The 57,400-nt window shown below is 43.0% G+C and carries 47 protein-coding genes, 27 tRNA genes and 2 pseudogenes (1 of these 76 cut by a window edge); 28 read left to right on the forward strand and 48 right to left on the reverse strand.

What is annotated here, in order from left to right:
• Positions 1-554: the 3' portion of a folylpolyglutamate synthase/dihydrofolate synthase family protein gene (locus RM049_RS00765; protein ID WP_322702826.1), read on the forward strand. The gene continues 745 nt to the left of window position 1, outside the view; 554 of the gene's 1,299 nt are visible here — the last part of the coding sequence; the start codon falls outside the window, past its left edge; the stop codon is at positions 552-554.
• A 36-nt stretch (positions 555-590) separates the two neighbouring features.
• On the opposite strand, the gene RM049_RS00770 is transcribed toward RM049_RS00765, so the two are convergent.
• Positions 591-1,889: a sugar ABC transporter substrate-binding protein gene (locus RM049_RS00770; RefSeq protein ID WP_322702827.1), complete on the reverse strand. Its 1,299-nt coding sequence runs from the start codon at positions 1,887-1,889 to the stop codon at positions 591-593.
• A 152-nt stretch (positions 1,890-2,041) separates the two neighbouring features.
• On the opposite strand from RM049_RS00770, the gene RM049_RS00775 reads away from it, so the two are divergent.
• The 8 genes and pseudogenes from RM049_RS00775 (at position 2,042) to RM049_RS00810 (ending at position 11,244) form a co-directional block, all read left to right on the forward strand.
• Positions 2,042-3,148 carry a type IV pilus biogenesis protein PilM gene (locus RM049_RS00775; protein ID WP_322702828.1) on the forward strand — a complete coding sequence of 369 codons (1,107 nt, stop codon included), beginning with the start codon at positions 2,042-2,044 and terminating at the stop codon, positions 3,146-3,148.
• A 4-nt stretch (positions 3,149-3,152) separates the two neighbouring features.
• Positions 3,153-3,929, forward strand: a complete 777-nt coding sequence (locus RM049_RS00780; protein ID WP_322702829.1) for a PilN domain-containing protein — start codon at positions 3,153-3,155, stop codon at positions 3,927-3,929.
• A complete protein-coding gene (locus RM049_RS00785; RefSeq protein ID WP_322671750.1) occupies positions 3,926-4,690 on the forward strand; it encodes a pilus assembly protein PilO in 765 nt (254 codons plus the stop codon). The genes RM049_RS00780 and RM049_RS00785 overlap by 4 nt, the downstream gene beginning before the upstream one ends.
• 279 nt (positions 4,691-4,969) lie before the next feature.
• The gene (locus RM049_RS00790) at positions 4,970-7,153 is read left to right on the forward strand and encodes an AMIN domain-containing protein (protein ID WP_322702830.1); all 2,184 of its coding nucleotides are present in this window, start codon (positions 4,970-4,972) and stop codon (positions 7,151-7,153) included.
• A gap of 236 nt (positions 7,154-7,389) precedes the next feature.
• Positions 7,390-7,602, forward strand: a pseudogene (locus RM049_RS00795) (Uma2 family endonuclease); the annotation flags it as partial.
• Between the two features lie 686 nt (positions 7,603-8,288).
• The gene (locus tag RM049_RS00800) at positions 8,289-8,573 is read left to right on the forward strand and encodes an HU family DNA-binding protein (RefSeq protein WP_010998076.1); all 285 of its coding nucleotides are present in this window, start codon (positions 8,289-8,291) and stop codon (positions 8,571-8,573) included.
• Positions 8,574-8,599: 26 nt separating this feature from the next.
• A complete protein-coding gene (cobD, locus tag RM049_RS00805) occupies positions 8,600-9,667 on the forward strand; it encodes a threonine-phosphate decarboxylase CobD (RefSeq protein WP_322702831.1) in 1,068 nt (355 codons plus the stop codon).
• Positions 9,668-9,792: 125 nt separating this feature from the next.
• On the forward strand, positions 9,793-11,244 hold the full coding sequence (locus tag RM049_RS00810; RefSeq protein WP_322702832.1) for an NAD(P)/FAD-dependent oxidoreductase: 1,452 nt from the start codon (positions 9,793-9,795) through the stop codon (positions 11,242-11,244).
• Positions 11,245-11,501: 257 nt separating this feature from the next.
• On the opposite strand, the gene RM049_RS00815 is transcribed toward RM049_RS00810, so the two are convergent.
• The 4 genes from RM049_RS00815 to RM049_RS00830 form a co-directional block, all read right to left on the reverse strand.
• Entirely contained in the window at positions 11,502-12,017 is a 516-nt protein-coding gene (locus RM049_RS00815; RefSeq protein ID WP_322702833.1) for a hypothetical protein, read from the reverse strand.
• A 159-nt stretch (positions 12,018-12,176) separates the two neighbouring features.
• Entirely contained in the window at positions 12,177-12,770 is a 594-nt protein-coding gene (locus RM049_RS00820; protein ID WP_322702834.1) for a DUF4360 domain-containing protein, read from the reverse strand.
• Positions 12,771-13,454: 684 nt separating this feature from the next.
• The gene (locus tag RM049_RS00825) at positions 13,455-14,162 is read right to left on the reverse strand and encodes a phosphatidate cytidylyltransferase (protein ID WP_322702835.1); all 708 of its coding nucleotides are present in this window, start codon (positions 14,160-14,162) and stop codon (positions 13,455-13,457) included.
• A 75-nt stretch (positions 14,163-14,237) separates the two neighbouring features.
• Positions 14,238-16,007, reverse strand: coding sequence for a DUF3685 domain-containing protein (locus RM049_RS00830; protein ID WP_322702901.1), 1,770 nt, complete (start codon positions 16,005-16,007; stop codon positions 14,238-14,240).
• A 143-nt stretch (positions 16,008-16,150) separates the two neighbouring features.
• Here RM049_RS00830 and RM049_RS00835 point away from each other — a divergent pair, with 143 nt between their 5' ends.
• A complete protein-coding gene (locus RM049_RS00835) occupies positions 16,151-19,183 on the forward strand; it encodes a pentapeptide repeat-containing protein (RefSeq protein ID WP_322702836.1) in 3,033 nt (1,010 codons plus the stop codon).
• Between the two features lie 194 nt (positions 19,184-19,377).
• On the opposite strand, the gene RM049_RS00840 is transcribed toward RM049_RS00835, so the two are convergent.
• Complete coding sequence (locus RM049_RS00840) at positions 19,378-19,824, reverse strand: Fur family transcriptional regulator (RefSeq protein ID WP_322671759.1); 447 nt, start codon at positions 19,822-19,824, stop codon at positions 19,378-19,380.
• A 663-nt stretch (positions 19,825-20,487) separates the two neighbouring features.
• Between RM049_RS00840 and RM049_RS00845 the strand changes: the two genes are divergently transcribed.
• The gene (locus RM049_RS00845; protein ID WP_322702902.1) at positions 20,488-20,958 is read left to right on the forward strand and encodes a CRR6 family NdhI maturation factor; all 471 of its coding nucleotides are present in this window, start codon (positions 20,488-20,490) and stop codon (positions 20,956-20,958) included.
• 219 nt (positions 20,959-21,177) lie between these two features.
• On the opposite strand, the gene RM049_RS00850 is transcribed toward RM049_RS00845, so the two are convergent.
• Complete coding sequence (locus tag RM049_RS00850; RefSeq protein WP_322671760.1) at positions 21,178-22,137, reverse strand: glycosyltransferase family 9 protein; 960 nt, start codon at positions 22,135-22,137, stop codon at positions 21,178-21,180.
• Positions 22,138-22,206: 69 nt separating this feature from the next.
• Between RM049_RS00850 and ispD the strand changes: the two genes are divergently transcribed.
• The 3 genes from ispD to RM049_RS00865 all read left to right on the forward strand — a co-directional run bounded on the left by ispD (position 22,207) and on the right by RM049_RS00865 (position 24,201).
• Entirely contained in the window at positions 22,207-22,947 is a 741-nt protein-coding gene (ispD, locus tag RM049_RS00855; protein WP_322702837.1) for a 2-C-methyl-D-erythritol 4-phosphate cytidylyltransferase, read from the forward strand.
• A gap of 182 nt (positions 22,948-23,129) precedes the next feature.
• On the forward strand, positions 23,130-23,678 hold the full coding sequence (scpB, locus tag RM049_RS00860; protein ID WP_322671762.1) for an SMC-Scp complex subunit ScpB: 549 nt from the start codon (positions 23,130-23,132) through the stop codon (positions 23,676-23,678).
• A 175-nt stretch (positions 23,679-23,853) separates the two neighbouring features.
• Positions 23,854-24,201 carry a DUF760 domain-containing protein gene (locus RM049_RS00865; RefSeq protein ID WP_322671763.1) on the forward strand — a complete coding sequence of 116 codons (348 nt, stop codon included), beginning with the start codon at positions 23,854-23,856 and terminating at the stop codon, positions 24,199-24,201.
• Between the two features lie 97 nt (positions 24,202-24,298).
• Here the strand turns inward: RM049_RS00865 and RM049_RS00870 are convergent, their stop codons facing one another.
• Positions 24,299-25,507 carry an HhoA/HhoB/HtrA family serine endopeptidase gene (locus RM049_RS00870; RefSeq protein WP_322702838.1) on the reverse strand — a complete coding sequence of 403 codons (1,209 nt, stop codon included), beginning with the start codon at positions 25,505-25,507 and terminating at the stop codon, positions 24,299-24,301.
• Positions 25,508-25,828: 321 nt separating this feature from the next.
• Here RM049_RS00870 and RM049_RS00875 point away from each other — a divergent pair, with 321 nt between their 5' ends.
• Positions 25,829-26,719 carry a M23 family metallopeptidase gene (locus tag RM049_RS00875; protein ID WP_322702839.1) on the forward strand — a complete coding sequence of 297 codons (891 nt, stop codon included), beginning with the start codon at positions 25,829-25,831 and terminating at the stop codon, positions 26,717-26,719.
• A 64-nt stretch (positions 26,720-26,783) separates the two neighbouring features.
• Here RM049_RS00875 and RM049_RS00880 read toward each other — a convergent pair whose 3' ends face one another.
• Positions 26,784-27,821 (reverse strand): isochorismatase, encoded by a 1,038-nt coding sequence (locus RM049_RS00880; RefSeq protein WP_322702840.1) that lies wholly within the window; start codon positions 27,819-27,821, stop codon positions 26,784-26,786.
• A gap of 100 nt (positions 27,822-27,921) precedes the next feature.
• Entirely contained in the window at positions 27,922-28,068 is a 147-nt protein-coding gene (locus RM049_RS00885) for a hypothetical protein (RefSeq protein ID WP_322702841.1), read from the reverse strand.
• Here RM049_RS00885 and RM049_RS00890 point away from each other — a divergent pair.
• The 3 genes and pseudogenes from RM049_RS00890 (at position 28,031) to ctpC (ending at position 31,687) form a co-directional block, all read left to right on the forward strand.
• Positions 28,031-28,609 (forward strand): annotated as a pseudogene (locus tag RM049_RS00890) (SMI1/KNR4 family protein). The gene RM049_RS00885 and the pseudogene RM049_RS00890 sit on opposite strands and share 38 nt — an antisense overlap.
• Positions 28,610-28,855: 246 nt before the next feature.
• On the forward strand, positions 28,856-30,082 hold the full coding sequence (gene ispG, locus RM049_RS00895) for a (E)-4-hydroxy-3-methylbut-2-enyl-diphosphate synthase (protein WP_322702842.1): 1,227 nt from the start codon (positions 28,856-28,858) through the stop codon (positions 30,080-30,082).
• 321 nt (positions 30,083-30,403) lie between these two features.
• Positions 30,404-31,687, forward strand: a complete 1,284-nt coding sequence (gene ctpC / locus RM049_RS00900) for a carboxyl-terminal processing protease CtpC (RefSeq protein ID WP_322702843.1) — start codon at positions 30,404-30,406, stop codon at positions 31,685-31,687.
• Positions 31,688-31,765: 78 nt separating this feature from the next.
• Here the strand turns inward: ctpC and RM049_RS00905 are convergent, their stop codons facing one another.
• A complete protein-coding gene (locus RM049_RS00905) occupies positions 31,766-31,951 on the reverse strand; it encodes a DDE transposase family protein (protein ID WP_322702844.1) in 186 nt (61 codons plus the stop codon).
• Positions 31,952-32,222: 271 nt separating this feature from the next.
• Between RM049_RS00905 and RM049_RS00910 the strand changes: the two genes are divergently transcribed.
• The gene (locus RM049_RS00910; protein WP_322702845.1) at positions 32,223-32,423 is read left to right on the forward strand and encodes a DUF6887 family protein; all 201 of its coding nucleotides are present in this window, start codon (positions 32,223-32,225) and stop codon (positions 32,421-32,423) included.
• An 84-nt stretch (positions 32,424-32,507) separates the two neighbouring features.
• Here the strand turns inward: RM049_RS00910 and RM049_RS00915 are convergent, their stop codons facing one another.
• Entirely contained in the window at positions 32,508-34,235 is a 1,728-nt protein-coding gene (locus RM049_RS00915) for a succinate dehydrogenase/fumarate reductase flavoprotein subunit (RefSeq protein ID WP_322702846.1), read from the reverse strand.
• A gap of 240 nt (positions 34,236-34,475) precedes the next feature.
• The gene (locus tag RM049_RS00920) at positions 34,476-34,793 is read right to left on the reverse strand and encodes a hypothetical protein (RefSeq protein WP_099102821.1); all 318 of its coding nucleotides are present in this window, start codon (positions 34,791-34,793) and stop codon (positions 34,476-34,478) included.
• A gap of 543 nt (positions 34,794-35,336) precedes the next feature.
• On the opposite strand from RM049_RS00920, the gene RM049_RS00925 reads away from it, so the two are divergent.
• Positions 35,337-36,158, forward strand: coding sequence for a hypothetical protein (locus tag RM049_RS00925; RefSeq protein ID WP_322702847.1), 822 nt, complete (start codon positions 35,337-35,339; stop codon positions 36,156-36,158).
• Between the two features lie 146 nt (positions 36,159-36,304).
• On the opposite strand, the gene RM049_RS00930 is transcribed toward RM049_RS00925, so the two are convergent.
• The 4 genes from RM049_RS00930 to pds form a co-directional block, all read right to left on the reverse strand.
• A complete protein-coding gene (locus RM049_RS00930) occupies positions 36,305-37,627 on the reverse strand; it encodes an ABC transporter substrate-binding protein (RefSeq protein ID WP_322702848.1) in 1,323 nt (440 codons plus the stop codon).
• Between the two features lie 192 nt (positions 37,628-37,819).
• A tRNA-Ser gene (locus tag RM049_RS00935) sits at positions 37,820-37,911 on the reverse strand.
• A gap of 126 nt (positions 37,912-38,037) precedes the next feature.
• The gene (crtB, locus tag RM049_RS00940) at positions 38,038-38,970 is read right to left on the reverse strand and encodes a 15-cis-phytoene synthase CrtB (protein WP_322671778.1); all 933 of its coding nucleotides are present in this window, start codon (positions 38,968-38,970) and stop codon (positions 38,038-38,040) included.
• Positions 38,954-40,393, reverse strand: coding sequence for a 15-cis-phytoene desaturase (gene pds / locus RM049_RS00945; protein ID WP_322702849.1), 1,440 nt, complete (start codon positions 40,391-40,393; stop codon positions 38,954-38,956). Before pds ends, crtB begins: the two co-directional genes overlap by 17 nt.
• 409 nt (positions 40,394-40,802) lie before the next feature.
• Here pds and RM049_RS00950 point away from each other — a divergent pair, with 409 nt between their 5' ends.
• Positions 40,803-41,891 (forward strand): glycoside hydrolase family 3 protein, encoded by a 1,089-nt coding sequence (locus RM049_RS00950; RefSeq protein WP_322702850.1) that lies wholly within the window; start codon positions 40,803-40,805, stop codon positions 41,889-41,891.
• Between the two features lie 94 nt (positions 41,892-41,985).
• Here the strand turns inward: RM049_RS00950 and RM049_RS00955 are convergent.
• From RM049_RS00955 to RM049_RS01075, 25 genes are all read right to left on the reverse strand, one after another.
• Positions 41,986-42,056: transfer RNA gene (locus tag RM049_RS00955), tRNA-Lys, on the reverse strand.
• Between the two features lie 136 nt (positions 42,057-42,192).
• Positions 42,193-42,275, reverse strand: a tRNA-OTHER gene (locus RM049_RS00960).
• A gap of 7 nt (positions 42,276-42,282) precedes the next feature.
• A tRNA-His gene (locus tag RM049_RS00965) sits at positions 42,283-42,356 on the reverse strand.
• 9 nt (positions 42,357-42,365) lie between these two features.
• Positions 42,366-42,439 (reverse strand) — tRNA-Ala (locus RM049_RS00970).
• 45 nt (positions 42,440-42,484) lie between these two features.
• Positions 42,485-42,558: transfer RNA gene (locus RM049_RS00975), tRNA-Arg, on the reverse strand.
• Positions 42,559-42,564: 6 nt separating this feature from the next.
• Positions 42,565-42,640: transfer RNA gene (locus RM049_RS00980), tRNA-Val, on the reverse strand.
• 109 nt (positions 42,641-42,749) lie between these two features.
• A tRNA-Gly gene (locus tag RM049_RS00985) sits at positions 42,750-42,820 on the reverse strand.
• 86 nt (positions 42,821-42,906) lie between these two features.
• A tRNA-Leu gene (locus RM049_RS00990) sits at positions 42,907-42,983 on the reverse strand.
• Positions 42,984-42,988: 5 nt separating this feature from the next.
• Positions 42,989-43,062 (reverse strand) — tRNA-Leu (locus RM049_RS00995).
• Positions 43,063-43,065: 3 nt separating this feature from the next.
• A tRNA-Pro gene (locus RM049_RS01000) sits at positions 43,066-43,138 on the reverse strand.
• Positions 43,139-43,216 (reverse strand) — tRNA-Leu (locus RM049_RS01005).
• Positions 43,217-43,222: 6 nt separating this feature from the next.
• Positions 43,223-43,304, reverse strand: a tRNA-Leu gene (locus tag RM049_RS01010).
• Positions 43,305-43,310: 6 nt separating this feature from the next.
• Positions 43,311-43,386: transfer RNA gene (locus RM049_RS01015), tRNA-Gln, on the reverse strand.
• Between the two features lie 3 nt (positions 43,387-43,389).
• Positions 43,390-43,462 (reverse strand) — tRNA-Gln (locus RM049_RS01020).
• Between the two features lie 5 nt (positions 43,463-43,467).
• Positions 43,468-43,542: transfer RNA gene (locus RM049_RS01025), tRNA-Asn, on the reverse strand.
• A 6-nt stretch (positions 43,543-43,548) separates the two neighbouring features.
• Positions 43,549-43,623 (reverse strand) — tRNA-Phe (locus RM049_RS01030).
• An 81-nt stretch (positions 43,624-43,704) separates the two neighbouring features.
• A tRNA-Arg gene (locus tag RM049_RS01035) sits at positions 43,705-43,779 on the reverse strand.
• Positions 43,780-43,783: 4 nt separating this feature from the next.
• Positions 43,784-43,873: transfer RNA gene (locus RM049_RS01040), tRNA-Ser, on the reverse strand.
• Between the two features lie 4 nt (positions 43,874-43,877).
• A tRNA-Tyr gene (locus tag RM049_RS01045) sits at positions 43,878-43,960 on the reverse strand.
• A 7-nt stretch (positions 43,961-43,967) separates the two neighbouring features.
• A tRNA-Glu gene (locus RM049_RS01050) sits at positions 43,968-44,039 on the reverse strand.
• Positions 44,040-44,048: 9 nt separating this feature from the next.
• Positions 44,049-44,120 (reverse strand) — tRNA-Trp (locus RM049_RS01055).
• 3 nt (positions 44,121-44,123) lie between these two features.
• Positions 44,124-44,199, reverse strand: a tRNA-Met gene (locus RM049_RS01060).
• Positions 44,200-44,203: 4 nt separating this feature from the next.
• A tRNA-Cys gene (locus tag RM049_RS01065) sits at positions 44,204-44,276 on the reverse strand.
• Between the two features lie 3 nt (positions 44,277-44,279).
• Positions 44,280-44,356: transfer RNA gene (locus RM049_RS01070), tRNA-Glu, on the reverse strand.
• A 4-nt stretch (positions 44,357-44,360) separates the two neighbouring features.
• A tRNA-Asp gene (locus RM049_RS01075) sits at positions 44,361-44,434 on the reverse strand.
• A gap of 177 nt (positions 44,435-44,611) precedes the next feature.
• Here RM049_RS01075 and RM049_RS01080 point away from each other — a divergent pair.
• Together RM049_RS01080 and RM049_RS01085 are read left to right on the forward strand one after the other, a co-directional pair.
• Positions 44,612-44,734 (forward strand): hypothetical protein, encoded by a 123-nt coding sequence (locus tag RM049_RS01080; RefSeq protein WP_322660210.1) that lies wholly within the window; start codon positions 44,612-44,614, stop codon positions 44,732-44,734.
• A 200-nt stretch (positions 44,735-44,934) separates the two neighbouring features.
• Complete coding sequence (locus RM049_RS01085; RefSeq protein WP_322702851.1) at positions 44,935-45,780, forward strand: polysaccharide deacetylase family protein; 846 nt, start codon at positions 44,935-44,937, stop codon at positions 45,778-45,780.
• 174 nt (positions 45,781-45,954) lie between these two features.
• Here RM049_RS01085 and RM049_RS01090 read toward each other — a convergent pair whose 3' ends face one another.
• From RM049_RS01090 to RM049_RS01100, 3 genes are all read right to left on the reverse strand, one after another.
• On the reverse strand, positions 45,955-46,344 hold the full coding sequence (locus tag RM049_RS01090; RefSeq protein ID WP_322671782.1) for an alr0857 family protein: 390 nt from the start codon (positions 46,342-46,344) through the stop codon (positions 45,955-45,957).
• A 16-nt stretch (positions 46,345-46,360) separates the two neighbouring features.
• Positions 46,361-46,867, reverse strand: a complete 507-nt coding sequence (locus tag RM049_RS01095; protein WP_322702903.1) for an HNH endonuclease — start codon at positions 46,865-46,867, stop codon at positions 46,361-46,363.
• 114 nt (positions 46,868-46,981) lie between these two features.
• Complete coding sequence (locus RM049_RS01100) at positions 46,982-47,233, reverse strand: hypothetical protein (protein WP_322702852.1); 252 nt, start codon at positions 47,231-47,233, stop codon at positions 46,982-46,984.
• A 71-nt stretch (positions 47,234-47,304) separates the two neighbouring features.
• Here RM049_RS01100 and RM049_RS01105 point away from each other — a divergent pair, with 71 nt between their 5' ends.
• The 3 genes from RM049_RS01105 (at position 47,305) to RM049_RS01115 (ending at position 51,113) form a co-directional block, all read left to right on the forward strand.
• On the forward strand, positions 47,305-47,640 hold the full coding sequence (locus RM049_RS01105; protein ID WP_094347436.1) for a hypothetical protein: 336 nt from the start codon (positions 47,305-47,307) through the stop codon (positions 47,638-47,640).
• Between the two features lie 828 nt (positions 47,641-48,468).
• The gene (locus RM049_RS01110; RefSeq protein ID WP_322702853.1) at positions 48,469-50,517 is read left to right on the forward strand and encodes a GAF domain-containing sensor histidine kinase; all 2,049 of its coding nucleotides are present in this window, start codon (positions 48,469-48,471) and stop codon (positions 50,515-50,517) included.
• An 8-nt stretch (positions 50,518-50,525) separates the two neighbouring features.
• Entirely contained in the window at positions 50,526-51,113 is a 588-nt protein-coding gene (locus RM049_RS01115) for an SRPBCC family protein (protein WP_322702854.1), read from the forward strand.
• A gap of 93 nt (positions 51,114-51,206) precedes the next feature.
• Here the strand turns inward: RM049_RS01115 and RM049_RS01120 are convergent.
• Positions 51,207-51,279, reverse strand: a tRNA-Glu gene (locus RM049_RS01120).
• 326 nt (positions 51,280-51,605) lie between these two features.
• On the opposite strand from RM049_RS01120, the gene RM049_RS01125 reads away from it, so the two are divergent.
• Positions 51,606-53,525 carry a cation:proton antiporter gene (locus tag RM049_RS01125; RefSeq protein ID WP_322702855.1) on the forward strand — a complete coding sequence of 640 codons (1,920 nt, stop codon included), beginning with the start codon at positions 51,606-51,608 and terminating at the stop codon, positions 53,523-53,525.
• A 156-nt stretch (positions 53,526-53,681) separates the two neighbouring features.
• Here the strand turns inward: RM049_RS01125 and RM049_RS01130 are convergent, their stop codons facing one another.
• The gene (locus RM049_RS01130) at positions 53,682-54,314 is read right to left on the reverse strand and encodes a cytochrome b N-terminal domain-containing protein (protein WP_322671787.1); all 633 of its coding nucleotides are present in this window, start codon (positions 54,312-54,314) and stop codon (positions 53,682-53,684) included.
• Between the two features lie 100 nt (positions 54,315-54,414).
• Positions 54,415-55,110 carry a lipase gene (locus tag RM049_RS01135; RefSeq protein WP_322702856.1) on the reverse strand — a complete coding sequence of 232 codons (696 nt, stop codon included), beginning with the start codon at positions 55,108-55,110 and terminating at the stop codon, positions 54,415-54,417.
• A 615-nt stretch (positions 55,111-55,725) separates the two neighbouring features.
• Between RM049_RS01135 and RM049_RS01140 the strand changes: the two genes are divergently transcribed.
• Positions 55,726-57,243, forward strand: a complete 1,518-nt coding sequence (locus RM049_RS01140; RefSeq protein WP_322702857.1) for a hypothetical protein — start codon at positions 55,726-55,728, stop codon at positions 57,241-57,243.
• The last annotated feature ends 157 nt before the right edge of the window (positions 57,244-57,400 follow it).

Genomic DNA, 57,400 nt, shown 5'->3' on the forward strand with positions numbered 1-57,400 from the left:
TAACCAATTCAGCTTTGGCAATAGCTGCTTTAGAAATTCTTCAACAACAGGGTTGGCAGATTTCAGAAGAAGCCATAATTAACGGCATGGCCAAAACTAAATGGCCGGGGCGGATGCAATGGATTACTTGGAACAACCATAAATTATTACTTGATGGCGCTCATAATACTGCCGCCGCTCAAGTTCTTCGCCAATATGTTGATAGCTTAGACTCAGTTAACCATAACCCCGTCAATTGGATTGTGGGAATGTTTGCCGATAAGGATCATGCTGATATTTTTACCGCATTACTGCGACCAGGCGATCGCCTTTATTTAGTGCCAATACCAGTAGAACCCTGGCCCGGAAGAACTTCTGCGGATCTAGACTACTTATCAAATCTAGCTTACAGCCTCTGTCCCGAATTAAGCGATCGCCAAATCCATCCAGATTTATTCACAGCACTAGCAGCTGCAACCTCAACCGCTACCACAGACGATTTAATCGTTTTGTGTGGTTCCCTTTATTTAATCGGCGACTTTTTAGCAACCACCAATATATTTCATAAATCATAATTACGAATTACGAATTACGAATTACGAATTACGAATTTACCTCTGATTCCACTCCTGCGCCGCATCTTCTACAGCTTTATCTACAGTTTTCTGCCCTAACATTGCTGCTTGCAAGTTTTCGTAAACTGCCTTTTGCAGTTTATTAAAATCCTTCAATGTCGGGGTCAATATTTCTGCCTTTGGCAGTTCTTGAGCACTCATTACTCGTGCTTTTTCTATTGTTGAAGCATTAGCTGGAACATCTTTAAAGTAACTATCAGACAATGCTTTGATTGTAGAAGGCAGAACATTTGCAGCTTTAGCAAAGGCTAACTGATTTTCGTCATTGGTGACAAATAAAGCAAACTTCACAGCGCCATCTGGTTGTTTGCTATCGCGAGGAATAACTATGTTCATCACCGCGACATTTTTCTTGCCTGTGTCACCAGTGAGTTGAGGTGCTATTTCCGAAGCTTGAGCAATTTTGGGGGCATTATTAGCGATCGTTTTTAGGAACTCTGGCCCAGAAGCGAGAAACGCAGTCTCTCCAGATTGGTATAAATCGATCGCGTGGCGATGTCCTTGAGTTAAAGCCTCTTTAGGAAGCAAACCTTTTTTATACAAGTCTACCCAATACTGAAACGCGGCTTTCCCTGGCGCTGAATTAAACGCCGCTTTACCCTCAGCATCTATTAAAGTGACTCCCATTTGCACGAAAGATTCCAGCACTTCACCAGAATCTTGCGGTACGAAAGTTACAAAAAAGGCATATTTTCCCGTCTTGTCTTTAATTTGTTGCGCTGCTTGTGCTAATTCTGCGTAGGTTACGGGGACTTTATTGATACCTGCCTGTTTTAATAAATCAGTGTTATAAATGGTTAACCGTGTGGTGAGATACCAGGGAATCCCAAAACTCTTGCCATTAAGTGTGCTTGCTTTCCATATATTCGGCAGATAGGAGGAACGTATATCATTCGGGACTTTCGCATCCAAATCTAACCAAGCATTTCGTCCGGCAAGCTGAGAAGCAAAACCCGGATTCAAGTTAACTACATCAGGTGGCGTTTTTGCGGAGACAGCTGTTAATATTTTGTTCTCCATTGCCGCCCAAGGTACATCAACCCAGTTAATCTTTATACCTGGATTTTGCGATTCAAAATTCGCAATTAGGCTTTTGAAGTAGTCGGTAAATTGAGGTTGGAGTTGCATTGTCCAAAACTCAACAGTTCCCGCTCCTGAAGTAGCTTGTTTTGTACTTGTATTAACATTACCTGTGCTGCAACTTATAACCCAACTGGTTATTAAGCCAAGCAGTACCAAAGCAACAAGTTGTTTAAATTTTCGCAATTGAATCATTTTCCCAGTATTTTTACGCTTGATCGGTGTGAAAAGCTTAGACAGAATTGTTGAGATTATAGGCTAAATAAATTACCCGTAAAGACGTAATATATAACGCCTTTACTGCAACAAATTTAAATTTTCAATTTAGCAGTCCAGCGGGCACAACTGTGGTAAAAAGCTTCAATAGTCTGTTTGGCAAATCGAAGAAAGGGGTAGGCATTGAGCTTGCTCCCGAACGAGTGAATGTAGTTCAGCTACGCAAGCAGGGTCAAGGCTTGAAACTAGAAATCTATACATCGGTAGCAGTTCCAGAAGGGATAGTTACCGATGGTCAAATTAACGACCCTCCAGCAATGGCGCAATTAATTCAGCAGGCGCTAGCTGAGAGCAAAATCAAAACTTCTCGCGTTGCTACTGGTGTCCCAGGACGAGATTCTATCGTTCGGATTATACCAGTGCCAGCAGAGTTAGACGATAAAGAACTGCGAGAAATGGTGCTGAACCATGAAGCAGGTTTGTATTTACCCTATCCTCGTGAAGAGGCTGATGTAGATTATCAGAAACTTGGGTATTTTGTAGATGAAGATGGCATTGAAAAAGTACACGTACTCTTAGTTGCCACCCGCAAGGAGATCACGGATACCTATATAAGTACCTTCGAGCAGGCAGGATTACAAATTGATGTTTTAGAAATTAACAGTTTTGCTCTAATTCGGACTATTCGCGAACAACTGCGACAATTTGGGCCGCAAGAAGCAGCAGTACTAGTTGATATCGAGTTTGATAGTACAGAAATAGCCATCATCGTTAACGGAGTGCCGCAATTTTCGCGCACAGTCCCCATCGGGACTTATCAAATGCAAACTGCCTTAGCAAGGGCAATGAGCTTACCTACATCACGAGATATGGAACTGTTACACGGAATGGTTATTCCTGCAACTCCCATAGACGGGGGTAAAACTGGCGTTACCGAACTCGATCCTGGCATGGCTGCCATATTGAGAGTCTTGGGAGAACTAACGGATGAACTGCGCCGTTCCATCGATTTTTACCTGAATCAAAGTGAAAATTTGGAGGTAGCGCAGATTTTATTAGCCGGGCCAGGAGGTGGACTTCAACAGCTAGATGAATTTTTTACCCAACGATTGAGTTTGCCAACTACCCAAATAGATCCAATTGGGTCTTTATCTTTGGAAGTTGACACTGATAAATATCCACAGGTACAACGCTCTGGCTTGGCGATCGTACTAGGTCTAGGAATGCGGGAGGTGTAATAAAATGTACAGCCTAGATGTTAACTTTCTTAAAGACCGCCCAGCATACCAGAAAAAGCCAGAGAAACAAGGAGGAATAGCCCTAAAACTTCCTACGGGGGATTTGACACTACTGTATGTAGGAGTTGCAGTAGGTATAGGTCTTCCGGTTTTATTTGGAGTTGGTTGGTGGTTGCTGCAAGGGAAGATTGTTGAATTAGATGGTCAGATTGCACAACTAGATCAAGAAAGCAAGAGGTTAGATACAGAAATAGGAAATATTAACAAAATCAAAGACGAGACAAAGGCAATTAAAGGGGAAACCCAAGCTTTAGTTACTGTATTTGACCAAATTCGACCTTGGTCAGCAATGCTGCAAGATTTGCGCGATCGCATCCCAACGGCAGTGCAAATCGAGAATATCAAGCAAATCCCACCCATTGCAGTAGCGGCAGGTCAGCCACCAAATAATCCCGCAGGGGGATTAGAAATTAACGGATTGGCTCGTTCCTTTAATGATGTCAATGATTTCTTATTGAGTTTACAACAATCTCAGTTTTTGAAGCCCACAGAAACCAGAATTCTGACAGCAGCGTTAGTAGATGCTCCCTTACCAGCAAGTGCGAGTCAATCTTCTAATAATGTCGTAATTAAGCCACCTCAAATAGTTAAATACACTATTCAATCGAGCATGAACGACGTTCCAGCGTCGGAATTAATTCGAGAGTTGGAAAAAAAAGGCACAGTGGGGTTAGTAACTCGAATTCGTAATATGCAACAAACAGGAGTCATTTCAAAATGACGCTGAGTGATGATTTAAATTTTTCCGAACAAGGTGGGGAATTCGATCAGGCAACGCCAGCCGCACCCGTAGTATTTGGTATTGCCTTCACACCAAAAATTATTGGGATCTTGGTAGGGGTAGTTGGTTTAGCGGGAGCAGCTTATATATTTTTAAACCTGCTGATGCCAGCTTGGGAAAGCTATCAGCAGCAGCAAGCCAAAAGCTCTGAACTGCAAGCGCAAATTGAGCAAAAAAAAGCCAATATTAAACAGATTGACAAAGTTAAAGACGAACTAGCACAGGCAAAGCAGCAAAAAGTTCAGGTTTTAAGTTTATTTGCTAACGAAAAAACCTTAGATACATTACTGTTGGATTTGAACCGCTTAATTGAGTCTGGCAATAGTGCAACTTCTATTAATGCAGTAAGAGCCAAACTGAAGAGATATGTGCCGATTTCCCAAAAACCAGAACCGATTACCGATGGAAGTCTAGGACTAGGGGTTGACGGCAAGCTGCAACGCAGTACGATCAGCGCTGAGATTACAGCAACTTATGAACAAACACAATCGATAATTCGTAACATTGAGCGGTTACAACCTTTGTTAATAGTTAAAGATTATCAAGCAACTTTGGCTCCAGCAGAGACAAGATCCCCATTAGATAAAACGCCGATGCAGGTAGGCCCAGCAGCGATTAATACATCATTCCAGTTACAGGTATTGATGCCACTTAGTCCAGAGGAAATTGCCGCAGCAGCGAAAGCTGCCCCGAAAAAGTAGTCAAATTAGAGCTAGGACGAATAGAATTCGCGGCTACACAAGCGTAGACAAACCCTTCCCACACACTAAGGAAATAATTGAGGATTTTGAAACTCACTTTCGCCCTTGGTCTTTCCGCAGGGTAGGTGGGCAAAGTCTCGTGTAGTTAAGCCAACGCGATCTTCTTCAAAAAAGAGAGGTTAGCGCCAATGGGAAACCCCATAAGCAATTGGCGTGTGGTTTCTAAGCGCCTACTCAAAATTGTTTGTAAACAAGGTTTTATAAGGTGAGGAATGAACTGTGAAACAGCTTCACGGTAATAGTTTTATTTTAGCTACTGCTGCTTTTGTATTTTTGGCAGCTCAACCAGTTTGGGCACAAATTAGTCAAGTTACTGATGTCCAGTTAAATCCAGTTAATGGTGGAATTAACGTCGCTTTGAAAACTTCTTCCGGATCGCGCCCCCAAGTTTTCACTACAAAAAGAGGCAAGGCTTTAGTCGCTGATGTTATCAACACTCAATTACGATTACCACAAGGTAATAGCTTTCGTCAAGATAACCCAGCACCAGGAATTGCCTCTGTTGAGGTTAGTCAGCTTGATGCTAATAGTATTCGGGTGACGGTAACTGGGAGCAACAATGCACCTGGCAGTCAACCCGTGATGCGATCGCCAAATGGAATTACACTCAGCTTTAGCCCTTCAACAGGCTCTACAGCATCAGTGCCAACGCCAACAGCCCCAACAACCCCAACATCCACAGCTCCACCTATTACTACTCCAGCTCCAGCCCAACCTGGCCAAAAGCCAGATGTTCTCGTTCCTAACCCGCAAGTAACCATTGACGGACAACCTGCACAAGCTGCTGGGCCAGGTCAACCTGTGAGTCAGGCTCCACCGTTCTTACCTCGAGCCGTCGCCCCACCAGTGGGAGATATTGCTATTTCTGCTACCGATGCTTCTCCTAGTACCGTTGACTTAGCAACTCAGGAACGTGTACCTCGTCTAGTACTGCGAGATGCCCCAGTACGTGAGGTTTTATCATTGCTTGCTCGTGCTGCTGGTTTGAACCTGGCTTACGTCGGAGGTGAGCAAGGTGGTGGAGGTCAGCCAGGTGGCGGTGCTAATGCACCAGCAGTTTCTCAAACTATTTCTTTAGACATAGAAAATGAGCCAGTGCAAGATGTATTTAACTACGTTTTGCGCTTGAGTGGTTTAGAAGCTAACCGTAGTGGTCGTACAGTTTTTGTCGGAGCTAAATTACCTAATGCAACGCGTGACATGGTTATGCGTAGTATGCGACTCAATCAGGTAACGGTGGGAACCGCTCTGAATTTTTTGGTTGGCTTAGGAGCAGAAACTGCTGTCAGCCGCGAACGACAAGTTACTAGTGTTAGTGCTGTAGCCGTGGGTAATACGGCTGCTCCCATCACCCAAACTCAGACGACCACAGAAACCAGACTGGAAACCCAACGCGCTAGTTTTCAAGACTCTAATCCATTACTAAGAGGTTTACAGGCATTAGGAGACGAGCGCACCAATTCACTTACCTTAATTGGCCCTCCTAGACTCATTGAGATTGCGATGGCTCAACTAACTCAGCTTGATATCCGCCGTCGTCAAGTGGTAGTCAACGTCAAGATTATTGATGTCAACCTCTCGAACATTCAAGACTACAACACTAGCTTTTCTTTTGGGGTTGGTAACAACTACTTTAGCAATGATGGTGGTATCGCCTCTCTGAATTTTGGAGGTAGAAGACCAGCTACTAGTGCTGAAGCGAGAACTAGCTTGACTAGTACACCATTCGCCAATAATATTGTTAGCACTATTGCAGCGCCGATACAGTTCCCCAAGCGTCTTCTCGCTAGCTTGCAGGCTCAAGTGACAAATGGCAATGCCAAGATTTTGACCGACCCAACCTTAATTGTGCAAGAAGGTCAGCAGGCTCTGGTGAATCTGACTCAAGAAGTAGTGGGAAATATAACCCTGGAAACAACGGATACTTCTGGTGGTTCTAGAACAGAAAGAACAATTGAGAAACAAAAAGTTGGCTTAACCTTGAGTGTCAAAATTGAGCGGATTGACGATAATGGGTTCGTTTCTTTATCGGTTGCTCCTACTGTCAGCGCTCCTTCCGCCTCAGAAAATACAGGAAATGGACAAATTATTTTAGTGTCTGAGCGCTCTCTTACTTCTGGCTTAATTCGCTTACGAGATGGTCAGACACTAATCCTAAGTGGTATTATTCAAGACCAAGATCGGACAGCTGTCTCCAAAATTCCTATCTTAGGCGATCTTCCGCTGATTGGTTCGTTATTTAGAAGTACAAACCGACAAAACCAGCGTCAAGAGGTGATTGTGTTGCTTACACCTCAGATTATGGATGACTCTGAGAACTCCTCTTACGGCTATAACTACGCCCCTAGCCCAGAGGTGCGGCAAATCCTTGAGCGTCGTGGGTTGAAGGTTCCTGGTAGATAAGGAGCAGGTAAGTTATCTCTGACAAAAACTCAGATCCCCGACTTCTTTAAGAAGTCGGGGATCTTCTTATTCATAAATAGGATTTTAAATGTCATTTTAGAATAAGAATACTCAATCACAATAAAAGTAGTAATACTAGTGGGTGAATACTAATGAGTCCAGAACAAGAGTTATTAACAAAATGGCGTTCTCTTCACAAGACAAACAAGAGGAAGTTTTAAAATGTCCTCAAACTAGTCCCTGAATTTTGGCGCTATAACGGCAGTGTGTTGCGAGTCTACACGCTTGCAGATGGGCAATACTCAGAAGTCGAAACCAGCCCTACTTTTGCACCTGTGTCGGTCAAGGAGATTCCTCGGTTTATCCAAGAAGCTAAGAAGAATGGGGAAATTGATACTACCCGTGCTTTTTGGGCTTGGGTGCAACAGAAAATTTCTGCTAGGGAATAGGTTTGTTCAGTGCCTACGTTCGTTGTACCCCTACGGTAAGCTACGCGTAACGGATGCACCAGAAAAAGTTTTTGCAGCGTAGTTTACCGCCGTAGGCATCGCCCCATAAATGTTAAGAAACATGTAACTAATGGATAGCCTTCTAGGGGAGAAGTTTTAATTTTTCCCTCTTCGCTACTAAAGAAGCTTGCTATGGGGTTAAATTTCGCATTGGATTTTCCACATCAGATCAAAAGTGAGCAAAATCTGCGACTTTTTAGAGAAATTGGGAATCTGAGCCTTCAATTTCCATAAAAATTGGTTAATCTCAGCAATAACTCTTCAACATCGTTAATCAATGCCAACAAACATTGACCATCTTCCACCTCCTACTCCCCTGTTTTCTTTGCAATTGCGGGATTTACTAAGTATTTTTTCCTACTTTTGGGGTGGTTTTTAGTGAAACAAGTACCCTAAAATTACAAAAAATCCTGAAATCTATATAAATTAATGGTTTCATCTATCCACATCAGGCTACTACACCTTAGAATGATTCATTGAAAAGTCGAGCCGATGGGATGTACAGCCGTTTTGAGAAAAAATACTCCCAAAGGATGATTTTTGTATTTCCGCAAACAAAGATTTCAGTACGGATGTATTAATGTGCATCCGTACTGAAATCTCAAGTAAACCTTCAGGAGTTTGACATGAACAAAGGTGAATTAGTTGATGCCGTAGCTGAAAAGGCTAGTGTTACCAAGAAACAAGCGGATGCAGTCTTAACTGCTGCTCTAGAAACGATTATTGAAGCGGTTTCCTCTGGTGATAAGGTGACATTGGTGGGATTTGGCTCATTTGAATCACGGGAACGTAAAGCCCGTGAAGGTCGCAATCCGAAAACAAATGAAAAAATGGAAATTCCAGCGACGAGGGTTCCTGCCTTCTCCGCAGGAAAACTGTTTAGAGAAAAGGTAGCACCCCCAAAAGCATAGGTTCTGTCTTCGGGAACCCTTTTTTAATGCGGCAACCTGCACACGGGGGAAATTTAGCCTGGGCAGCAGCACTGGCTGGCTGTCCCCCTAATGCTATTCTGGATTTTTCTGCTAGCATCAGCCCGTTGGGGCCTCCAAACAGCGCGATCGCTGCTATTAAGTCCCAAATTGGTAATCTTAAGCACTATCCAGACTCAAACTATAGTGAACTGAGACTAGCTCTCAGTCACTTCCATCAATTGCCGTCAGAGTGGATTCTGCCGGGTAACGGCTCCGCAGAATTACTCACTCTAATCGGTAGGGAATTAGCTCAATTAGCCGCAACAATTTTGATTACTCCAGCCTTTGGCGATTACTACCGAACCTTGGCAGCGTACAACGCTAAAGTGCTGGAGTGTCCTTTGTCATTGGTCAGTGGTCATTGGTCATTATTCCTTGACAAAGGACAGAGGACAAAGGACAAAGGACTATTGCTGAATAATCCCCATAACCCAACCGGAAAACTATTTTCACGGGAGTCTATTTTGCCCTACCTGGAGCAATTTGCTTTGGTTGTGGTGGATGAAGCATTTATGGATTTTGTGCCGCCCAATGAGGAAGAAAGCCTGATTCCGGTGGTGCAGGAATATCCAAATTTAGTAGTATTGCGATCGCTGACCAAATTTTACAGTCTCCCAGGACTGCGATTGGGATATGCGATCGCACATCCTGACTGCCTAGCTAAATGGCAGCTATGGCGAGATCCTTGGCCTGTAAACACGCTAGCGGCAGCAGCGGCAATTGCGGCACTCCAAGATACGGAGTTTCAGCAGCAAACCTGGGCATGGCTACCACCTGCACGAAACCAACTGTTTCAGGGTTTAGCTGAAATCCCAGGATTGCAACCCCAAGCAAGTGCTGCTAACTTTTTACTGGTTGAGTCCCAAGAATCTACTTCCCATTTACAGCAACAATTACTCAAGTGTCACCAGATTTTAATCCGCGATTGCCTTAGTTTTAAAGAACTAGGCGATCGCTTTTTCCGGGTTGCTGTACGTCAAGAGTCCGATAACCAACGCTTACTAACAGCGCTAAAAGAGAGTTATAAGTTGTAAGTTAGGAGTTATAAGTTAAAAAAGGTTTTAATTCTTAACTGCTAATTCCTAACTCCTAACTCCTAACTCTTAACTCCTAACTCTTAACTCCTAACTGCTAACTCCTAACTCTAATCTAAATTCACGTGACCGTTGACTACGATGTTGTAATTATTGGTGGCAGTCTTGCTGGATACTATGCTGCACTTGCTGCAACCCAATTACGTGCTACAGTTGCTCTGGTACAACCCAAAGTAGACTACGGGTTTACTCATCACTATGCTCTTACCGAAATTGGTAAACTAGCGCAGAAGTTGAAGGATGCGGGTGGTTTTGGTATTCATGCCACACACACTGATACCTCAGAAGAATGTCAGATATCTATGGCATGGCAAGAAGCGATGCTGTATGCTCAATGCGCCGCTTCAAATCTCCAAGAACAGTATTCCCCAGCCATTCTAGCTGCGCAGGGAGTCGATGCGATCGTTGGCAGTGGTCAGTTTCAATCTTCACCTCAATTGGCTTTTGCCGTTAACAATCGCCTACTACGTGCCCGTACTTATTTGCTAGCCAGTGGTTCGCATCCAGAAATTCCAGAGATTGCAGGATTACAAGCCACTGGCTATCTAACCCTTTCTAATATTTGGCAATCTTTCCGGGGAGCGACATTACCCAAAAATTGGGTAATTATCGGTGGAATTCCCCAAAGTATTGAAATTGCTCAAACTTTAGCAAGGTTTGGTTGCAGTGTGACGCTGGTAGTCAAGCATCCTTATGTTCTTCCATATCTAGACCCTGAGATAGCTACATTGCTTCAAGCGCAGCTAGAAGTCGAAGGTGTGCGCGTACTTACCGAAAAACCAGTAACTCAGGTGAGGGTAATTGAAAATAAAAAGTGGATTCAAGCAGGAGATAAGGCCATTGAAACTGATGAAATTTTAGTGGCGACTGGCCAACAGCCGAATCTTGAATTTCTAAATTTGGCAACAGTAGGTGTGAAATGGCATCGGCGTAGCTTAGTAGTAAATGATAAACTGCAAACTACTAACCACCGCATTTATGCTTGTGGTGATGTAATTGGTGGTTACGACTTTGCCAATATCGCTAATTATGAAGCAAAAATTGCCCTGAACAATGCACTATTTTTCCCTAGATTACGAGTAAATTATTCCTCAATTCCTTGGGCGATATTTTCTGCGCCGATGCTGGCGCAAGTGGGTTTGACAGAGGCACAGGCAAAACGCCAATTTCGTCGAGATGAAGTTTTAGTTTTGCGACAGTATTTTAAAACAGTGGCAGCAGCCCAACTTCGGGATGAAACTACTGGTATGTGTAAATTAATTGTGCTACGCAATGGAGAAATTTTAGGGGCTTCGATATTGGGGGCAGAAGCTGGAGAATTAATTAATTTGATTGCCTTGGCAATATCACAAAAAATAAAAGTCAAACATCTAGCAAATTTATCTCCTGCCTACTTCAGTTTTTCAGAAATTTTGGAACGAACTGCAAGAGAGTGGAGTAAGCAAAAGTTAAATACTAACATTCCTTTGCAAGAGTTTTTAGAAGGCTTCTTCCATTTTCGCCGCAATTGGAATTAGCACTTACGTACGGAGTTGTCACTATAATAACTTAAACAAGGTATTGATATAGGACTCCAATTTGATTTCTGAAAACATTTTGAGACTGAAAAGCCCGTTTTCTAAGGATTTTATCTAAAATCTCGTTCAAAAATCAGATATTAGTCCTATATCATTACTGACTTTGCAGTTCTCGCTGCCTTTGCTAATATTGATGGCACCTCGATCGCAAACGCAACGTCATCAGAATTGGGGAGCATCCCTCAAAATTAAGCTTATTATTTTTGTTGAAGTGCAAATTTTAAATCTGTCAACTCTAATTCTCCTCCAGTTGTTGTTAATACTAAATTAATGCCTAAAACACTTTTTCCTGTAGTTGTATAGTTAGTTGGAGGTATTTGATTAGTCAAATCAAAATTCATCGCACTTCCATACATCATTTGATATGGAGTTGGTTTATCGCCAAGTAAAAATGATGAGATAGCTACTTGTGCTGGTGCTTTCTTGACTACACCTTTTACAGCTAAAGGCACAAGTCTAAATTGCTTTTGAGTATTAGAGGTATCAATTCTAATGATACATCTAGCCCTTGATGATTGTGCCTTTACAGTTATAGGAGCGCGAAGCGTAAACTGATTTATTTGCGGATTGAAGCTTATATTACATCCTCTGTTAACCGAAAATCGTGGCTGGTTGTTTACTGGAGTAGCAGTGCTAGATGAATTGGCATCATAACAGAAAAAAAACAAGCACATTAATATGAAAAAATTACGTGCATCACTCAATTTCAACATAACTTCCTCTCCATCAATAGAAATTTGTAATTTGAAAGAAGAATACATTTGGTAGATTCAATGAGTGGGGGATTTAGACTCACCACTCATTGAAGACCACTAAATTTGGAATTTGGTGCGTGTATCACCATCTATCCACAGAATCGCTAAAAACAACTACTAACAACGCTTTAGGTCAAAAGAAAGTATCACATCTCCAGCATTGAGATCGGCTGTATCAACAAAAATAGAACTTCCTGCTGAGGATTGTGCAGTCAGATTAATACCTAATAATCCTTGTCCACCACCACTACATAAACCTGTAGCAGCTAAAACAGTAATCTCATCTTGCTCTGCAAATGCCTTACTAGATGTAAACTTGCTAGTTTTAGGGGGAGCTACGGCTTGACCAAGAGCACCACCACTAAAGCTATAAGTTCTGCTTAAGCTGGTACCTTTACTCTTGCTATTAATATCAGTAGTTCCTTGGTACAGTACTTGTACATTTTGGACAATGAAACCACTTGGAATAAAACTTTGAACGCGTAAAATACACTTTTTACGGTCACCACTGAATGCACTAAAGTTATCCAAGATGAGCGATAAGGTTCTACCATCCTCTCCAACAAGCTGATCGGCAACCTTACATCCACCAGACCCGATTGCATCTCCAAAAGTAATACTAGGCTCGTCAGCCAAAACCTTAGTCGCGATCGCGTTGATTCCAAGAATTGTAGATATAGACAGTAATACACCAAATTGTTTAAAGTTCATATTGATTGTACCTATGTTGCTAGAGTTGTTTTTTGATGAAAAATGCATTCAGAAGCCAGAAGGTACGAGGTATGAAGGCATTTTTGCTTTAATTCCACGCTTAAAAGCATGAGATTGAAGCAAGAATGCTTTGTGTCTGCTGTTACATATCTCGACACAATTTTGTTCTAGTAATGGGCAATCACCCACAACTAAAGTTTTGATTGATACTTACAGGCTTCTGCCTTCTTCAATTGTGGGAAATCCTTTCAGGTATGCTTTGACAATTTCTGCTTAATCAGAAAATGAAGCATAACGGTATATCGCTGGAGTTAAGAGAAAAAAGATGGAAATCGGGTTACAAGATGTATTCTTGCTGTATGTCTATGTGGGGAAGATCATATAGTTGTCTCAATCAAAAAATATGTGTTCTCGATCACAGACATCTTGTGTTTACGAACACTGCCAATTTCAAAATAGTAGTATTGTAGTATGAAGTAGCAGTACTCCAAAGTTAGGTGCTAAAAATTAGGGGTATAAATCGCTGAATTAATAGTGCGATACCGATAGCGCAGCGTTAGTGAGCCGTCAAGCGTCACAGCCCGCCGCAGATATCGCACTGAAATAGCTATTTTTATTGAGAATCTATATTATGAGTGGCTGAAATTCTAGTTGTAGATTGGGAACGAAGTAATTAAAAGTGCCTTAAAAACCCTGCATGAAAATCCAAACTACTCCCGCCGCTGTTAGAGGTACGCTGAGGTTATCTGTGCCGTGGGGCGAGACTGCCTCTACTAGGGTTGCAAAAGTAGCAGTTACCACCGCCGTCAACAATGCCCATCCGAAACTTAAAGGCGTTGCTAGGGGACTTAGCAAAGAACCAGGTAGCAGTAACAGCACTAAGAAAATCACTACTGTACTTGCTATAAACATTGCTGCTGAACCTTCCCAGGAACGCACAGAACTTCCCACTTGGTATTTATGTTGCCCAAAACGTTTACCGATTAATGCTGCTAGTGCGTCACCCCAGGTCATTGCCATTATCCCAGCTACGGCGATCGCAACGCTATCTACTGGCCCATCTGGTCGCCACAGTAGCCCGAACAGTAGTGTCACTGAGATCGCAAAATAAACCGTACCAGGTGAGCTATCCTGGGTATCCATTGCGCCGATGATTCGGTAGCGGTAAAACAAGTAGTTCAGTCCGATAAAGGTAGCAAAAGGTATAATTCCGATTTCCCAATTCTTAAACAGTAGCAGGACTCCGAAAGCCCACATCCCTGCACCAATATGAATTACTTTGCGGGTCAAATCTGGCTTTACACCAAATAGCCTACGTAGTCCCTCGCCAATCACAAGCAGACTGATAGCGTAAACATAAGAAATTGCTAGTCCAATAAAATTATTTGTCATTTGTCATTTGTCATTGGTCATTTGTCATTAAGTTATTTACCTTGTCCTCCTTATTTTCTTCATCCCTCCTACTCTTCACTTAGGTCGATCGCTATTTCGTTTAAAGTTCTTTTCTACTGACGAAACGCTACCAATACCTTGAAGAATACCACGACCGATTAAACCTAAACCCCGACCAACTATTTGGGTAAGGATAAAAACTATACCGCTACCGAAAACGGCTAATAGTGATTTTAAACGCGGTGCGATCGCATCACTAAATTCTAGGAGCAATGTCACTACTAAGGGAATATTAGAAAGTTTTACTAACTCCTGATTTCGAGGGGCATAAACTGAAGTATTGGCAATGCCACGAGGCGCAATTACAAATAGTTCATACCGACTTTCAAAAACTGCTTTTGGCTCGTTTATATAATTTTTTAATCTATATTTCCACGACAAATCATTTCTAAATCGTTCAATTTCTCTTGTAGAAATCAATTGGCGTCTATAAAAGTTTTGCTTAATCTCTTCTACATCTGCTAAATAATTTAATAGTGGTTGCACTACTCCATTCGCTACCTGAATCAATAGGTTCTCTAAAATCATTAATGCTTGAGACTTAGCTTCGGCACTTACTACTGGATAGGAGGTATTATCAATGTTCAATTCTGTTTGAAATAACAGATAAGAATACAACTCACAAACTAGCGGAATTTTATTGATAATCTCTCTTTGTACAATCTCTGTATTTTGCAGCAACAAATTAACAATTTCTATGTTTTGATTAACTATTTTTATTCGAGAAAATTTTCCAAAAAAATCTGTAATTGCTGCTTGCCATAAATCACATAGCAAAGTATTTTGTAGTTCATACAATTGATTTATCTCTATTTGAGAAGTACGCAGTTCATCCAACTGTTCAGCTAATTTTTGTAGGATTAGATAAAGTAATTCCCGTTTTTTATCTTCACGAAAGATATCAATTTCTAAAGGTATATCTGTGATATTTCGTAAAGGAAATTGAAGTTTAGCAACACAAGATGTAAACAAGGCAGATTGTAGGGTTCCCGGACTCAGTAAAGGTAATACAGTTTGCCTTTGCTGAATGGCACCACTTAATAAAGGAGTCAAAGGTGGCTCATCTGCAAGCGGAATCTGTTCCTCTTGCCTTTCTTGTGATGAAACCAATAACCGATTTAGCAACCAACGAGCTGCTAGTAGTTCTCGCCGCTGTCCAGCTAGAATGGCTCGATCTAGTACTGGTAGTCCGGGAGTTTGTAATTGTGCTGTTACTGCGGCTAGGGTAGCATCAATGTTAGCGATTCCTGACAAACGTAAATTATTTCGCAGTTTAAAGAAGGGGAGTGAGGAGTAGGGAGTAGAGACGCGATTAATCGCGTCTCTACAGGAGTTAGGAGTTATTACTGCTTCTGTGTCCTGGAACCAGTAAGAACCACCATCTGCAACTTCTTGGATGGCGGCGATTAACTCAGGAAGTGGTGTACCTTTGGAGCAGTAGCCATTGATACCAATAGATTTCGCAGCTAATAGCAGTCCTTGTTCTTGAATAGAACTGAGGAGCAGGATTGGTAGGTTGGGATATAAGGCTCTGAGTTGCCGACAGAATTGTAAACCTAGCTGTTGACTGGTGGTAGAGCGACCATTGCCAAATTCTAAAACTATCAAATTTACCTGGTTGGGGTCTTTTTCGGCAATTTCTGCTAGAATCTGCAAGGCAATGGTATCAGTTTCTACAACTGCGATCGCTTCCAGGTTAGGAATCGCTTCCAGAGCTACCCGTAATCCCAGACGAAAAATCGGGTCTTGGTCGATTAACAATAATTTTAAAGGGCGATCGCTCATAATCCACTCAATTAGATCGGCACTGTTTTTTACCAATCAGAAAACAACTTTGATATAAAACTTTGTCTTCCCCATTGTCATCTGTTTTCGCAAACTGATAAATCGATCGTAATTGCCATAAACAGCTTTCACTGTGTGATTAAATGAACCTGAGTATTCGGCACTGGTTGGCAGAACGCCATATCGCAATCAATCAAATCAGAGAGTTTTCTGAGGGGCAATTGGCAGGTATTGCCTACCGTATTGTTCAGGATATGGAACTCAAAAGCCTGATGCCTTTTGATATCTGTATCTTGGTAGAGGTTTTAGAACTGCCCTTAAGTATTGTTTGGGAAGAAATTAGTGTCATTTCCCAGTTGACAGAAAACCTGTTGCGTAGCCTCAGCCAAAAAAAACCGTTAAAACGTAACGAAGGGACATGGCTAGCGTTTCAAATTGCCTATCTCCAAGCTTTGCAAGCAATTCTAGAGCAGGAAGCAAGCCTACAAAAACCGTGGTTAGACCGAGCAATTATACCCATACAAGCACACATACTTAAAGAAGATGTGGGTAAACTCATTTTCCAAGATTCGCAACTACAAGGATTGCTAAAAACTCTCAGCCCAGGTAAATTGACTGATACTCAAGCTGAACAAGCACTGTCTTCGGTTGCAGATTCATTACTAGTGCAACAAATAAATAATGCTACTATCGCTTGGTTAGTTGCCAATGGTGCAGAGGAACCGGAAGCAAAACTTCTAACACAGCGTTTAGTCAACTCACTTCCTGGTGACATACTAGTAGTCGTCACTGAGAATGCTGCACCTTTAGCCCAACTGCAAAAATTTTTCCGTTTGGGGATCTCATTATCTCCCAGTTTCATTACCCCAGAAGTTGGTTCTACAGTCAGTGAAAAAATTGATTTGCACCGAGAACATTACCGTGCAAGTTTGATTAAAAACCTCAGTATCCCTTTACTGATGGAATCCTTTGCTCTTAAGGATATCTATGTGCCACAAAAAGGCTTACCAATAGAAGAAAATATTTCTGAACAAGATAAAAAAGCTGTTAAACCAGTTGATTTAAAAACATGGGCGCAGCAACAGTTAACTGATTTAGAAACGATCGCTGTTATTGAGTCAGAACCAGGTTATGGAAAAACTAGTTTTTGCCAACTTTGGGCAGCACAGGTAGCACAGGAATTGTACCCTACTTGGATGCCTATAGTAATTAGGTTGCGAGATGTAAAATACGGTAAAACTTTAATCGAAACTCTAAATTCTGCCTTTGGTGTTAATCTTTCAACTTGGTTAGAGCAAGAAAATCTCCCTTGTCTGTTGCTGCTGGATGGTTTGGATGAACTGCCCCATTCTGTCCAGGGTATCAGGGCACAAGCAATTTTTATTCAGCAATTACTAAACCTTCAATCTCAGCACCGCCACAAAATTGTGTTGACAAGTCGCTCAACGACTTTACCAGAAATCGTCTCGGAACTACCGCTATTATTGAGGCGAATTATTATTCAGCCATTGGATGTAGACGAATTCAAGCAATGGTTTCAACAGTGGGCAAAAGTGCAATCATTACCCATTGCTCAAAATTTATTTACATTATTAAAACAGGCAGGGTTATTTAATAGCCAATCAAAGTTAAGCGAATTATCTCCCCTTATCCGTCAACCCCTAATGCTGCATTTATTAGGCCTCTTGCACCGTGAGGGATTGCTAGATGATGAACTATTGCAGTTAGCAGCTAATACCCAAAAGTCTTTTCTGTTATGGGAAATTCATCATCGTCTGAGTCGATGGTTGTTGGGTTATCCGTTAATTGGTGGGATCAAGACGATGTTACTGCGTTCGGGTACAGCTCATATTCATCGGACTCCAGAAGCGATCGCTAATCTACTCGCCGATCGTCATCCCCAAGATTTACTCAAGCAGATGCAAGCGATCGCTCTCAAAATTTTACACTCGCAACGTCATCAAATTAATCTAACTGGTGAATTTAATACTTTACCAGCGTTTTATTTTAAAATTTGGGATGTAAAAAGCTCAGGTGAAAGCGCAGCGAAAAGTAGTTTAATTGAGTTTTCGCATCTCAAGTTAGGAGAATCTCTTTGTGCAGATGCTATTGTTGTCCAACTTAAACTTCTGACTCAGTACCAAGATGAGGCTTATGGTACGCCCACTTTTGTACTTGATTCCAGTAGCGTAGCTCAGAATATTTATAATTTATTAGGTTACGGGATACTTAGCCAAGAAATAGAAGAACTAGCGATCGCCGGATTGCGTCGCCAGCAAAAGCACAAATTTTCGTTTGAAGTTTTATTTCAACGTCTTTTATCTTTCTGGCGTGCTTACTCTCAAGGACGTTGGTTAGATGAGGGGATAGCGCACAACGCTTTGACTAATTTTCATGCACTGCAAAACCCTGTGAATGTTGAACAGGTGAATGCTGCGGTGGGACTGAATGTATTTTTATTGCTTTGTGCTTGCTACCGAGAAACAAAAGTTCCATTTTGGCCTTGTGGGAATCCAGTCAATTTGACAGAATTCAATCCAGAAGTGTTGAGTGTGCTAATTGCTAGGACAACGGTTTTACATAAAAGTGCCTTCGCAACCCGAATCAAGTCTCTGGCTGGACTGAATTTATTGGGAGCCTCTTTATTGCAAGTGATGTTAACTGGGGTAAATCTTGAGCAAACAAATTTATCTAATGCGGAGTTAACAGGGGCGAATTTGGCTGGAGCCAATTTGCAACAGGCGAACCTCGCAGGTGCTAACTTACAACACGCAAACCTCGCAGGTGCGAATTTACAACAGGCAAATCTCACAGGCGCAAACCTGCAACAGGCAAACCTGATGGGGACAAATCTTAATTCTGCCGATCTCACCAACGCCTGCTTATTTGACGCCATCCTTGCGGCGAGTGACAAAAAATTGGCTGCTGATAATGGAGCCTTGTTCTCTAAAGAGTTGTTTCAAAAACTGAAACATTTGCGTAGTTTACCGCCGCAGGCATCGCAGCAGCGCTTTTTAAACACTGTGAAAATCACGCCAAATACAAACGTTAATTGGAACGAAACCCCTGCGATCGGACTAATTGAAAGCTGTGAAGGCGCAATTTTATCAGTAGATTTAGATGATGATGATGCCGATGATGAGACAGTTTTTGGTAAGAATTCAATTGGAGAATAGGGTATGGGGTATGGGGCATTGGGCATTGGGCATTGGGCATTGGGCATTGGGCATTGGGCATGGAGAAGAGACAAAAGAAACAAGGGAGAGATTTTCAATAATTCCTCCTTGCCCCCCTGCTCCCCTGCTCCCCTGCCCCCCTGCTCCTCTGCTCCCCTGCCCCCCTGCTCCTCTGCTCCCCTGCTCCCTGCTCCCTAGACCTCTTGCGGATTGCGGTAGCCAAAAAAGTTAATACTGTACTCAGTAATCCGCACTCCTGTTTCTTCTTCAATTTTGCGGATCAAATCTTCTGGTAGTTCCACATGAACATCAAGAATTTGATTTGTATCCAAACAGTTTATATGACTGTGAGAGTCACTAATGTTGCCGTACAAACGTCCATCACAGCGTTCAATACACTCAATAATACCTTGACTGGATAGTGCTTCTAAATTTTGATAAACAGAGGTATGACCGATCTCTTTGCCTTGTTGGTTCAAGCGATCGTAAATTTCTCTTGCAGCAAGATGTTCATTTGCTTGCCAAAGTAATTCCAGAATAAAGCGACGCTGACGACTGACGCGCATACCCAGGATTTGACAGCGCTCAAGTGCATCTTCTAAGGAACGAATTGGTTTTGTAGTAATTGTTTGTTTTTGCATATTACAGCTTGTTAACTGTTGGGGGGAATTTTCCCGTCTAAATGTTTATTGGTTATTTAATATATGCAATGATATTGCACACCGCTGTCTCACCTGTACTTATGTTTTGGCTTTTGATGCTGTGAAAGTGACAGGTGGCGATTATGATTTTTTTTGCTTGTTAACGGCTACTTTGTCAGACCTTAATCTAAAACAAACTCATTACAACTTTAACTTAAAATTGCTGTAAATGTCCACCTTGGGGCAGCCATTGCCTTGCCCAAGGAAGCTGATTCTAATGGCGTACCATATTAATCGTGTAGTAATTATTTAATTAGATGCGAGTAATTATAGCAATGATAAAAGTAACATTTAATTTTAGTAAAAATCAGTGAAGTGAATAGCGATAGCCAGTGGCTCATATCAAAGCTAGTAACTAAATGTATATTTGTTATAATCACCGAAAATTAAGCAAAAGTATCAAATAAATTTGATCGAGGTCAGACTTGTGTTTAAACCTTGTATGGGTTGACGAAATTATCAGCAAAAAGTATCAGTAAATACTAATTTATTTATGAAAAAGACATTGTGCGATCAAAAGTCAATGTAGCGTCAATCCCTGAAAGCTGCTACTGTATATTCTCGATCCTACAGTTGAGCATCAAGAAGGTGGCTGCTAAATCAATGACAATTGCGATCGCACTCAATAATGACTTCATTAACAATCTGGATCTGTCCCCTGCATCAACGGTGATTGAAAAAATGCTGCAAGATGGGATTGTATCCCACGAACAGCAGCTACGCTTTGATGTCAATTACGATCTCCAGCCTGGAGACCCACGGGAACTCTCAGAAATTCCAGAGGTGCGCCTGTGGTTTGTGCGTCTAGATGCCAAATATCCCTGGTTGCCATTTTTACTAGATTGGAAAGCTGGGGAATTTGCCCGTTATACCGCCATGCTTGTACCACACCAGTTTAGTTCTCAAGAAGGTATTCAGTACAATCCTGAAGCCTTAGAGATATTTTTGATGCACAAAATCTTTATTTTAGGTGATTGGCTGAAACAACAAAACATACCCAGCCTCTCGCGCCTAAAGTCTATGGCGCAAATTCTAGGTTATGAATTAGATGATGCTTTTTTTGAAATATTTTAAATAGCTAATAGGTGATAAAAGAGTTTTGAGAAAATGTTCTTTGTTATCGATTTGTCTAAATAAAAACTGAAAGCCGTTGCCAACTTGTGACAACGGCTGAGTGATAAATTATAGAGCTTTTCATTTGTATGCATTATATATTCACCTCTCTCTTTCCAGGAGAGAGGTTTTGAGGCTTACTGTCTGTTCTAGGTATCTAAGTTTGGGAAAACTACTGGTTTAGCCACCCCAAATTTTCTCTAAAACTGTGTTTGGTGAAATATCCGCCGTTTTTCCCGTAAGGGATTCAATAGCTAGGAATTTATCGTTTTTCGGCAACAACTTAGCTGGATTGCTGGGCCCAAAGATGGCAATGGTATAAGTTTGGACTGCAACACTCAGCTGTAGGGCCGCGCTATCAGTAGATAACATCAAATTTGCCCCAGCAATTATGGCAGTTAACTTACCAATATCATCTGGGGCAGTCACCTTGATATCTGGAGAAGACTCCAGAAGCGATCGCACAAACAGCTCATCATCAAGCCCCTTAATAAGCACCACAGGTAAATCCGGCTGCTTTTGTTGGAAGGCTTGAATAATTTGTTGCCAATTCTCGACAGGGTAGATTTTATCCAGTTCTTTAGCCTGGGATAACTGGCCAGAACCCCCATGAATCAAGATATAGCCTGTTTCATGAACCCCTAAACGTTTTTGTTCCTTTTGTGCCCATTCAATATCTGGTTTTGGTACATTTACTGCTAACTCTGGGACAGGGCTATTTATTTCCAACGGTTGCAGCAAGTCGTGATAAACTGCTGCGACATACTGGGATGATTTCAACGGCACAGTATGGGTAAGAAAACCCGATCCTTTGCCTTGGTAGCCAATGCGTATAGGAATTCCCGTCAACCAGAGTAAAAGACCCACCAACCAATTTTGCTTAACAGCAATGGCAACATCGTATTCGCGATCGCGAATTGTCCCCACTAAATTACCCCAATCTGCCAGACTGTTACGGTCATTAAAATCAAAGTTCAGCACCTCGTGAACTGACTTGCTCACTCGGTAGGCAGCCTTTGACCGGGGTTCAACAACGACATCTATCTGAGCATCAGGGTAATGGCGCTTCAGGTCATCTAGAGTCGGAAAGAAGAGAATTTGGTCGCCAATTCCGCCAGGTACAAGGGCTACTACTCGCATAATATTTATTGACGCTTACTCGCTCCCTATTTTAGGGGAAAATATATAGCTTAAAGATTGAGGAATTCTGTGTATTTACTAATTCCAGCTGCGGGAATCGGAAAAAGAATGGGTAGTAACCGCAATAAACTCCTGCTAAGAGTGCGATCGCAACCAATTATTGCTTGGACTTTATTAGCCGCAGAAGCCGCCAGTACAATCAGTTGGATCGGGATCATTTCTCAGTCTAGCGATTGGCCAGAGTTCAATGCAATTCTCGCCGATCTGAAGCTGACTAAACCAGTGGAATTGATTCAAGGTGGCTCCACCCGCCAAGAATCTGTTTACAATGGCTTGCAATCTCTGCCAATAGCCGCAGAACAAGTGTTGATTCACGATGGTGCTAGATGCCTGGTAACACCAGATTTATTTAACTCTTGTGCCGAGGCCATTCGCCACTGTCCCGGTTTAATTGCTGGTGTACCCGTCAAAGACACCATCAAAGTTGTCAACGAACAAGGCATAATTCAAGAAACACCCGACAGACGACAACTATGGGCAGCACAAACTCCCCAAGGATTTGATGTCAAGTTGTTGAAACAGTGCCATGCTGAAGGAGTCCGTCAAGATTGGGAAGTAACTGACGACGCTGCCTTATTTGAAAAGTGCGGCATCGAAGTCCGAATTGTCGAGGGAGAAGAGACAAATTTAAAAGTGACCACTCCACAAGATTTAGCGATCGCAGAATTTATTCTCACAAATAGAGGGACTGGGGAGCAGGGGAGCAGAGGAGCAGAGGAGCAGAGGAGCAGAGGAGCAGGGGGAGAATAACTCCTAACTCAGCACTCATTACTCATTACTCAACACTGTTTTGCCCAATGCCCAATGCCCAATTTTAAAAAATACTTTGACAATTTATGATACAATGCCACACACTTGTTGATTGTTGATTGTTAGTTGTCATGTACTAATGACCAATGACTAATGACCAATGACAAACGACTAATGACTAAATGATTACAGCCACAGCGACGAAGATAGAAGCAATTCTCTATTTAAAGGGTAAACCCTTGTCGCTCGGCGAAATCGCCGAGTATGCCGCGTGCGATCGCGCCACTGTCAAAGAAGGCATAATTGAACTAATGGACAACTATGCCCACCGAGATAGTGCCCTAGAGGTAGTAGAAACTCCAGATGGTTACAGTTTGCAACTCCGGTCTGATTTTCATGACTTAGTGCAAACGATGATCCCAGTAGAATTGGGTGTAGGTGCATTGCGAACTTTGGCAGCGATCGCCCTTAATAGTCCCATACTCCAAAGCGACTTGATTAACCTACGCGGTTCAGGAGTATATCAGCACGTCCCAGAACTCGTTGAACTTGGTTTCATCCGCAAACGCCGAGACAGCGATTCTCGCTCTTACTCACTCCAAGTGACCCCAAAATTCCATCAATATTTCCAAATCGAACAACTTCCACAAATACTTTCTACAAGTCAGAAGGAAGAACAACTAGAACTAGAACTAGAACTAGAACTAAAAACAGTGGCGAGTAGAGAATAGGGAATAGGGAATAGGAAGCACGGGGAAGAATAAAAATTACCTCTTTGCTCCCTGCCCCCTGCCTCCTGCCTCCTCTGCCCCACTCCCCTCCTCTTGACTTATACCCGTGGTGAATGCGCTACTCTTGTTCTATGGTTTAGAGTAGAGTTAGCAATTAAGCTAAATAAAACTGCCAATGGTGTTTAATCCTGACTTTTTGAATGACAACTCCGAGGAACACCCTAATCAACTTGTTTCCGACCACTCTGAGGAATACCCTAATCAGTTACTTAAATATCTACAGCATCAGTCTCCTGATGTTTTAGCTAGGGTTGCTCAGTCCGCCAGCCCCGAAATTAAACAAATCATCTCGCAAAATGTCCAAGGACTAGTGGGAATGCTCCCGGCAGAAAATTTCAACGTGCAAATCACAACAGATCGGGAGAATTTAGCTGGACTTCTAGCGTCGGCCATGATGACGGGGTATTTTCTGCGCCAGATGGAACAAAGAATGCAGTTAGAGCATTTGTCTAATGGCCAATAGTTAATAGTCGCTAGTCAAACATTCTGGGACTATTGACCAAATAATCACTAATTCGTAATTCGGAATGACCCTCTCTAGAAATTACGAATCATTTTGACTAGTTCTTTTCAGGATAAGCTCCTGATTGGACTTTGAAGGTTTGAACTTTACCACTGCGGTTGACTTCGATCGCTATTATGTCTCCAACTTTGCTCGACTCTACCAGCCTCTGAACTTGGGCTGAAGTTTTGACTGGTTTCCCGTTAATTTTTTGAATCACGTCTCCAGGAAGTAGTCCTCCACGCTTGGCTGGGGAATCATCTGTGACTCCTTTAATCACAATTCCAGCATCCTGCTGAATATTCAGTTGATTTTCTTGATTAATCTGCTGTTTTCTGATGGGAGACAGGTCTGCCATTTCAACACCCAAGAAGGGATGTTCTACACGCCCTTTAGTAAAAAGTTCATTAGCGATGCGGGCGGCGGTTTCAATGGGGATGGCAAAACCGAGTCCTTGAGCATCAGCGCGGATGGCTGTGTTAATACCAATCACCTCGCCTTGAGCGTTTAATAAGGGGCCACCAGAATTACCAGGGTTAATAGCGGCATCAGTTTGGATAAAGCTGACTCGCTTATCGGGGACACCAACTTGAGTGCTAGTGCGATCCGTAGCGCTGATGATACCGATAGTGACAGTATTATCTAAACCCAAAGGATTGCCAATAGCGATCGCCCATTGCCCTGGAATCAGGTTTTGTGAATTGCCCAGTTTTACCGTCGGCAAATCATTCGCTTTTATTTTCACTACCGCCACATCTGTCACAGAATCAACTCCTACCACTTTCCCCTCTAAACTGCGACCATCTTTGAGGGTAACTTGCACTGTATCTGTATCTGCTACTACATGAGCGTTGGTGAGTAATTCTCCATCATCGCTCAAAATAAATCCCGATCCTGTACCGCGCTCAATGCGTTCTTGAGGAATTGGTTGGTCATCCTCTCCGAAGAATCGCCGCAAGATGGGATTTTTCAAAGCGTCAGAGATAGGATTGGCTACCTTGCGAGTCGCATTAATTCGCACTACAGCCGGGCCAACTTTTTGCACTGCCGTCGCAATAAAATTCACGTTATCGCCACCAGTAGCCCCAATAGCTCCGTTAGGAGAATTCGGAACTATGGATTCTGGAGGCGAAGCCATTGTTACATTTTTTAGCTGTTGGAACGAGCGATTTTGGGGAATGAAATAGCGACTGCCAAACAAACCTGCACCACCGCCAATTACCAGTAAAAACACATAAACCGCCAGTTGCTTTAAGGATAACTTCATATTGTTTTGCTCAAGAACAGCAATGCAGTTGCTAATTTCTAAGTGTAGTCAAGCGAACGGCAAGTGGACAGATCAATTTACGAGAAATTAGGGATTGGGCATTTGTCATTGGGGATTGGGCATTGGGGATTGGACATTGGGAATTGGGCATTAAGCATGGAGAAGAGACAAAAAAGACAAGAAAGAAGGGGAGACTTGGGAGAGATTTTCAATAATTCCCCCTTGTCCCTCTTGCCCCCCTTGTCTCCCCTGCTCCTCTGCTCCCCAATTCCCATTCTTCCCATCTAAAATCTAAAGTTAATGCGCTATTGACCTTTATACATGACTTTACCCTTTCGTCAACTATTTCTCTGTAGCTTAAGCGCCTTGGGCCTAGTAAGCATACTGCCATACTCAAACAGTGCTAACGCTGCTGTAAGTGGTTGCTCAACTCCAGCCCTATCTCGCTTCCAACGCCATAAAGTTGTTCGTGGCGAAACTTTGGAGAGCATAGCGCAGCGCTACAATCTCATTCCGACAACTATTATTGGCATGAATCCAGCTTTGCAGAACGGTGCAGCTGCCGCCGTTGGTAGTGTGCTTCAAATTCCTCCCTACAATGGGATTGTAGTCGAAGTGCCTCGCGGTCAAACTTGGCGACAAGTGGCAGCACAATACAAAGTTCGCGCTGATAGCCTGTTTGAGGTGAATGGCTGCCAACAAAACCCCAGAATCGTGTTTGTTCCGGGGGTAAATTGGTCGCCCAATGGTGTTGTAACTAAGTCCCCTTTACCTACTGATGCAGGTACACCAAACCGTGCATCTTTATCGGGATATCCCTTAGCACAAGTAGCAAATGTAGGATTAGCTTACGGCTGGCAAATAAATCCTGGGACAGGTGAAGTTTTCTTCCATAGTGGTGTTGACTTATTAGCACCAGTTGGTAGTAATGTGGTAGCGATCGCACCTGGAACTGTAGCCTTTGCCAGCGATCGAGGTTCTTATGGCAAATTGGTCATTATTAATCACAGTGGCGGACTTCAAAGCCGCTACGCCCAGCTTGACAGCATCAAAGTTAGTGTTGGCCAACAAGTGAAAAAAGGAGACTTACTGGGAACAGTAGGAACTAGTGGAAAACCAAGTTCCCCTCAACCGCACCTCCATTTTGAAGTGCGTTCTAGTTCATCTCTGGGTTGGGTAGCAGAAGATCCAAAAGGCTATTTGAAAAAATGAAGTTCGTTTTGAAACGCAGAGGAAATCTCTGTGTTCCTCTGCGAAACCTTTGCGATCCTTTGCGTTAAAAAAAAGATGCTATATTTTCGCTAGATTTTACGATGTGCATTCCTGCCTCTGTAAACCTTGTAAATGCTGCATCTGCCTGTTCTGTGTAGTCCACAACACCAGGGACAACAACGGGGGAAGTGCAATCTTCCAGTAGATAGATTTTTTTGGTCAGGGTAGCATCTACCTGTTTAATTTCTGTTAATAAATCGTCAATTGTCCAAGCAACACAGTGACTTTTAGCTTGACCACCAATAATTACTGCATCATATTCTAAAAGTTGTTTAATCAGGCGCGTGTTCTTTTGAGCGAGTGAACGTTGCTCAAAATCTTCCAACACCTCTGGACGCAAAATAGAATAATTTTCTGTTAAGGGATTCTCACCTTTGATTTCAAATTGCGTCTGACTCTGACGCACAATGCCGTGGAAAAATATCGCTTCTTCTACTGATGATACTAGAGCATGACCAATACCACCCAACATAGAATGATAAGGCCAAACAGTAAGGGGATATTTACCGTCTTGACTGAGTTTTTTAAGGTAATGGTAAGCGTGTTTTTCTAATAATTCATAATCCCCATTGGTAACACTGTTAGCAACTGCTGGGTTGACTTTCCAAATACCTTGTTCAATATCTGCTGGTGTAATGCTAGTCGCGGCTGGAGTAGGATGTTCTCCGGCAGCGTTCACCCAAAAGATCGGATGGAAGATTTGGGTTGCTGTGTGGGTATCTAGAGTAGGTACAATTTTTGTAATTACTCCCAAGTTGCGATAGATAAACTCACATAATCTGACATTATCATCCACCGCCCCTTTCCCAGATTTTCCACCTACAAATAATTCAAAACCGGGGATGCAGAAGGTGTTTTGGACATCAATTAATAGTAGGCAAATACGAGTTTTATCTAAAGATGCAGGTTTGATATCGTGTTGTTTTGCCCAGATTTCAGCTTCGGCGGCACGTTCTTGGTAAGGTACGCGCCAGACTTCGCTCGCTTCTTCAGGGTTAAAGTGTGGGGGAATTGGTAGTTGAGGTGTTATTTGGGTGTTCATAATTACAGCCGCTTTTATTCTGTAATAACATCTATGATTTCAATCCCCAAATTTCCTCAAGTTTACGCTCAATAGTATATTTGTATTGTAAAACACAAATCTAGCGATCGCTGTCATCCAAGCTTCGCAACATCACCAACCGTTGATTTAACCACTCATCTGTAAACCAACCATAAGGGAAAATATTTATATTCGAGGCAGCTACAGGTATGCAGGAAATTTGGACAAGAATAGAATTCTGGCTCAAAGCTAATACTCCACAAGTTCTTGATACATTGAACCCTGGAGCATCAGAGAGTCAGATCGAGGCAGTAGAAGATGCTCTGCTGATACAGTTTCCTGATGATGTCAAGAGTTCTTACCGTATCCATAATGGACAATTAGCTTACGATTATGGGCTGATTAATGGACGATAATTTCTATCTCTTGAACGCATTCAAGATGAATCGCAAGTTTGGAAGGAACTTCTAGATGGAGGTAATTTCGATGATTCTGAAAGTCAGCCAGAACCAGGAATAGGAATTTGTACAGATTGGTGGAGTCCGTTATGGATACCACTAACCTATGACGGTGCTGGCAATCACGATTGTCTAGACTTAGCTCCTGCTAAAGGTGGCAAAATTGGACAAATTATTCAGATGTGGCACGATGACGCCAAGAGAAAACTCGTCGCTTCAAGTTTTCAGAACTGGCTAGAGGAATATGTCACTGGTTTAGAATCTGGTCAATATGTTTTCTCCCATGAATATGGAGGTATAGTCAAAGCGGATAGTATCTGGTGTCTGTAAATTTAGGAGCAACGCAACTTAGTCAGGTTAAAACGATCGCACTCAAGCTACTCAGTTAAAAGAATTTTTCAGCAATATATCTTTAATAAATGAGCAAAACCTTTAAATTGCTCTTTATTTCTTTGCCTGTCTTATTTTCCTTTTTTTCTATCTAATCACCAAAAGAGCCACCACCTGTGGCAATCTGGGAAACAGAGATTTATCAAATCTGATATTTTAACGACAGCAAATTTACCTAATCAGGTTATGCAAACTCTGCCCATAGTAGATACTTCAAATACTACATCCAGCCAACCTACCTTTGATACAACTATCAAGCGGCGTAAAACCCGCCCCGTAAAGGTGGGAAATGTCACCATTGGCGGTGGCTACCCCGTTGTAGTGCAGTCAATGATTAACGAAGACACCCTTGATATTGATGGTTCCGTGGCTGGTATTCGTCGTCTGCACGAAATAGGCTGCGAAATTGTCCGCGTCACAGTGCCGAGTATGGCTCATGCTAAAGCTTTAGCAGAAATTAAACAAAAATTAATTAAAACTTACCAAGATGTGCCCATTGTGGCTGATGTCCATCACAACGGACTAAAAATCGCCGTGGAAGTCTCCAAGCACATAGAAAAAGTGCGGATTAATCCGGGGTTATATGTCTTTGAAAAGCCCAACGTCAATCGAACCGAGTATACTAAATCCGAATTTGACGAAATTGGCGATAAAATCCGCGAAACCCTAGAACCTCTGGTAGTTTCTTTGCGCGATCAAGGTAAATCTATGCGAATTGGGGTAAATCACGGTTCCCTCGCAGAAAGGATGCTATTTACCTACGGTGACACCCCCGAAGGCATGGTGGAATCTGCTATAGAATTCATTCGCATCTGTGAATCCTTGGATTTCCGTAACTTGGTAATTTCCATGAAAGCCTCACGAGTACCAGTGATGCTAGCCGCCTATCGCCTGATGGCCAAGCGCATGGATGAACTGGGTATGGATTACCCGTTACATTTAGGCGTTACGGAAGCCGGTGATGGCGAATACGGGCGAATTAAATCTACGGCTGGTATTGCTACCTTACTTGCTGATGGCATTGGCGATACAATTCGTGTCTCACTAACAGAAGCACCGGAAAAAGAAATTCCCGTCTGTTACAGCATTCTCCAAGCTTTGGGATTGCGAAAAACGATGGTGGAGTACGTCGCTTGTCCTTCCTGTGGGCGCACTTTGTTTAATCTAGAGGAAGTACTGCACAAAGTCCGGGAAGCCACTAAACACTTAACTGGACTAGATATTGCAGTGATGGGTTGTATTGTCAATGGCCCCGGAGAAATGGCAGATGCCGACTATGGGTATGTTGGCAAAACACCTGGTTATATTTCTTTGTATCGTGGTCGGGAAGAAATTAAAAAAGTCCCAGAAGATAAAGGTGTAGAGGAATTAATTAACCTCATTAAGGCAGATGAACGCTGGGTAGAACCTTAAAGGGAGCAGAGGAGCAGGGGAGCAGGGGAGCAGGGGAGCAGGGGAGCAGGGGAGGCAAGGGGGGACAACGGGGAATTATTGAACAAGTCTCTCCTTATCTTCCCCTTCTACCTTGTCTCTTCTCAATGCCCAATGCCCAATGCCCAATGCCCAATGCCCCATACCCAATCCCCAAAAACTTTGTATCTTTTAACCATCAAGGTCGCCGGATTGTCAAGTATTTTGTTTAAATTAAGGATACATACTCGGTCTGTACAGTGGTAGCCTGTGTTAGATTGAGCATACTGACTATATTATTTTCCCTCTGACGCAGCTGTCATTATGGTGATTACAAAAAATAGGCTTGTTTTGGGTGCTACGGCAGTTACACTCTCCACGATCGCTGTTACTAGCCTTGGCATTCATTCGCGAGGTCAGGCTTTATTTAAAGCAAGTCCCAAAGAACTAGTAGATGAAGTTTGGCAAATTGTTCAACGCCAATATGTAGACGGTACTTTTAATCAGGTAGATTGGCAGGCTGTTCGTAAGGAATACTTGAGCAAGTCCTACAGTAATCCGCAGGATGCATATAAGTCCATTCGGGAAATGCTGAAAAAGCTAGATGACCCATACACCCGGTTTATGAGTCCAGAGGAATTCAAGAATATGCAGGTGGATACCTCTGGAGAATTGACAGGGATTGGGATCACCATTAGTCAGGATGAAAAAACCAAGCAATTGGTTGTAATTGCGCCAATTGAAGATACACCAGCCTTTAAAGCTGGTGTTTTGGCAAAAGATATCATCCTCAAAATTGACGGCAAAGATACCAAGGGGATGGATACTAACCAGGCAGTATCCTTGATTAGAGGTGAAGCAGGATCGAAAGTCAGCTTGACTATTCAACGCGACAAGCAAATAAAACAATTTGATATTACACGGGCGCGAATTGAAATCCATCCAGTTAAGTTTTCTGAAAAGAAAACTCCAGCAGGCAATCTTGGTTACATCCGTTTGAACCAGTTCAGTGCCAATGCTGGTAAAGAAATGCAAACCGCTATCAAAAATTTAGAAAGCAAAAAGGTAGCTGGATATATTCTCGATCTGCGTGGTAATCCAGGCGGCTTACTCTTCTCCAGTGTCGATATTGCTCGGATGTGGATAGATAAAGGTAAGATTGTCTCCACTGTTGAACGCCAAGGAGAAGCGGAAAAGGAAGAAGCAAACGGAAAAGCCTTGACAAATAAACCGTTGGTGGTGCTGGTAGATAAAGGTTCCGCTAGTGCCAGTGAAATCCTCTCAGGGGCTTTGCAGGATAATAAGCGTGCTACTTTAGTCGGTACTCAAACCTTTGGTAAGGGACTAGTGCAATCGGTGCGTCCCCTAGAAGATGGTTCAGGATTAGCGGTGACAATTGCTCATTACTATACCCCAAATGGTACAGATATCAATCACAAAGGCATTTCGCCAGATGTGAAAGTGGATTTGAGCAAAAAGCAGATGGAGGATTTGTGGCTACATGAACGTGACAAACTCGCTACTCTCGCAGACCCTCAATTCGCTAAAGCGGTAGAAGTGATAGGTAAAAAAATTGCTGTTCAGGGGACATCTACAGCAGAAAAATGAAGAGTTAGGAATACAGTTAGGAGTGAGTAGTGAGGAGTTAGGAATAAAGTCCATCACTGTCAACTTCTAACTACTAACTTAAACTGGTTTGCACTTTCCAGCCCTAATAAGTCCGACACGTCGAGCGATCGCTTCTTCTTGCGAACTAAAAGGCCCCCACTGTTCTATAATTTCTAAATTATCGTCGCCAACTTGGTCGCTGGAGATAATTTCACAGTTTCCAGCAGAGCGCTTGACAATATACCAAGTTTGTGAATTGCTCATATTTTAAATAAAAATCTTGTTTTTATAGTCAGAATTTTACTGCATACAGAAAATATCTTCTGCACTTGCTGAATTTGGGATTTAGCAAGTGTAATCGTATAATCAGTTTTTTTACGGATCAATAATATCTTAGATGCTTGAGGATCGTTTATGTAGCTAACTATACACTCAAAAGATTTTCTCTGTTAATTCGCTATCTTTTGACCTTTATATTAGCTGGGCAACATGAAGGAATAGAGCTAGAAATTACGCCAGATGGAAATATGGAACCATGAATAAGGTAAACTATGCAACAATGAGCGACCAACAGCTAAAGAGTTACTTTCTCACCAACAAAGATGATAAGGAAACCTTTTATGCCTACATGGATAGACGAAAATCTCGTCATCGTGATCCTGCAATACAATTAAATGATCCAGCTTGGGAAGAAAAGATAATAGCTGTGATTCAGAAACAATTAGGTTCTGATTGATAAGTTAATCATTTCATATTCTTAATCGAGGGGACTACAAAAATTTTGTAGTCCCCTCGATTTCTCACATAAATTTACTTTTGGCTAATACTTCCGCACTTTTGGCTCAAACATATTAATCGCTACCGGTCGATATTGAATATCAATTCCTGCTGGTGAATAGTAAGCCATTGTGTGTTTGAGAAAGTTAGTATCATCTCGCTGGGAATAATCTTCGCGGAAATGAGCGCCACGACTTTCTTGGCGATTTAGGGCTGATGCCAAAATGGTCTGCCCTACTACCATCAAACTTCGTAATTCTAAAGCTTCCACGAGTTCTGTATTCCAGCAACTACCTTTGTCATCTAAATAAATTTGTGGGTATTTTTGTTGTATTTCTTCTAATTTCTGCAAACCTTCAGTCATTAATGCCTCAGTGCGGAAAACACCACAATACTCAGTCATACAATCCTGAAAAGCTTCACGGACTTGGTTAATGCGGTACTGTCCTGGTTGTTCTAGCAAAGCTTGAATTTGTTGCTGGCCTTCTGTTACATACCGTTGCTCATCTACAGAAGGTAACTTCCGTTTTTGCACAAATTTGGCGATCGCAGCCCCAGTTCTTTTACCATAAACTACACATTCTAATAGTGAATTACTCCCCAAACGATTCGCCCCATGCACGGAAACACAAGCTGTTTCACCCGCAGCAAAGAAAGCGTCAACTAAACCATCACCACTACTGCGAACTTGACCATCGGTGTTAACTGGTATACCACCCATACAATAGTGAATTGTCGGACGGACTGGCATCGGTTGAGTTACGGCGTCAACGCCTACCAAACGATGAGCTTCTTCCCAACAGAAGGGAACGCGACTCATAATTTTTTCTTTGCCCAGATGGCGCAGATCCAGATAGACAAAGGGGCCACCAGCACTGCCATTGAGATGAATACCACGTCCAGCGCGAATTTCGTAAGCGATCGCTCGTGAGGTAATATCACGAGGAGCTAGTTCCATCCGACTGGGCGCATAATTCGCCATAAAGCGATCGCCTTCACTGTTAATCAGATACGCCCCTTCACCCCGTACTGCTTCCGAAATCAGCACCCCTACTGGATATAAACCAGTGGGATGAAACTGCACAAATTCCATATCTTCGAGGGGCAAACCTGCGATCGCAGTCATTGCCAAACCATCACCCGAAGAAGCGTAATCATTAGAGGTAGTGTTATAAACGCGACCATAGCCCCCTGTGGCAAACATCACAGCCTTAGCCCGCACCACCTCTATATGTCCATCCAAAAGATGGAACATGACCACACCCTTGGCCTCATTTTCTTCCAAAATGAGACGCATCACGTACCACTCTTCATAAACTTGCACCCCATAACGCCGCAAATTGTTAACCAATTCGTGTAAAATCGCGTGACCGGTTTTGTCAGCAGCGTAACAAGTGCGGTTGTGAGAATGTCCGCCAAAAGCTCTTTGGGCAATGCGCCCATCGGGTAAGCGAGAGAACAAAACGCCGAGATGTTCTAAGTCAATTACCACATCTGGCGCTTCTTGGGCGAGAATCGCTACAGCATCTTGGTCTGCCAAGTAATCAGAACCCTTGACAGTATCAAAGGCGTGTGCTTCCCAACTATCTTCGGAATCAACATTTTTCAGCGATGCAGCCATACCACCTTGAGCTGCAACTGAGTGAGAACGAATTGGGTGGGTTTTGGCAACCACAGCAATATTTAAATTGGGGTCAGTGCGGGCAATTTCTACAGCAGCGCGACATCCCGCCAATCCACCCCCGACAACAATCACATCGTGTTCCAGCATAATTAGCCCCCTGATTGCAAACCACTGCTGTTCTATTGTAGAGATGTGATTAATCAGCTAGTGGGTTGTAACAGTAGCATCTCTACAAAAAAATTCCCTGCTTCTATACAGGGAGGTTGTAACAAATTTTGAAATTAGGAGTGAAAAGTTAAAAACAAAGAGTTATGGCACAGATAGAGTGGCTCATAACTCCTGTACAGACGCAATTAATCGCGTCTCTACTCATAACTCCTAACTATGTTAGCTAGTTGCTTGTACAGGTTGTTGCTGAGAGACATTACCTGGTATGGGTTCCATTTTGGTTCCTGGCCCTACAGGACTGACTTCAATATGATTTAACAAGGTAGTGACAAACGCGAACAACAGGAAAGGTAGCGATAGCAGAACAACGAGACCCGCTGTTGCTAAAGCGTACACGGGCCGTTTAGCACCCATCAACGCCAAAGCTGATGCCAAACTTAGGGTAATTGTAATCAACCAAACAATTATTTGACCGTAGATATCACCGAAAGTCAGGGTACAGACAAACCGGTACTTTTGAATATTATTTTCGCTCATCACATTTGCCTCAAGTCTCTCCTAATAGGTTCTACGTTAGAACTATGTTTGCCTTGTAGGCAATTTCTAAATATTTTTGCAAGCTTTGTAATATCACTTCACAATCTAGCTACCTTTAATGGCAAGGCAGTTATGTTAACAAACTTCTTTCGTTCATGGAAGAGATGGCAATCGCGTTGGCGCAGCCCGCTGTAGGCATCGCCTCCTTAACAAACACTATCTTGCTTTTAAGCAAAGAGACTATTTGTCATCTATCAAATTCAGGATATTTCAAATAAATATATCAATTCTATTTAATTTGTGAAAATTACAACCCACAAATCCATGATTTTGTAAAAGTTGTTGGGTATCCTGTTTTTCGCGAGTGATTCAGGATTACTATAAAATTTAATTTTTTGCTAGTAAATATTAACTAGAGAAATCAAGGAAATTCAGGATGTAAAACCGATTTTTTGATGTTAAATTTTGAATATTGCCCGAATTTGTTGATTTAAATCAACAAAAACCTTTATTTTTCGTGGCAACATTGTTTTAGGAGTGAACGTGAATACTATTTTTCTTCGTAAAGGTGTTTTTTGGTTGCCAAGTTTAGCTACTCTTGCATTCGTGAGTAGCGGTTTATCTGCAAGCGCCCAGACAGTAAACAAGTTGAGCAATCAGCCATTAACTGAACCTTCCGCAACCGTAGCGTCTCCCAACGAGTTTAGCCAAAACCTCTCTACAGAAACAACTGAAACTTTTACAGTCACAAATTTAACTAAGGTAGAGCAATCGCCTAACGCTGCGATACAGAAAAACGCTAGTTTAACACCTACACCTGTTCCAGGCACAGTGCCGACCTCATCTGCAACGCTAACCTCTGAACCTGTACAACCGACTTCTCAAACTCCTGCTCAACCATCTGCTACCAAAGTGGCGCAATCAGATATTGATTTAGGTAGAACTACCAGTGGTGGTAGTAGCTATCTGGGCGTCGCTGCTAACATTGGTTTGAGTGGTGGTGACACGTCTTTGGGCGACGGTAACTTTGCGGTAGTTAGTAAAATCGGACTGACAAATTCTATATCAATACGACCCTCAGCCATATTTGGGGATAACACCACAGTTCTACTTCCGATCACCTACGATTTTACCTTTAAACCAGCAGATGCTTTTAGCGAACCATTAGCGATCGCACCTTACGTCGGAGTAGGTGCAGCTTACAAAACTGGTGATGATTCGCAATTTGCCTTTTTGGTGTCTGGTGGCATTGATGTGCCTCTAACTTCTCAATTTACGGCAACAGCTGCTATCAATGCCGGATTTTTCGATCAAACTGATGTGGGCTTGTTATTAGGAGTTGGCTACAACTTCAGTGGGCTTTAAAAGTTAAGAGTTAGGAGTTATGAGTTAGAAGTTAAGAGTTCGTAATGTTTCACTTATAACTCATAACTCTTCACTCCTAACTCCTAATTCTTAATTCATAACTCATAACTCTTCACTCTTCACTCTTCACTCTTCACTCCTAATTTCTACTTAGGGGTAACTTTGTCAATCACCTTAATTGTGCCATCGTCTCCTACTGTCCAAACATCGTATACACCAACGACATCGCCGTTAGCATCAACATCTACATTGCCGCTAGCTCCTTGGTAGTTAATCTTTTTACCATCTTTAAGTAACTTTAGTCCCTCGCAGACATCAGTAACTTCTGTGCCAGGGCCATCAGCAACTTCCCGAATTTTGCTGGCTATACCAACGCCTGTATTTTCCTTAGCAGCTTGCGCCGCCAATGTTAATAAAGCAGCTGCATCCCAAGCTTGAGGAGCGTATTCCCCTGGCGCACCACCTTTTTTATCCTTCCACAGTTTGTTGAAAGCTTCTAGTGCTTTACCATCGGAACCCGGTACTGTACCGATCGCTCCAGTTAAAATATATTTACCATCATCGCTCTTGCCAACTTGTTCGGGAAAAGTAGGTGATTTTACCCCATCTGTCAGCAGAATCTGTACTCCCTTCGCCACACCTTGCTGATAGGCGGCTTTCAAGAACAGACTACCAGTTTCCGCATACATTACAGCTAGGACTGCATCTGGCTTCCCAGCAAAAGTAGCAGCCGCTTCTGTATCAAATGTCTGGGCTTTTGGATCGTAGCGGACAGGCTTATCTTTATTAACTATAGTTCCACCCAATTTTTCAAAAGTTTGCACGAATGCTTTTTCAAACCCTACGCCATAATCGTTATTAATCACGACTGTAGAAACTCGCTTGAAACCTTTTTTGTTAGCAAGTTGGGCTAAGGCTAGTGCTTGGTAGGTATCGGGGGGAGCTGTACGCGCCCAAAAGCCTTTATAGTCGCCTTTTTGTGCCTTTTCGGTAAACACGGTACTGGTACTACCAGGAGAAACCAGCATGACTTTATTCGGTGTGGCAATGGAGACTGCTGCACTAGAAACGCTACTGGCAAAGGAGCCAACGACACCTGCAACTTTATCTAAAGTTGCTAGTTTGGTCATACCGGCAGCTCCAGCTTTCGGGTCGGTTTGGTCATCTACTTGCACCAAAGTAACAGGTTCGCCATTTACCCCACCGCAAGCGTTGACCGTATCGACCAGTAAAGGTATAGAACCTAACATTTGCTGTCCTACAGAAGCCAAGTCGCCTGTCGTCGGTAACAGGGAACCAATTTTTAGCCCTTTAGCACTGCTTGTAGTAGTTGAGTTTGCCGCTGGAGTTGCGGTACTTCCGTTGTTAGCTGTGCCGTTGGGGTTACTGTTATCACCACAAGCCCCAAGTAGAAACCCAGCCGCAAGGGTAGCTATACTTAAACTTAAAGCGGCACTAATTTTTCTCATAAATTACTTTCACTCCTCAAAACACTTAGGAGCCTAAAAATAAAATCCAAACTAGATTTGTAACTTAGCTGGATCTTATCAAGATTCCAAAAGATAGATCATATCATCTATCTTTAGGAGTAGAAATATTTACGCCGATATTAGTATTTCTTTTTTACACAGAATATACTCTGTGTATCAAAAGCTGAAAAACGGAGAGGGAGGGATTCGAACCCTCGGTACGGAGTTGCCTGCCGTACAACAGATTAGCAATCTGCCGCTTTCGACCACTCAGCCACCTCTCCTGACTCACGAATATCAATGTTACCAGACTTGCTCTTAAGAGTCAATAGTCATTTGTCATTGGTCATTCGTCGTTGGTTATCTATAAAACACTGATGACTAAAGACTAGGGACAAATGACTAATTTTTTAAAGGACTTGCGATCGCATCCAAGCTATGGGCAAGGTGCGTAACTTTTTCCACTGGGGAACGAAAGCCCGCTGACTGAATACATCGTAATCGTTGCCTTCAATCGCCTCCAAAATTTGACCGTACAGCATTGATGCTGCCCATACAGGCCAACGGGCATCGGATGCTAAATAAGTAATTCCCTGGTCGGATGTGGTGTAAAATTGACGGGCGCGGTCAATTTGAAAGCGCATCAATGCCCGCCAACGCTCGTCTACCACACCTTTGAAGAAGTCTTGCTCGGTATAGTTGAATTTTGCCAAGTCTTCTAGGGGAATGTAAATCCGTCCGCGTTTGGCATCTTCTCCCACATCCCGCAAGATGTTGGTGAGTTGATTGGCAATTCCGAGAGCGATCGCTTCTTCTATGGGAATATAAGGTTGTTTGTTCTGTTGCCACGGTGCTGCATATATGGTGTTATCCACACCCATAACTGATGTTGACATTAAGCCAACAGTGCCAGCAACGCGGTAACAGTAGAGGTATAAATCCTCAAAGGTTTCATAACGACTGCGATATAAGTCCATGCGCTGACCGGCAATCATATCCCGAAATGGCTGAATGTCCATCGGAAAGCGCTGGAGGGTATCAACTAAAGCTACATCGTAATTTTCTAATGGACGCCCCGCAAAAATCGATTCCAGCTGCTGTTCCCATAGGTCTAGGGTTTCTGGCGTGGTAATAGCAGATGCGGGGCCATCCACCAATTCATCTGTACGGCGACACCAAGCGTAAATTGACCAAATAGATTGACGTTTTACCGGACTCATCAGCAAAGTACCCAGGTAAAAAGTCTTGGCATACTTTGCTGTGAGATGCCGACAAAGTTTGTATGACTCGTCTACAGAGACCAGCGTTTTCATGCGCGGCGGGGAATCAGGCAGTTGCAGCATTCGTTGCGGGCGGTCGGGTGAGCGTTTGCAGGTTTGAGGAATTTGCTACCGGGAGGGCCTCAGAAATCGCCTGCGCTGTCAGCTTACCAGAAAGTACGGCACCTTCCATACTGGCTAAGTAGCGTTGCATGGTGTAATCCCCTGAGAGATAGAAGTTACTAATGGGGGTTGTTTGCGAGGGACGGTACTGTTGACGACCAGGGGTCGCTTTGTAAACTGAACGGGGCGTTTTCACCACATGAGATTTCAGCAATGTTGCTGGATTGTCTCCCCCGAAGTGGTCGGGGAAGAGTTTTTCTAACTCGGCAATAGTTGCAGCCACAATCTCCTCATCGGATTTGGCAATCCAATCTTTTGCCGGGGCTAGAACTAATTCCAGCATCGAGCGTTCGGGGTTGGCGTATTCACGGCAGGTATTGCTCATATCAGCATAAACGCTTAGGAGGGGCGATCGCGAGAATAGCAAGTGATCAATTTGCGTAAGTTTACGATCGAACCACAAATGCACGTTAATCACAGGTACGCCTTCCAACCCGTCTAACTTTTGGAAAAACTTCATTTCTTTCCAAGGTGCTGGCAAAATCACCTTCAGAGGGTCAACCGGCATGGCAGATACATACAAATCCGCCGTGAAAACTTCATCTTCCTCTCCATTCAACCCCCGTATCAAGTAACCTTTGACGCTACCATCGGCGTTTAGCAAAATCTCTTTTAAAGGGGCATTCAAACGGACTTCTCCACCGCGTTCGGTGATGTAATCCACTAGAGGTTGACACAATCGTTCTGTTGGCGAACCATCCAGAAAGGCCATTTTCGAGCCTTTTTTTTCTTGGAGGAAACGATTGAGGGCAGTTAAAAGAATGGTTGCTGAAATTTCATCTGGCCCGATGAAGTTCAGCGACTTGGCCATAGCAATAAAAACTTCTTTATTGACCCGTTCTGGAATTTTGTGTTTACGCAGCCAATCTGTCCAGGAATATTTGTCCATTTCTTCAACGTACTTTTGCCCCTGAATCATGGCCGGCAATAACCCGATGCCAAAGCGGATTTTTTCTGGCCATGTCAGCATGTCGTTGTTTCGCAGAATTGCCACTATACCATTAATTGGTGCTGGCAAATCTGGGAAATCAAAGCGACTGTAAGTACCAGGTGCATCTGGTTGGTTGAAGATCATTGTGTGTTCTTTCCACTGCAATCGATCTTCAATGTCCAGTTCTTTGAATAACTGCAACATATTCGGATATGCGCCAAAAAAGATGTGCAGACCTGTTTCGTACCAGTCTCCATCAGCATCTTTCCACGCGGCCACTTTACCGCCTAGAACGTCTCGACGTTCCAAGACAATGGGTGTGTGACCTGCGTCTGTAAGATATTTCGCGCAGGAAAGTCCTGCTAGTCCCGCTCCCGCGATCGCTACTCGCATGTAACCCTACTGCTCTTCAATATTTCTTAACCGATTTATCGTTTTCATTATACGTTGCAATCCGTTACATTTGGCAGTTATTGTGCGATCGCTTCCCCAAAAAACTTTTGCCAAAGGGAATTTTACCTATGCGCACCTGTCCAAACAAATTGCCAATACCATTGTTGGCAATAGCTTTGCGGCGTGCACTTTATCTATATTTACATGCAAGTGATTTCGGGAAACAAAAGTATTTCCTTTGACTGAAAATAGCTATTTTTAAAAGTTGTCTTCAAGTAGTTGATTTCTTGGCTAATTTGTGTATTTGCTATTAGGAAATATCAGGGGCATTACTTAAAGAAAACTTTCCTCTCTCTATAAGGGTGTAGGATAAATGTTTATGTTCTCTAGGTTGAACAGGTAAAAGATTATGGCTGTATCGCAGGAGCTAAGGCGCTTTGGACATCACTTAATTTTAGGTATTTCCGGCACTACATTAAGCGATGACGATAAACGCGCACTCAATGAATTAAAACCGATTGGGGCGATCTTTTTTGCTAAGAACTTTTTGGATGGCACCCCATATCAGGTTTGGCTGGAAAGCTTCAAGGATTTGAATAACCAGATACGAGAATATACTGAACGTGATTCCATGTTCCTCACTCTCGATCATGAAGGAGGTCGTGTAATTCGTACACCATCGCCAATTACCCGCTTTCCTCACGCTTTTTTGCTGCGATCGCACGCTTATGAAGTAGCAAAAGCCACAGCAGTAGAACTCAAATCACTGGGAATCAATTTATCTTGGGCACCTGTAGCAGATATTTTTTCCCATCCTGACAACCCCGTGATTGGGCCTCGCGCCTTTGGTAACACACCCGAAACTGCCACTCAAGGTGCGCGTGACTATTACCTTGGACTTCGAGATTCCGGAATTTTGGGATGTGCCAAACACTTTCCCGGACATGGAGACACCAGCAAGGACTCTCACATTGAGCTACCAATACTGAATTTAACTATAGAAGACCTGCAACTTCGAGAACTTATACCTTTCAAAGCCTTAATCGAAGTACAGATTCCTTTGATTATGACTGTCCATATCTTATTTCCCAAGATAGATCCTGATGTCCCAGGAACGCTTTCTCAGGCTATCCTCAAAACCATACTTAGAAAGGAACTTGGCTTTGAAGGAGTAGTTGTATCTGATGATTTGGATATGAAAGCGATCTCAGATATGTTTATGAAAGCTGGTACTGTGGCGCGGTCATTTAATGCAGGCTGCGACCTGTTTATTGTGTCGCGTAATATTAATTCATCATCTATTGAAAGAACTTATCGGATTGCTGAAGATTTTGCTGATTCGCTCAGTAACGGTAGCTTAGATGAAGCAGTCGTAGAAGCAGCCAGAGAAAGAATTGAGAAACTACTGGCAGTAACACCGCAATATCCCATACATGCTTTGGATAAAGATGTATTATTGCAACATGCTCAACTAGCGATCGCTAGTTGCTATTCATAACCCAACGTGCATTTAAGTTGAATATTAGCAATTGCCAAAAGCCTAACAAAGATTGCAATTTTTAATTCTTAATTTTTAATTTTTAATTGTTTAGTGGGTGGTATAGGGGTCGAACCTATTTCTGCGGGTTAAAAGCCCGCTGCACAGCCGGTATGCCAACCACCCTAGTTAATTTGAAAAAGAAATGAGCAAGTGCGATTTGTAATACCAACATTAGATATAAATCCACTAGGGAGGTACTGCCCCTCCTATTTCTGTGTTATCAGCACAGCGCCTCGCTTTTCGGCTCCAGGTGGATAGGTGGAAGATGGAGGAATCGAACCCCTACAGTTGCCCATACCCTGGTTTTCAAGACCAGTTGCCGTCCATTCAGCGGCATCTTCCATTCAGGGGTGCCTGACGGGGCTTGAACCCGCTATGACTGGTTCCACAAACCAGCGCCTCGACCATTTCGGCTTCAGACACCATCATCAGTGGAATCAATGGGAATTGAACCCATAACCTCCTGCTTGCAAGGCAGGCGCTCTAACCATTTGAGCTATGACCCCATAAAAATTCAAAATTCAAAATTCAAAATTAAAGACATTTTCAAACGGGAGTGGTAGGACTCGAACCCACAACTTTCGAGGTAGAAGCTCGAAGCTCTATTCCATTGAGCTACACTCCCAATATTTGGTAGTCCTGGCAGGATTTGAACCTGCAACCTCTTACTTGTAAGGCACTTGCTTTACCGTTGAAGCTACAGGACTACGCAAGCGAGTGGAGGGACTTGTTCGCGCAGCGTTCTCGAAGAGTACACACGCACTGAGTATGGCGTACTCAGATGCTACCGATTACATCACACCCGCAAATTTTTAAAGCGGATAACGAGACTTGAACTCGTGCCTAGAGTTTGGAAGACTCAGATGCTACCGTTACACCATATCCGCATTCTGGAGCTGGTAACAGGAATTGAACCTACGACCTGGAGTTCCTGAAACTCCGGCGCTCGCAACTGCGCCACACCCAGATATTTTGGTACTCTCGACAGGATTTGAACCTGCAAAAAACTAGATCCTCAATCTAGTGCGTCTTCCGTTCCGCCACGAGAGCATTAGTACCCCTGACAGGATTTGAACCTGCAAAATCTGGACTCTGATTCCAGCACGTATGCCAGTTCCGTCACAGGGGCATATCGGGATGGCAGGACTCGAACCTGCGACTCCATGCTCCCAAAGCATGGCTTCTGGCCACTGAATTACATCCCGTGGTACTCCTGGTGGGAGTCGAACCCACAACTAAACAGATTTTAAGTCTGCCACCTCTTCCAATTGGGCTACAGGAGCAAATTTTGGTACTCTTGGTGGGAATCGAACCCACAACATACCGTTTTTGAGACGGCAGCCTCTTCCAGTTGGGTTGGGCTACAAGAGCAGAGTTTGGCAGCCCCACCAGGGGTCGAACCTGGAATCTTCGCCTTCAAAGGGCGCTATGTTGCCAATTACACTACAGGGCTTTATTGCCAGGGCAGGGTTTGAACCTGCAACCTCATCGTTCAGAGCGATGCGACTTCCCAATTCGTCCACCCGGCAATGAATGGCTGCCTCAGTAGGACTCGAACCTACAACCGCGCGGTTAACAGCCGCTTGCTCTACCATTGAGCTATGAGGCAACGAAGCCCCCCAGGTCGGAATCGAACCGACGACCTCCTGTTCTTCAGACAGGCGCTAACTACCAACTGAGCTACCGGGGGATAAGGAGGAGAGATGGGTTTTACCCAGTGGACTGGTTTAATTCAACTCGAATCAGCCACTCCATCATCTCTCCCATGTAACGAGAGTGGAGGGATTTGAACCCTCACGTCTTCAGTTTCGTAGACTGAGATGTTATCCAGTTACACCACACTCTCAAAACGGAGAGAACAGGATTTGAACCTGCGACGGATATTAACTACCCGTTTCCTCTTAGCAGGAGGACGCTTTGAGCCACTCAGCCACCTCTCCATAGTGGGTCGAGCAGGATTTGAACCTGCGCGCAAAAAAGAACAGTTTTACAGACTGTCGCCTTCAACCAGACTCGGCCACCGACCCATAATGATTCCCCTGACGGGACTTGAACCCGCAATTTCTGCTTTGAAAGAACAGCGACTTAACCATTCGTCCACAGGGGCATGATTGACGCAGGGACTAGGATTTGAACCCAGAACATCGGATTTGGAGTCACGAGGTGTTGCCGTTACACCATCCCTGCATTTGGTGGCAGCAGCGGGATTTGCACCCGCATATACCAGGGTATGAACCTGGGGCTTTGCTGATTAAGCTACGCTGCGACAGAGGTCAAGGCGGGATTTGAACCCGCGCTAATCGGTTTTGCAGACCAACGCCTTACCAACTTGGCTACCTGACCATTTGGGAGTCCCGACGAGATTCGCACTCGCAATCTTCAGCTTGAGAAACTGACGGCTTAAACTATTCGCCTACGGGACTACAACCAGGGTGACGGGATTTGAACCCGCAACATTTCCGCAGACAACGGAACGCTCTAGCCTGTTGAGCTACACCCCGATTTTTGAGAATCTGTGCTTAAACTTTGAGGTTTTTAGGCACAGATTTTATTGGTGAACTTGCCCATTTCTTATTTAGTTTTCAAGGTTCAGATAATTGACTTTTAACTGTTAGGAAAACAACCGAAATTCTAGGTAGCAAGCCTGTTGTGTATTACGGATGTATTCAGTGGTTTTGATGAGTGCAAACTTAGAACTTTTTTCGTTTCTTGCTTCTACTGCCGATGGTTTGCAAGTAGAAACAGCTTTATTGACTGAGGACTTTGGTTTATTCCAACGCCTGTCCTTTAGTTGGATGTAGAACATAACTTTGACTCTTGAGAAGCTTTGTCTTTCGCCTCACTACAAACATACTACAAAATACTACAAGAGGTGTCAAGGGGTTTTAGAAAAAACTTTTGAAATTGTCTAGAAAAGTTTCTACGCTTAGGTTTGAACTTAATTAACCACTCTGAAAAGTAAAACTACAGTTATGCTTGGTTGAGTTTTTAAAAGCCTGACGTGACAGACAACTCCTTCAAGCGACAACAGATAATTAGTTTTGTCGCGATCGCCTCTAGTATTACAGCTTGTAGTATTGCTCCAACTATTTCCCCACAATTGGGCTTGAACCAGCCAGTAAGCAAAATCCATACTGCACTTCAAGATCCAGCGAAGGGCCAAATTAATGCCCAGGTACCGCCATCAGCCAAAGTAGAAAACCCTACCTTTACAGTCCCAGCTAAATTTCAGGGAAAAACTGTTTATAAGGTGCAACCCAGCAACAATGAAAAGGTTATTGCTCTCAGCATTGATGATGGGCCCTGGCCAAAGACAACCCTAGAAATGCTGGATATCTTGAAGCAAAATGATGTTAAAGCCACATTCTTTTGGGTAGGACAAGCTTTACAAGCAAATCCAGACTTAGCCAAGCGTGAAGTAGCCGAGGGACACGCCATTGGCAACCATACTTGGCATCATTGGTATCGGCGAATGGATGAAGCCACAGCTAAAAGTGAAATCGATCGCACAGCGGATCTGATATACAAAATTACAGGAGTCAAAACTTCTCTGTTTCGTCCTCCTGGAGGCTTTTTAAATAATGGACTAGCCGCTTACGCCAAAAGCCAGAAAGATGCTGTAATTATGTGGTCGCTAACTTCCGCTGATACCGATCCTCATGCCAAACCGCAGGCATTTGTAAATAATGTCCTCAAAGGCGCGAAACCTGGTTTTATTGTTTTAATGCATGATGGTGGTGGCGATCGCCAAAGAACTGTACAAGCTTTGCCACAAATCATCACCGGACTCAAACAGCAAGGCTACCGATTTGTAACAATTCCTGAACTACTAAAAATGACGCAATAAAGGGTGAGAAATTCTCCTCACCTGATTTTAGATTTTAAATTTGGGATTTTGGATTGAGTAATCCGAAATCCCAAAATGTTTGTTCTCGCAGGTCTCCAAGAGTTACCCCCGAATTTCAACGTGAGAACAAATCTAAAATCCAAAATCCAAAATTGAGTCACCCGACTATTTGGTTTATTCGCTCATGACAGAAGCACAAGATTGAGCTTCCTGCCAAAGTTTGTGCAAAAAGAACTCAGCGCGATCGCTCATAGTGGTGACAAACACACCGACAGAATCCTTAGAACTAGCTGATAGCCAAGAACCCCGCAGGGTGACTTCCATATATTCGGCATCGCACGCACAGAGGGCAATGATTTCTCTGTCATCTCTTTTTACCTCAGCCCTGAGTACTTCTACTCCTGGTAAGTCAACAGGAAGCAAAAAGGAAGCGGTACTGGGTTCAATGCACAAACTTTGCCCAACTCGCAGGGCTAAAATCACTCGTTGCGCTACCCATTCTTCTAGCGACAGAGTGACACATTCCAAATCAAAACTGCTTTCAGTGTAAGTTAATTTCAGCATTCCTTATGCTCTCCTGTTATTCCAGGTTTGCTTGCATATCTATCCAAAACTGTTCAGCAAAAGAAATCGCGGGGTGGATTGGCGCTTTTGGTTTGGTACACAGTTGCATACCAGCTTCAAACAAGGTGCGATCGCCTTTACGGGAGTTACATCTTTCACAAGCTGCGACTACGTTATCCCAAGTGTGAGAACCGCCTTTAGAACGTGGCATCACATGATCTAGCGTTAGATGTTTGCTGCTGCCACAATATTGGCAACTGTGATGGTCTCGTCGCAATACTTCCCGCCGATTCACTGGCGGAACTTTCCACATCCGCTCATTAGAAGTGATTGTCAAGCGAATATGTTTTGGCACATCAATTACCAAACTGGGTGAGTGAACTTGCCATCCGCTTTCTGTGGTAAAACCCAACGGTTGCGCCTTGTTGGTTACTAACAGCACAATCGCCCGCTTGATATTGACCCGACATAGTGGCAAGTAATTTTGAGAAAACACCACCACAGATTGCTCTAACACTTGCATTGCGTTCGCGCCGCGCATGGGAGATATCGTCACAGCTTAACTCCTTATAAAAAAACCCCCGCTTCAAGTTTTCGGTGAAGCGGGGGTTAGAATTGACCGGAAAATTTTCTGGTCTCATATCGGTACAGGATTCCTTTGCCTGTACCCCCCGCTTTTTTGATCTAGTTGTGGTTTTGCAATTAGTGCACTAATGGCTACATACTTATAATCATCATTACCTTCTGTGATTTGCCCATGATTTCGGCTACCATCGCCCATAAATAAATACTCCACTTCCATAGCACCTGATTCCCAATTGGTTCGGCAATTGGTGGCACACAAAATTGAAGTAGAGATGGGGTAGATTGATTTCACAGAAAATTTCACCTATTGAACATTCCTTTAAACATACTACACTTGTATTACTATCCTGTCTATACCTTTAAGGAGAAAAACTGATGCATACGATCGCTCGCACCCCAACCACCGATATGGAAGTTACCAGCATTCGCCTAGAACGGGAACTCAAAGATAAACTCAAAGAAATAGCTGGGAATCAGGGATATCAAGCTCTGATCCGAGATATCCTTTGGAATTATGTCCAGCAAAAATCAGGTGAGTGGAAGCCTCGATTTTCGCGATCCGACATTCGAGCTAGCATAGCTGCCACAGCTCAGCAAGAAGAACGCTGTGTGCTTACAGGTCAACTAATTCAACCCCAAGAACCGATGTTGTTAGGACTAACGAGGAATGGCGATATGGTTCCTCTGAGTGTCGAGAGCTTGGCTGGATAAACTTCGTCTATTTTGAAACCTGGTGTAGGGAGGGCATCTAGCCCGCCCTACCAGCAGGGAGTAAAAAATGCTCTTACTACTTTAAAAAATATAGTTCTGAAAATAGATGTGGTTTTTTATATTCAGATTAATGCAGCCCAGTTATTTTTACTAATAACTGGGCTGCATTCACCATTTAGCCAGAACAGCTGCAATCTCTAGCGAGCAAGAATTTATTTATATTTAAGCTCTACTCCAAATTTCTGCCATAAGTTGGGAACAAGACGCTTATGAACTCGCTACCATAGTTACGCTATCAGTGTAGATCGGGTCTGAACACGAGTGCGTCTCGTTGATGCAGCCTTTTTTAGAGAAGAGAAGCCTACACTGCAAGAACAAGCTCCTCGTGCCTCCTTTACTTTTGTTGATATTTTACTGAGAGTTACGGAGATCGAGGAGTAGCTTGTTAAACCTACTAGTTTTTTCAATAAATGTAATAAAGCTTTATAAAGCAAGTTACGTAATTTTACGCGCTCAAAAGGGGAATTTTGCTGTGATTCCAGAGAAATTACGGTTTATGTATACTTACAGACAGGATAAAGTTAGTAAATTATTTCCAGACAGTGCAGTTAAAAATAAGCTAACTTAAGCATTTATAGGATATTTTGAGTATTTTATTACTTATGTTCCAATGTAGCAATTTGCTTGATGTGGTGGAAATTTGGCCATCTGATATAGAAAAGGGCTATAACAGGTGAGAGAAAGTATTCACACAAAATTTGTCAATTATCAAGGTATAGCAACACAACTAACGGTGAAGAATATGCCAAGAGGTTGGGTGCAAGAACAATGGGGTTACTATCCGAGGGCGTGCCAGAAATGAAAAAGCCTTTATCATCGCTGCCACATTACGTAGATGACATAGATCGACTACAACCTTATCAAGTCAAGCTGATGCAGCATCAGGAAGAACCTGCCCGCGAGTTGGTACAAAAGATTAACCAAATCATTGCTAATAACTCTGCTACGGCTTTGATGCTGCAAGAGATTGCCCAATTGCTAGGAGTTGCTTTTCAAGTGGATTGCTGCTGCTTGGTTTCTGTGGCGGGTGAGACATCAGACGAAACAACTACGACTAATTGGTGTGCTGATGAGTATCTAGGGTTGCCACACCCAGAAGAAATGTTTTCGATGGAACAGTTGCTTATGCACTCGCCAGTGCTACAATGTGCTGCCCAACCATTGACTATTGAAGACATTTCCATAATTCAAAATAGTCTGGTAATTGGGTGTCAATATTTACCACTACCGATAAAAGCGGTTTTGGCAATTCCGACTCGGTTTGGTGGCAATAATAATGGAGTGATTAATCTGATTAAATTCCAACCTTATGAATGGAGTGAATCAGAAAAACAATTGCTCAAAGAAGTGGAGTCGGCTTGCGCGATTGCTTTTTCTGGAGTGGCACAAGCTCAACAAATTACTCATCAAGAGCAGTCCCTGCAAAAAAGCAAGCACCATCAAAGCTTGATCAAGCAATTAACCATATTGAGTCGTAGCAACTTGGAGCTAAATCAAATGCTTCAGTTAGTTATCGCCTCAACAGCCGAATCTCTACAGGCAGATCGGGGTTTGCTCATCTTACTAAAATATACAGATCCACTATTTAAGACTCAAGCTAAAAAACAAATCCCCAAAGCGAAAGCTAGTGTAATCGCCCAATGGGCTAGAGAAACACAAAATTCTAGCACTAGTAAACTAGACACCTTAACTGAGTCTTTCTTGATTTCAGACTGTGGTTTATGCCAGCGTGCCTTCATGGATTCTGGAAAACCAGTAATCTTCGATGACTATACAGATCAAAACGATACCTTAACAGCTGCTCCATTATTTGCGATAGAGAAATTGCCTGCGGTACTTTTAGTGCCATTGGAAAGTCAAGGTAAAATTTTAGGCTTCTTGGTGCTACAGCAAGCTGTGATTCGCAATTGGCAACCAGAAGAATTAAATCTTGTGGAAATGGTTTGCGCTCAAATGAGTAACGCCATCATTCAGTCACAGACATTGCGTCAAGTGCAAACTTTGGTAGACGATCGGACGGCGAAACTCCAGAGTAGTATAGAACTCCAAGCGAAATTGCATGAAAGAACCCGCCAGTATGTCGAGCAGCTGCGGAAACTTAATGAACTCAAAGATGAATTTTTGAGTAATATGAGCGATCGCCTACGCTATCCTTTGACAAATATGCTGATGTCAATAAAAAACTTGCGTTTGCCAGGAATAGCGCCAGAGCGTCAGGGTAGATATCTAGATATTCTTGAGCAGGAATGTTCAAAAGAAATCAACTTGATTAATGACTTGTTGACACTCCAAAAGCTAGAATCGCCTCACGAAGCCCCACAATTAGAATCTATAGATTTAAATACTAGAATTCAGGATATAGCAGCATCTTTTGAGAAAAAACTTGGCGAAAAAGGATTAAAAATTTCTATAGATTTGCCGGAGGAATCGCTCAAACTGCAAACTGAACTGGAGAGTTTTGACCGTATCCTGCAAGAATTATTAACTAATGCCTGTAAATATTCAGAGTCTGATACAATAGTTCGCCTTGAAGCGTCTCACCGAGTCGATCAGCAAATCGATCAAGTTATCATGAAGGTGACGAATACAGGACGTGCCATCTCTGAAGAAGAAGCGACCTACATCTTTGATAAGTTCCGCCGTGGAAAAGGTCGCTGGACTCCAGGGACTGGCTTGGGACTTGCTTTAGTCAAGTCTTTAGTGCAGCATTTAGATGGAGCGATCGCTGTTGAAAGTCTCCCAATATCGGATTCTGAACAGAGCGAAATTTGCTTCACCTTGACTCTGCCCCAATTTTCTGACGAAAGCAAACCATAATTCTGAAAGTGACTAAAAAACAGAACGCAACAGAGAACCCTGATTTGCAATCTTCCACTGATGACACCAACCTAGAAGAGGATTTGCTTGCTCAGGTAGAAGTTCAAATTGAGAAAATAGCAGAGCGGCAGCGGCAAATCAGCGCTAAAGTCCAAATTCCCCATCCAGTGGAGCAAATCTGGAAGGTTTTGACAAATTATGAAGCCTTACCAGACTTCCTCCCCAACCTGGCCAAGAGTTGTTTAATCGAGCATCCCGATGGTGGAATTCGACTGGAGCAAGTAGGCTCCCAACGCTTACTGAATTTCAACTTTTGTGCGCGGGTAGTTCTAGATTTGGAAGAATGCTTCCCTAAAACAATTAATTTCCGCATGGTAGAGGGAGATTTTAAAGGCTTTTCTGGTAGCTGGTGCTTAGAGCCTTATTCTTTCGGTGAGTCTTTAGGAACAAATCTGTCCTACACAATTCAAGTTTGGCCTAAACTCACTATGCCAGTGGGAATTATTGAAAATCGTCTGAGCAAAGATTTGCGGTTAAATCTTTTGGCTATTCACCAACGTGTAGAAGAACTAGCTAGCAAAGAACCGTATGCATAACAACAAGAAACCATCATTCAGATGTATTCCTGAATGATGGTTTTTATTGCTAAATTTCAAATAAAAAAGCTTTTGCTTTTTATTGTTTTTAAGTACCCCCAGGGGAATTCGAATCCCCGTTACCTCCGTGAAAGGGAGGTGTCCTAGGCCTCTAGACGATGGGGGCATCGGACTCAGACCTTTTATAAGGTAACCAATTTCCTTGCCGTTGTCAACAGGTTTTGCCAAAAAAAGTTTGTGGCAGCTAAACTGGGTGGAAGCAAAAGCTTGAAGAAGATACAAAGATATGGAGACAGATAAAAAAGTTCGTAGATGCTTCTGCGGTCAGCCGCAGGGTGTGTCAGCATTGGGCGCCGGGAATTTCGGAGCATACACATCTCTAAAAAACACTGAAGACAGCAAGGAACAAAGGGTATGATGTTGTACCCTGTAGAGTTAATATCTACGGTTTTTTACAAGAGATTTTGAAATAAATCGCTCAAAATCTACAATATGGAAGCATCTTTTGAAATCACCATACAGATGGCGATCGCTGTCTTTGCAGGCATTAGCGCCCAAGTGCTGGCTGCATACCTTCGTGTACCCAGCATCGTCTTGTTATTGCTGTTGGGCATTTTGTTTGGCTCCGATGGTATAGGGCTATTGCATCCCCATTCGCTAGGCACTGGACTGGAAGTTATAGTCGCCCTGGCAACGGCAATCATTTTGTTTGAAGGCGGACTTAACTTGGATCTGCGTGAGTTAGGTAGAGTTTCAGTCAGCCTACAATTGCTCGTCACTCAAGGAACGCTAATCACCCTGCTTGGCGGGAGCATGGCTGCTCACTGGCTGGGTGAATTTCCCTGGAACATAGCTTTTCTCTATGCTTCCATAGTCGTGGTGACAGGGCCAACCGTCGTTGGGCCATTGCTCAAACAAATCAATGTAGATCGACAAGTGGCAACGCTTTTGGAAGGAGAAGGGGTTTTAATTGACCCTGTAGGGGCTATCCTCGCCTTCGTTGTGCTCGATACAATTTTGAACGGCGATGCTGACCCGATCAATGCGATCGTCGGTTTACTTATACGTTTGGGTGTTGGAGCAGCAATTGGTGGTGCTGGCGGTTATCTGATGAGTTTGATTTTCAAACGCGCCAGTTTTCTGTCATTTGAGCTAAAAAACTTAGTAGTGTTGGCGATACTTTGGAGCTTGTTTACCTTATCGCAGATGATCCGCAGTGAATCGGGAGTCATGACAACAGTAGTTGCAGGGGCAGTCTTTGCTAACTCCTCAGTCCCGGAAGAACGTCTGTTACGCAGCTTTAAGGGACAGCTGACAATTCTCAGCGTTTCGGTGCTATTTATCTTATTAGCTGCTGACCTATCCATTGCCAGTGTGTTTGCTTTGGGTTGGGGTAGTTTATTCACCGTTTTGGTACTAATGTTTGTCGTTCGCCCGATCAATATTCTCTTGTGTACCTGGAACAGTGACCTCAACTGGCGACAAAAACTGTTTTTAAGCTGGGTTGCTCCGAGAGGAATTGTTGCTGCCTCTGTAGCTTCTTTTTTTGCGATTTCGTTGACACAGCGAGGCATTAACGGTGGTGATTCCATCAAAGCTTTAGTTTTCCTGACAATTATCATGACTGTTGTCTGCCAAGGGCTAACAGCTGGCTGGGTTGCCAAATGGCTGCAAATCACCTCCAAGGACGTAACTGGGGCAGTGATTGTGGGTTGTAATCCCTTGAGTCTTCTGATTGCCCGCTTCTTTCAAGAACGGGGAGAAAACGTGGTGATGATTGATACTGACCCCGAATGTCTTGTACAAGCCGAGGCGCAAAATCTCCGGGTTATTGCCAGTAGTGCTCTAGATGCTGCGGTTTTAGAAGAGGCCGGACTTGCTTCTATAGGTACTTTTTTGGCTATGACAAGTAATGGCGAGGTGAATTTTGTTTTGGCTCAACGAGCAGCTGAGGAGTTTAAACCCCCACGCGTCTTAGCTGTTTTTCCCCGCGATCCGCAAGCGAGTACCTCGACTAGTAATAAAGTTAATCAAGCTTTTATTCCAGACTTAGCGATCAAAACTTGGAATGAATATTTGAATGATGGACGAGTGAAATTAGGGACAACTACGCTAGATGAGTTAGAGTTTTCGACTCAATACGATCGCATCCAAGAAAAGATTCGGACTGGGGATTTGATACCGCTATTGGTAGAACGAGCAGAACGCTTACAAGTAATGCCAGCAAACCAAGATTGGGAAATTGGCGATCGCATTATTTATCTATTGCATGACCCCAGACCTAGCCTTTTAAAACGCTTATCTGGTGCCACCCAATCCACTCCCCTCTCTCTAGAAAAGTTACCAGAGGTTGAAGACCTATCCCTTGCTCAATTATCTCAACTTTCTACTAGTGAGGCTTCTGGGGGATGAGGGGATTGGGGCAGAGGGGCAGGGGAGCGGGGGAGCAGAGGAGCAGGGGAAGTAAGGGGACAAGGGGGACAAGGGGAAATTATTGAACAAGTCTCCCCCATTTACCTTGTCTCTTCCTTATACCCACTGCCCCTTTTACTCTTCTTTGACTCTTTATTAGCCTTGAGAAGGAATAAATTCGCTTTCTGGTTTTGGCGCTTCTTGATACATTTGCCATTCCTGCCAGAGTAAAGCAGACAAATGTACTATGGCAAGAATTAGCGTCGTTACCGAAATCAGATAACTGTGGATTGTGTAAAGGTGTTCGACGGTAATTGTGTTAATGGCTCCACCACCAGTCAGGATTTCGCGCAGTTGCCCACCAATCAAAGGAATGGCTTCGATGGTTCCTAGCTCAATGCTAAAACGCCAGTACCCTTCCTGAGTCCAATCTAAAATCATTGCTGTCCAATCCAGCCCGATCGCACTCAGGGTTAACAAAATCACACTAATCCAAGCAGCCAGCCAACTCTTGCGAAATTGTCGACCCAAAAACATCACCACAATTTGAATTAGAGCGATCGCAATTACCGCGTTACCAGCAATATCATGCGCTCTCCAAAACAACCAACCGTATGGCAGTTGTGTATTAATCATCTTTAAGGAGTTATAAGCTCCGCCTGCTGTCGGTTCATAGTAAAAAGACAGCAAAATTCCGGTAGAGATATAAATTAAACACAGAGTCAAAATCACGACTGATAATATCGTCGCTATTCGTCGCAAAATCTTATCGAACTGGGTGCTTTGCATAGCTCACCCCTCCTGTTCTTAACTAAGTATTTATTCTTATTACGATTTTAGCTAAGAAATTTTAATAGTTTTTACTTTTCTTATATAAAAATAAAGTTTTTTAAATCAAATACTGTACCCAAGCTTTTAAGGCTTCTGGTGAGCCATACCAAATTCCAGGACTTCTGGGAGAATGCTTGACACCTTCAATCACCAGATTTTCCGCTCTCTCCAAATGAGCAGCTTCAATGGGCGTAATCCCATCTCCCCAAGTGTTACCCTTACCACAGGTTAATTGGTAACTACTGTAAGCTAACCAACTACCAGGCTGCCTTTTCCCAAAGATAGTTTTGCCAGCCACACAAACGTAACGAACGTTTTTGTAAAAAGCTCCAGGGTAGTTATTGGTAACAAAATCCAGATTGGAGCGTGTCCAGCGTTCTTGGCTAATATGGGGTGTACCCAAGGTGATGAGATTAGCAATTAAGGGATGTCCTTGCCAAAGAAATGGTTTGACATCACCGCGCGCTAAATAGGGCTTTTCTCCCATATAAATGCGGGATATCCAACCTCCGGCTGAATGACCAATTAAGTTAATTTGAGTAGCATTATGTTCACGTAATATATGCTTGATTGTGTAATCGAGATGTTGCAGAATCAGTATTACAGGTGTTACTCCCAAAGTGGGGAGCCAGTCACGCCGTCGCAGTGGGACTGTAACCGTGGGAAAATTCAACTGCTGTAAAGATTGTTCTAGTTGGCGATAAGCGATCGCACTTTCTAGATATCCAGGCAAAATAACTGTCGGTAACGGCATTTTAAATTTTGGATGCAATGATTGAGGGTTTGAACTTTTTTGACGAAGAAGTAGTCATATTCAAGAGCTAGAATTGCGATCGCCTGACTCACTCCTTGAAGAAAAAAGCAATAGCCTTGGTGACATTTAAGGCTAAAATGTCAATAAAATTGTACAATTTGCAACAGTTTGAGGAGCTGCTGATGTGGTAGTATTCTTAAATAGGGCCCAGTCTCGGACAAACACATGTGTCATCTGTTACAGAAGTGTAGTTGACTGAAAAACAGTTGAAAAAACAAGGTCACTTCGGCAGATGTTTTGATGTATTCAAACTTGTGCATTTACTTAAACTTTAATAAAACTCCCAGATATTAATTTTAATTGTGTGCGTCATAAGAATAAAAAATCAAAAGTAGTAATTTTTCAAATAACTCTTTAGCAAGCTCGAATTTTGAAAATATGATGCAGCGTCATTGATTAATTAAAAACTTGAATAAATGGCAATTTTGGCGTTTTGATTGCCAGCAGAGGAAGTTATCATTTCCTTATGAATAACGCATATATTGCAATATCTTGCAATGTCGGAAAGATAAAATCGCTAGTCAACTGTAACTGAGTGAGTGAACGATAACAGCCATGTCTTACGTCTCCCTGCTGAAAAATATACCAGAAATCTTAAGTCAGCCAATTGGGATAGCAGCTATAGCCTCCCTTGGTATCCACGGTGCGATCGCCATGATCGTACCATTGATGCCGATGGAGTCTGACAAGCCTAAAGAAACAGCATCATCCAAAACAGTTGGACTTTTGGAATTGAGCCAAGCCGACCAAAACCGTTTGCCGCAAAGTACACCCAAAATTGGTTTACAACAATTACCTCCAGTCGCCCCACTTGCGGCTCCAAACTTTAGCCTCCAACCGGGATTAACCCCATTAGCACCATCACCATCCAGTCAGCTAGTATTACCTCCGCTACCAGCATCATCGAATAACTATCGAGTCTCTTCCTTGCCTACAAAGCAGTCTTTGCGGATGATTCCGAGTGATAATTTGCGGTTTGACGCGTCTAAATTTGATAGTTCTAAATTTAATACCAGCGCCAGATTCTCTCGACCAGTTCCTCGGGTGAATGTAAGTGAGAGCGTCGCCAAATACGAGCCACCTAAGCCGCTACCTGTAAATAGGTTGCCAGAATTGCAGTCACAGCAAATACCTGCCGATCTTCTGCGGAATCCCCAGCCTCCAATCTTATCTGACAGTACACCCATTGCAACAGCACAGGTAAATACAGCACAGCTAAATACGACTTCGCAAATGACGCAACCAATTCCAAATGCGTCGTCTACAATTGCTCAAAATCCGCTAATAAATTCTCTAAAACAAGCTCCAACGAATGGGGGTACTTTAATTGGAACTAGGGGAAGCACATTACAAGCAACGGATTTATCAACGAAGGGAACTCAACAGGCAATTGCACAGCTAGACTCTTACGCCAACCTGAGAAAGGAAGTCCAGCGACAATACCCCAACGCTGAACAAAAACCAGTCATCCGCCAAACATTATCCACGAATAAGTCAAATCTTGAAGGTGCTGTTTTGGGAGTATTGGTTGTAGATCCTGATGGTAAAGTCTTAGATATCAAATTTCAAGACAAGTTAATTTCCCCAGAATTGCAATTAAAAGCAAGACAATACTTCAACAAGCAATCCCCCAAGGGTGATAAACAGATTAGTTCCTATCCATTTAACCTACGTTTCCAAAACAGCACGAGCAATCTTACTGGGACTACTCAAGAGCAAAACCCCTCGTCATTATCTACACCGGGAATCAATAACAATCAGCTTACTCCCTCACCAGCAGCTACTTTTAAACCATTACCTAATTTACAAATCAGAAATAACCCGCCTACATCCTCACCAACAGGTACTCTCAAACCATTAACTACACCAGCAGCTACTCCCAAACCATTATCTGAATTGCAAATTAAAAATAATCAGTTTACGCCTTCATCGGCAGCTACTACTTCTGAACCTTTATTGTTGCCGAAAATCAATCAGGGTCAGTTTACATCTGCTCCTGAATCGGATAAAAAATTAGTAGAACGGTTGCGCGAAGTCAAGGAAAACAGACAAAAGTCTAATCCAGAAAAATAATTGCCCGTTGATCATTTCGGATTCAGGTAGGGATAATTTATCTAGACGCATTTGCAGCGTCTTGTTTAAAATACAATCCGTTTGAGTTAAGGGTTATTGATGTAGAGACGCGATAAATCGCGTCTCTATATCAGGATTTTGGATTTAAAATATTGTT

Origin of the sequence: Nostoc sp. DedQUE04 (assembly GCF_034530995.1) — a bacterium.
In the GTDB taxonomy this organism is placed as follows: Bacteria; Cyanobacteriota; Cyanobacteriia; order Cyanobacteriales; family Nostocaceae; genus Nostoc.

What these genes read in the sequence shown, in the direction of transcription:
- RM049_RS00770 (WP_322702827.1), bottom strand. Translation starts at nt 1,889, where the DNA reads ATGATTCAATTGCGAAAATTTAAACAACTTGTTGCTTTGGTACTGCTT.
- RM049_RS00780 (WP_322702829.1), top strand. Translation starts at nt 3,153, where the DNA reads ATGTACAGCCTAGATGTTAACTTTCTTAAAGACCGCCCAGCATACCAG.
- RM049_RS00785 (WP_322671750.1), top strand. Translation starts at nt 3,926, where the DNA reads ATGACGCTGAGTGATGATTTAAATTTTTCCGAACAAGGTGGGGAATTC.
- RM049_RS00800 (WP_010998076.1), top strand. Translation starts at nt 8,289, where the DNA reads ATGAACAAAGGTGAATTAGTTGATGCCGTAGCTGAAAAGGCTAGTGTT.
- cobD (WP_322702831.1), top strand. Translation starts at nt 8,600, where the DNA reads ATGCGGCAACCTGCACACGGGGGAAATTTAGCCTGGGCAGCAGCACTG.
- RM049_RS00815 (WP_322702833.1), bottom strand. Translation starts at nt 12,017, where the DNA reads ATGTTGAAATTGAGTGATGCACGTAATTTTTTCATATTAATGTGCTTG.
- RM049_RS00820 (WP_322702834.1), bottom strand. Translation starts at nt 12,770, where the DNA reads ATGAACTTTAAACAATTTGGTGTATTACTGTCTATATCTACAATTCTT.
- RM049_RS00825 (WP_322702835.1), bottom strand. Translation starts at nt 14,162, where the DNA reads ATGACAAATAATTTTATTGGACTAGCAATTTCTTATGTTTACGCTATC.
- RM049_RS00830 (WP_322702901.1), bottom strand. Translation starts at nt 16,007, where the DNA reads ATGAGCGATCGCCCTTTAAAATTATTGTTAATCGACCAAGACCCGATT.
- RM049_RS00835 (WP_322702836.1), top strand. Translation starts at nt 16,151, where the DNA reads ATGAACCTGAGTATTCGGCACTGGTTGGCAGAACGCCATATCGCAATC.
- RM049_RS00840 (WP_322671759.1), bottom strand. Translation starts at nt 19,824, where the DNA reads ATGCAAAAACAAACAATTACTACAAAACCAATTCGTTCCTTAGAAGAT.
- RM049_RS00845 (WP_322702902.1), top strand. Translation starts at nt 20,488, where the DNA reads ATGACAATTGCGATCGCACTCAATAATGACTTCATTAACAATCTGGAT.
- RM049_RS00850 (WP_322671760.1), bottom strand. Translation starts at nt 22,137, where the DNA reads ATGCGAGTAGTAGCCCTTGTACCTGGCGGAATTGGCGACCAAATTCTC.
- scpB (WP_322671762.1), top strand. Translation starts at nt 23,130, where the DNA reads ATGATTACAGCCACAGCGACGAAGATAGAAGCAATTCTCTATTTAAAG.
- RM049_RS00865 (WP_322671763.1), top strand. Translation starts at nt 23,854, where the DNA reads ATGGTGTTTAATCCTGACTTTTTGAATGACAACTCCGAGGAACACCCT.
- RM049_RS00870 (WP_322702838.1), bottom strand. Translation starts at nt 25,507, where the DNA reads ATGAAGTTATCCTTAAAGCAACTGGCGGTTTATGTGTTTTTACTGGTA.
- RM049_RS00875 (WP_322702839.1), top strand. Translation starts at nt 25,829, where the DNA reads ATGACTTTACCCTTTCGTCAACTATTTCTCTGTAGCTTAAGCGCCTTG.
- RM049_RS00880 (WP_322702840.1), bottom strand. Translation starts at nt 27,821, where the DNA reads ATGAACACCCAAATAACACCTCAACTACCAATTCCCCCACACTTTAAC.
- ispG (WP_322702842.1), top strand. Translation starts at nt 28,856, where the DNA reads ATGCAAACTCTGCCCATAGTAGATACTTCAAATACTACATCCAGCCAA.
- ctpC (WP_322702843.1), top strand. Translation starts at nt 30,404, where the DNA reads ATGGTGATTACAAAAAATAGGCTTGTTTTGGGTGCTACGGCAGTTACA.
- RM049_RS00905 (WP_322702844.1), bottom strand. Translation starts at nt 31,951, where the DNA reads ATGAGCAATTCACAAACTTGGTATATTGTCAAGCGCTCTGCTGGAAAC.
- RM049_RS00910 (WP_322702845.1), top strand. Translation starts at nt 32,223, where the DNA reads ATGAATAAGGTAAACTATGCAACAATGAGCGACCAACAGCTAAAGAGT.
- RM049_RS00915 (WP_322702846.1), bottom strand. Translation starts at nt 34,235, where the DNA reads ATGCTGGAACACGATGTGATTGTTGTCGGGGGTGGATTGGCGGGATGT.
- RM049_RS00920 (WP_099102821.1), bottom strand. Translation starts at nt 34,793, where the DNA reads ATGAGCGAAAATAATATTCAAAAGTACCGGTTTGTCTGTACCCTGACT.
- RM049_RS00930 (WP_322702848.1), bottom strand. Translation starts at nt 37,627, where the DNA reads ATGAGAAAAATTAGTGCCGCTTTAAGTTTAAGTATAGCTACCCTTGCG.
- crtB (WP_322671778.1), bottom strand. Translation starts at nt 38,970, where the DNA reads ATGCTGCAACTGCCTGATTCCCCGCCGCGCATGAAAACGCTGGTCTCT.
- pds (WP_322702849.1), bottom strand. Translation starts at nt 40,393, where the DNA reads ATGCGAGTAGCGATCGCGGGAGCGGGACTAGCAGGACTTTCCTGCGCG.
- RM049_RS00950 (WP_322702850.1), top strand. Translation starts at nt 40,803, where the DNA reads ATGGCTGTATCGCAGGAGCTAAGGCGCTTTGGACATCACTTAATTTTA.
- RM049_RS01080 (WP_322660210.1), top strand. Translation starts at nt 44,612, where the DNA reads ATGAGTGCAAACTTAGAACTTTTTTCGTTTCTTGCTTCTACTGCCGAT.
- RM049_RS01090 (WP_322671782.1), bottom strand. Translation starts at nt 46,344, where the DNA reads ATGCTGAAATTAACTTACACTGAAAGCAGTTTTGATTTGGAATGTGTC.
- RM049_RS01095 (WP_322702903.1), bottom strand. Translation starts at nt 46,867, where the DNA reads ATGCAAGTGTTAGAGCAATCTGTGGTGGTGTTTTCTCAAAATTACTTG.
- RM049_RS01105 (WP_094347436.1), top strand. Translation starts at nt 47,305, where the DNA reads ATGCATACGATCGCTCGCACCCCAACCACCGATATGGAAGTTACCAGC.
- RM049_RS01110 (WP_322702853.1), top strand. Translation starts at nt 48,469, where the DNA reads ATGGGGTTACTATCCGAGGGCGTGCCAGAAATGAAAAAGCCTTTATCA.
- RM049_RS01125 (WP_322702855.1), top strand. Translation starts at nt 51,606, where the DNA reads ATGGAAGCATCTTTTGAAATCACCATACAGATGGCGATCGCTGTCTTT.
- RM049_RS01130 (WP_322671787.1), bottom strand. Translation starts at nt 54,314, where the DNA reads ATGCAAAGCACCCAGTTCGATAAGATTTTGCGACGAATAGCGACGATA.
- RM049_RS01135 (WP_322702856.1), bottom strand. Translation starts at nt 55,110, where the DNA reads ATGCCGTTACCGACAGTTATTTTGCCTGGATATCTAGAAAGTGCGATC.
- RM049_RS01140 (WP_322702857.1), top strand. Translation starts at nt 55,726, where the DNA reads ATGTCTTACGTCTCCCTGCTGAAAAATATACCAGAAATCTTAAGTCAG.